The following is a 57,671-nucleotide window of genomic DNA, read 5'->3' as shown; positions in this document are numbered from 1 at the left end:
TTTGATAGCCTTGGCCAAGCGCAACGCACTTGCCGTTTGATGGCACATCTGTACTCACACATGCCGCAGCGGCACCGTCGCCAAACAGAACTGTCGCGATAATATCTGCCTTTTGCAAACGATCCGCGCGGAAAGACAGGGAGCAGGCCTCGACAATAACGAGCAGCACTTTCTGATTTGGCCGTCCTGCCGCAACCGCTTGGGCCGTGGAAAGGCCTGAAACGCCCCCTGCACAGCCCAAACCAAACACAGGTACACGCATAATATCTTCACGAAATCCCATTTCGGAAAAAACCTGCGCTTCAAGTGAAGGCGTAGCGATCCCTGTAGATGTAACGGTCACAACGCAATCCACGTCGGACGATTTCCAGCCAGCGTCATCAAGCGCCGCACTAGCTGCCGTTACGAAAAGTTTCTTTGCACCCTCAATGAATGCCTCGTTCCGGTCCTTCCATCCATGATCTGCCGAGAACCAATCAATGGGAACCACCGAATAGCGCTTCTCAATTCCAGCCGTATCAAAGGTCTTGGAGAGCCGGTCAAACTGGGGGTATTTACCACCAAAAATCACACCAGCACGCTCCCTCACTTCGGCTTGCGTTAGGCAATGGGACGGTAACGCAGTGGATAGTCCGTGAAGATAGACTGACATTTCAAACCCTAACTTTTTTAAGGTCTGATCACGCCGCGTTCAGTCCTGCATACTTCTACCGACAACCGGCATACAGCTAAACCCGCGAAGCGCCGATACGTTCCGTCTGCTTCGGTTAATGAATTGAAACTCAAGCAGCAATGTCGGACTTGAATTTGAATTCCTAGCGAGCCCACCTAGCGCCGCCTCTCGGACGAGCAAGATACCAGATAACTGATTTACTCGGTGCAATGGGTGCTGGTCTGTTTGGTAAAAATTGGTGCGGTCGGAGAGCACCAAGTACCTGTACCACTCGGTATCGCCCCGTATCGGAAAGTCCATCATCATCATATTTTACTGGTGTTCTAAGTCCTAACGTGTTCCACAATGCTCCGTACCACACCATATGTAGTGGGGGGGCTGCAAAGGGGGCCGTATGGCGAGGGAATTGAATAAGCTGACGGCGCTGACCGTAAAGAGCGCACCGGCCGGTATGTACGGAGACGGTGGCAGTCTTTGGTTGATCAAGTCTGACGAGAAGTACGGCAAGTGGATCCTGCGCGTGCATGTCTACGGCAGACGCCGCGAAATGGGCCTTGGGACATATCCCCGCGTTTCGCTCAAAGATGCACGCGCCGAGGCAGAGAAGTGGCGCAGAGTTGCACTGGACGGCAAAGACCCGATCAAACAGCGCGAGGCAGACCGCCGTGCAGCCCAACGCAACATGCACATCCTACGAGACGTGGCGGCAGACGCTTTTGAAAGCCACAAGACCAGCTTGAAGGGTGATGGAAAGGCAGGAAGGTGGATGAGTCCGCTTGAGTTGCACATCCTTCCCAAGCTGGGCGGTATGCCTGTGGCTGAAATTGACCAGATTGATATCAGAGACACCCTGCGCCCGATCTGGAAAGCAAAACCAGACACGGCGGTAAAGGCGTTAAACCGGCTGAACCTGTGTATCCGGCACGCGGGCGCGCTTGGCCTGCCCGTAGATCTACAGGCTACCGACAGAGCAAAGCTGTTGCTTGGCAGTCAGGACAAGAAGGTAAAGCACATCCCTTCCTTGCCGTGGCAAGACACGCCTGCGTTCTACCAAAGCCTCAATGAAAGCACGATTACCCAGCTTGCCCTACGGCTGTTGATCCTGACGGCAGTAAGAGCATCGCCCCTGCGCTTTGCACGGCTTGAGCAGTTTGACGTTGAGGGTGCTGTCTGGACGATCCCAGCAGACATGATGAAGGGCCAGCGCGGCAAGACAGACGATTTCATAGTGCCACTTTCTCCGGCCGCGCTGGGCGTGATTGAGCAAGCCAGACCCTTTGCGCGAGACGGGTTCCTGTTCCCCAGTATGCGCAAGGGTGTGATATCTGACGCCACAATGGGCGCATATATGTCGCGTGCGAAGCTGGAAGCGCGGCCACATGGGTTTCGTTCATCCTTCCGGACATGGGTTGAGGAAAAGACAGAGACCCCGCGTGTGATTGCCGAGGAGTGTTTAGCCCACTCGGTACGGGGCAAGGTGGAGAGCGCCTATAACCGCAGTCAGGTTGTTGAGAAGCGCCGTATTGTCATGGACCGCTGGGGCGCGTTTGTATCTGGACAGGAGCGCGCAAACATCCTTGATATCTGGAAGAGTGAAGCGTGAGCGGAAGGGTCTATGTGCCAGCCAAACAGGTACGCGGGTGGCTTCGTTCATTGTGCGGCCAGAACCTGACAGAACTGACCGGCATCATGCAACTGATGCGGATAGAGCTTCAACGAAGGAAAAATAGGGCGATTACCAATACCTCGCACCACGAATGCATAGATCAATCAGAAACCGACAGTGACCGACAGAACGCCGAAAATTTCTATCACCGCGCCTTTTGGCAGCTATCGCGCGACTGGTTCATGCACAGCAAAGCCAAAGGACCGTACTTTAATGGTCCTGACGGGGTAGTAATTGGAGATATCGGTATGCTCGACCCAGCGCCAGATAAGGGCGACGATTGGACGGGAGAGACATGCAGCCATGCCTTTGCACACATGAACGAGGACAACCTGACCTTTACGATGTCACAAGATCCAGCCAGTGAGGGACGAGGAATCCCCGCTGTAGGCGCAAGGCGGCGGAGATTACTGGGCGCTAAATGGTTGTGGCAAAGGGACGATCTGCCAGCGCTGGTAGATATGCTGAAATACGCCCACCTACCACCTAGCTACACCCCTGATCCAAAGATACTGGGGTTGGATGCGGATTTGACCGCAGAAGGCGCAGCAATCATGGCTAAAGCACACGCCGAGGGTCTGACAGGCAAGAACCTTGCCATGGCGGAGTTCTATGCGAGAAAGTATCCAAATGGCCGACCAAAGGATTTGAAAAAGATGAGCGTGCCGGCCTTTGTAGAGGAGTTCCGGCAGCACTGCCCAAGATACGATTCTGGCGTGGAGAGTTCTGTTCGCCGTCAACTAAACGACGTCTGGAAGACCGTAAAGCCAGCTTAAGACGCGCCTTTTCGAACTATTTTGGGATGTGCCTTTTTAGAGTAAAACACGCCATGAACACAGGCACTTCACTATTCCAGATCTGCGCATATTTGGGAAACACCCCAAAAACATCCCAAAACTTTATCTTGCATGAACAGATACTTGCCCCGACTAATGCCCCTAGAAACTAAGAAGTATCAAAGGGAGTTGACCATGAAGTATCTCAACCTGCGCGAACTGCGTACCAAGCTGGGCAATCGCGGCCGCACGACAATTTACCGTGACATTGAGAATGGCCGTTTGCCTAAGCCCATCAAGTTCGGCAACCGCCTGTACTGGGTCGAAGCAGACGTAGACCAAGCCATGTCCGCAGCACAGACCGTCTAAGCGTTGATCTGTATGTATTACGCAATAGACCTCAACAGAAGGTCCACTGCCTGCGGCGCTGGGCGTCAGATTGAAGGGCCACGTTTAGCCAAAAAGGAAGGCCCCCGCCCATAAAAGGGCGAGAGCCAATGTTGATGTCCAGTCAACGAACACCGCCTCACAAAGAGGGCGATAATCTCCGCTATTCATAGCAACTAACGCCCTCCTTTCCCATAGAAATCTGCGCATGAAACGCTCTTTTCCGACTTGTCTGGCCTTGGCCGGAGCAAAGGAGATATGCCTAATGGCACCTACATCAACGACAGGCCGATCAGACATCACAGGTGGGTTTAAAGTACCCATTGCCCCCTGCAAGACGGGCGGTGAAGTATGAGCAACCTTCCATACATGAAGCTGTGGATTGCCGACTTCATCGGTGACACGACAGATTTAGATGCGGCAGAGACAGGCGCTTACATCATGTTGCTTATGGCACAGTGGAAGCGGCAGGGAGACAGCCTTCCCAACGACCAACAGAAACTCAAGCGAATGGCGCGGTGCGGCCGAAACTGGCCGAAGGTTTGGCGTAGTTTGGAACGATATTTCGAGACAGACGAGGCAGGCATTTTCAATGCGAGACTACGCTTAGATGCACACTTGGGTGTCGCTAAAGTGAAAGTTAACTCGCGCAATGGTGCGCTCGGTGGCGCGGCTAAGGCATTGAAAGCAAACAATCAGGGTCTAGCGAACGCTACAGTTTTGCTACTACAACCACCACCAGAGCCAGAGTCAGAAAGACATTTGGCGGAAGAAGCTCTCATATTGTCGGCCGTTGCAGCAGGCTTTGATAAAGCACGCTTAGATGATCCAGCGAGGTTTGCAGCGGATACTCACTACATGGACCATAGGCTTGTTGTGAACGAACTGGGCCTTTCAGACAGGACAGTGCTGGACGTAATGAAAACGGTCAGATCAGGTAAAAAGGATGGGCCAGTAAGCAGCTTCAAATACTTCGAGCAGGCTTTGAGACGCAGAGCAGACAACGTCCTCAAGTTTGAAAACTTGGAGATGTTGGAGGCAGATTATGCAGCGGAATGATCAAAGCACGATTTCAAGCATCGAAGCATGGCACGCAATGAACGCGAGGCACGCGCACGAGCGGCTCGAACTGGTGCTGGCCTTACGGGATGCGAGATTGACCCAGACACAGGCAGCAGCCCGTCTTGGAACCACACTGGGCTGTCTCAACAACTACGTTCAGCGCAATGGAATCTGCTGGCCTGTGAAGCGGCGGGGGCGGAAGTCTCGGAGGGTGCAAGCGTGATGTTGAAATGCGAGACCCCCCAAAAAACAGTCCTCAGAGCGCCAAGGTGCAATCTTGCCACCGCATCTGCCAAGACGGGCAACCTTGCGCGTGCTGGCGAATTTTGCAGGAACAAACGACGATTTATCCGCGTCCGCAATGATTGCTATCCCCGAGGACCGCATGTTCACAGCAGATATCATGCGGCCTCAAGTGCATAGGCGTTTTGGCCCCTGCGAAAACAACATCTAAAAATTTGCGAAATAGGAGAGCATAATGACTCTTACGACTGAAAAAACAATCATCGACCTCGACCATGACGGCCTGTGTGAAAGTGGCAACTTTTACGACACCGTTGCCAGTGAGGAGCAAGTGACAAACGGACTGGCAATCAATCAAGCTGTTGTATTGCGCTATCCGGACGAAAGCACGGATAGCGGTTATCAGACGGAAAATGGCAACCGGATTGTGATTACCGAAAAAGCTAAAATACTCCAAGAGCAGCGACTTCAGGAGCGTATTGAAGAAGACTATAAAAATGAGCCGAAACCGCCTGAGCGCATTATAGATGCATTGCGAGTAGCTGCGGCTACTGTGGATAAAAGCGTAGGCGAGATGTATCCTCTGGCCAACGCTATGCTTGTTGTTCAGAGGCGAGATGAAGACTCTCTTAGTACGAACGGACAATTATATTGGATGGACGTAAGGGCAGATACGGTCATCGAAAGTATAGATACGTACCACGGGTTAAAATGGCTGGGCTCCTTTCAGATCGCGGATTGGATGCACGTATCGCCATGTCAGCTTATCGATGACATTGGAAATCTCCACGTTCATGACGAAAGTCACCGAGTGGCGAATGTATTTTTCTCCCAGACTGCGCATGGACATTACGATGTTTCATTTCTCGGTTGGACGCTCCTGATCCTCTACATACGGCCAAAAATGAAGCAAGGCACAGGCCAAATCATGGCCGAAGCATAACTTGACCTTCAGGCCTTCTTGGATGCTTACAACGCTGCAATGGAAGCGATGCACGGCTAGACGAGAGATTAATGTCAGCGGGGGTCGCCTACCGATCTCCGCTGACCAAGCACTGCAATCAGTAACCTTTTCCAGAAACTTATCGCCGGACTACAAAACGCGCCTTCACGCAACTCCCCCAAACGGCCGACACAAAATGAAAGCAAGACCGTTGGATCAAGACACAACTTACACCGCCCTCGACAAGCTACAACCATACTTCCCAATTTCACTTGAGCAGATCGCAGTCTTATTGGGCATGACAGACGAAAAGATACTGGCCCATGAGATAGACACTGTGTTTCGCCGCAATTGGTTAGCAGACGAAGTGAGCGCGAATTACTATACCCGCAGCAACGGTGAGCAGGATAAGGGGTTTCACCTGTCGCGCATCCAGACAGCTATGCTCATCGCGGATTTGAAGGTAGAGCGTTTTGCCAGCGGAGAGGTGCTGCACAGGCGGATTGCAAGCGTGCTGGACAAGTGGCCTGCAAGCCCGTCTCGCGCCGTAGCTGTAGGCCCCCAGATGATCCACGGCACAGAAGTTTCCAAACAGTTTGGAAAAAAACACGGCACCGTGCGAAAGGCTTTCAAAAAGGCGATAGAGGATCGAGGCCGACTGCCAAAAGATTATGAGCAGCCCTATAGCGCCCAAGGCCGGAGAACCCTTTACGAATATGTCATGCCATATGACGTAGCAAAGCCTGAACCACACCACGAAGCCCATACAATGCTGGGCAGCGCAGAACTGAACACCAAATGAAGGGCTGTCCCATGACCATTAATGCAAAGCAACCTCGTGGCCTGACACAGCTACAGCGTGCCTTCTGCCAGCAGTATATGATCACTGGCAACGCGACCGAGGCATATATCCGCGCTGGGTATGCGTGCGGGAAGCGCGAAACGGCGGCGTGCGAAGGGTCAAAACTACTGAGAAAACCCAAGATAGCGGCACATATCGCTGAACTCTCGCAAAAAGCAGAAGATGCCGCTGTTGAAGACACGGCGAAGATCCTCAACATGTGGCACGCGGCTGCGATGGTGGATCCCCGCGAGATAAGCGAAGTGCGGCGGGGCGCTTGCAGGTATTGTCACGGTCAGGACCACGCCTACCAGTGGCGCACGGCCGACGAGCTCGAGGACAAGCTGCGCGAGTATGAGAATAAGACGAAGCGCAGCAGGAAGGCGCTCCGGAAGCCCACAAACGAAAGCGGCTTTGGGTATCGGCGAAGCAACATACCTCACCCTTCCTGTCCAATCTGTGACGGCGAAGGTTTTGCCTATGCGTATTTCCACGACAGCAGAGGGTACTCGCAAGAGGCTGCAGTAGCGTATGATGGGGTGGCCCAGACCCAGCACGGCATAAAGGTTCACACCATTGGCCGTCTTGAAGCGGCAAAGTACCTAGCCACCCATTATAAGATGCTTAACGGCGACACAGGCGAAGTTGTCAAAGACGCCATGCAGGTTTTGATCGAAAGCATCCAGCAGCGCGGGTCCAAAGCGCCGCTAAATGGGCATGGTGACGCGCCAGTGGCGAAGCCAGATAAAACCTCCCGCATTTAGCAACAGCAGCGGGTATAGACACCTCGTCCGCTAAAGACCTGATGGGTCGGAGTTGGCAATACACAAACCACTCTGACTGAAACAAACAAACAGTCCTGTTCCAAACTCATTCAGTTGCTGAGCATTTTCCCCTAACGCTATACTGGACATCTGTGCACAACGCAGCTTTCGACGATTTAAGCTGGAAGCAGCCGTTTGCTGCGAAGGCCATCAATGTCCACTATGAGCCGTTAGCCCTCGATAAGCTTAAGTTTAGCCATCAATTCCGAGTTCAGTTTTGATCCGTTTGCCCCAAAATGGATCTCCCGGTGAACCGTTGGGCAGATCGCAGCGACGTATCGTGGGTCATCGGGACTACCGTCTGACAATCGCCTGGTGTGGTGAGCTTCCAGATATGGCTCGCCTGCCTTAATTAAAAACGGAGCCGGCTTAACCCTTCACTCTCAGCGTCCAGCGGCACGTGCTAGCATATGATCCCGTACAGCTTCGCTGCGATTTCGGAAAGGAGCTGGGTATAGGTCGGGCTACGGTCTACAAGTCGCTCAGCAGCATAGAAACCTAAGTGGTATAAATGTGAAACCCGCCTCCGTGTTTACAGTAGTGCGCTTTTTCGTATTGGGAGAAGGGCAGATTGCTGGGGACTAATTGCCCAGTTTAAGTCATTGCCAAATATAAGCCATGAAAAAAGGACGTAGAATACGCTTCCGCCCAACAAGGCTGCTGTGTGTCTTATCTGACTAGACTCGTGTTAACCTTGTTCTAAAACGGTTAACAAGGTATTAATGAATTGCGTCTCTGATCCTTGAGGACCGTACAATAAGTGCGAGTTGTTGGACTAGGTCATTTGATAAATTTAGTGGGTGACTGCTAGCACCACCTAGGATTGTAAAAGCATTAAAGTAGTTTTGAGATAATTTTGGACAAACAGATTTTAACAAGCAAAGCGTGATGGCGTCGATTGCTTTCAACGTAGGCTGTCAAGGCGGAACGAGTTGGCAATGGATCAACTTACAGACTTTGAAAGGTGGCATGTCGGGAAGCCACATCATAATCTATGATTAGCATATCCGCATGGAACGCCATTGAGAAATTTATAGCAGAGTTGATCCTAGAAGATGGCCGCTCAATTGGTATGGCTATTGGGGAAGCTGTTCGTAGATATCCTGAAGTTAGTTCAAGCGATCTAATCTTGGCAAGCATATCGGTTTGCTCAAGTGTTGATCAATTTGATGGTGTGACAACTTACGAAAACCTGCTTTCATCACAAATCCGCTACGAGACAATCGCAGCCTTAGCCGCCGATATTGCTGCCCTTCCGCCCAACAAGAGAGCTTGCTCCTGCCTCTTGAAGCACTGGATAGATACAGAGGACGGCATATTCTCGCTTTAACGGCAGTGGTGATTGAAGACTGACTTGGCGCTTAGGCTCCAGACTCATTGATTTATAACCAGAACAAGATGGTTGCTGCGAGGGCGATTGCGGACAGGAATACCTTTAAGCATCGGTCGTATCTGGTTGCGATACGTCGCCAGTCTTTCAGGCGGCCAAACATTATCTCGATGCGGTTGTGTCGTTTGTAGCGACGCTTGTCATATTTGACGGGCTTGTCGCGCGACTTTCGTCCCGGGATGCAGGGCGTTATTCCCTTATCTACAAGGGCTTCTCGGAACCAATCCGCGTCATATCCTCGGTCTCCCAATAACCAATCGGCAGCAGGAAGGCTTGCCACTAGAGCTCTGGCTCCAGTGTAATCGCTGACCTGGCCAGCGGTCACGAAGAACCGGATCGGCCGTCCAATCGTGTCAGTGACGGCGTGCAACTTCGTGTTCATACCACCTTTTGTACGCCCGATCAGCCTGCCACGCCCCCCTTTTTTAACCGCAGGCTTGAGGCCGTGCGGTGCGCTTTGAGATAGGTTGCATCGATAGAGATTGTTTGATTATCGGGTGTCTCCGCAGCCAGTCCGGTCATGATCCTCGCGAACACCCCCATGTCGCTCCACCGTTTCCAGCGGTTATAAAGCGTCTTAGGAGGCCCATACTCCTTGGGTGCATCACACCACCGCAACCCATTGCGATTGATGAAGATAATACCACTGAGCACGCGTCGATCATCGACGCGTGGCACACCATGGCTCTTCGGAAAATACGGCCGGAGCCGCACCATCTGAGCTTCGCTCAGCCAGTAAAGATTGCTCATTATGCCCCCAAAGCTTTGGGAACTTGAATCACGCCAGCCTGATGGTCTCAAGCGGATTAATGGGTCCAGAGCCTAGGGTCCACAGCAATCAGTACCAATCGGATTCTCTTTGTCTTGATAGCCCCCGTGCGCTGTAAATTTAAAAAATTTAAAATCAGACGTTGCCGAGTGGTCCAAGGCGCTCCCCTGATAAGACGCTAGGTGGGGATAAAAGGTGCTGGTTTGGTTATTTTGTCACTTGGTTCTGAGCCTATCGACACCACTACATCCGCCTCTACACGTTCATCACGGGTTTCACTTTTCATTGAGTTATAGGCTAAATGTAGTGATTAAAGTCGAAGGTGGCACGTAATCTGGAGCGAAAATGTGCCGATATTGATAAAATTTGGCGAAAATCCGCTACTCCGTGCTGAATTAATCTAGCGGTTAATCTTCTGTTAAGCCTCTGCGGAGCAAATGGTTTCAGATAACTTAATGGAGTGAGAAATATGCAAAGCGAACTCAAAAATCAGACCCTTGTTGCGGCTGAGTTAGCTAGACAATCCGGGTTTAGTGAAACCTATAATGCACTCCTAAGCATTGCTCGGCAAATAGGGTTGGCTGAAGGCAGAAAGAAGCCACTTCACGAGCATGATAACGTTGGAAGTGTTGACCTGGGGGAACCTCAGATGCCTTAACAATTCGTTAACCAATATTATGTTCCCTTCAGCTTGTGTAGTCTGAAGAGGGCGCTCTGTTATGGTATCATATTCTATTATATTTAAAGCGTTAGACAATCTTAGATCGTTTACGGAAGGCAAAAATGATCCGCGCCTGTTAAGGGAAGTCGAAGATGCAGAATGAAGTGGTCCTGCTTTTCAGGACAGTTTTACGGCTCAGCTAAGATGTAATCTGGTTGGTTTCATGCCGCCTTCTGGGATTGTTCTGTGTCAAAGAATGCGTCGTCAGGGGTTCGCTTGTCGAGAGCCGTGTGAGGGCGCTCGGCGTTATAGAAGCTGATCCAGTCTTTGATCACGCGTTTGGCTTAGAAGCCGTCCTGCAATTCATGCAGATAGACAGCCTCCTGCTTCAGTGACCGCCACAACCGTTCGATGAAGATGTTATCGAGATAACGACCTCGACCGTCCATTGAGATTTTGACATCAGCCTCGGTCAGAGTGGTGATCCATGCAGAACCCGTGAACTGCGACCCCTGGTCCGTGTTCATGATCTCTGGCTTGCCGTATTTGGCGATAGCCTCGTTCAATGCGTCGACACAAAAGCTGGCGTCCAGCGTGTTCGACAGCCGCCATGCCAGCACCTTGCGCGTCGCCCAATCCATGATCGCAACCAGATACAAGAACCCACGGCGCATTGGAATGTAGGTAATATCGCTACATCAAACATGGTTTGGGCGCGTGATCGGCAGCTTCCGCAACAAATATGGGTAAATGCGATGCTGTGGGTGCTTCTTGCTTGTGTTAGGACCTTTGTAGATGGCCTGCAGTCCCATGATGCCCATCAGACGACGCACACGGTGGCGGCCCGCATGGAACCCGTTTCTCGGCAAGTAGGCCGCGATCTGACGGCTTCCAAAGAATGGGTACTTCGTGAACACACGGTCGATTTCATGCATCAGTTTCAGCGTCTCCGCATTCACGCCAACTGGCGTGTAGTACAGCGACGATCGGCTGATCCTCAGTAACTTGCACTGTTTGGTCAGACTTAAATCCGTACGGTCTCGGTTGATCATTTGCTTGCGTTCGGTCGGGCTCATCGCTTTAGCCCTTGTGACAAAAAATCGTTCTCGACCGCCAGCTTCCCGATCTTGGCGTGCAGCTCTTTGACTTCAGCCTCGTTGTCCTCAGCCCGCCGGAACTTATCGGAAAATACCCCGGTCAGCCCATCAATCGCCTGCCGCTTCCACGTCGTCACCTGCGTTGGATGAACCTTGTGCTTGGCTGCAATCTCTTGCGCCGTCTTGTCACCACGCAGCGCTTCGAGCGCCACAGTAGCTTTGAACTTGTCTGAAAAACTGCGTCTCTTCGTCATTTCTGTATCCTGTCTTTAAGCTTGGATACATCTTAGCACGCTGTCCAGTTTTGCCGGACCACTTCAATTGATGATGTATTAGAGCGAGCACTTATTGCCGCCACGATAGCTGAAAGAGCTGGCTACGAGAGAACACGCACCGCATTTCTTGAAATCGTAAAGCAGTTGCAAAAAGAACGCGGTGACGTAAAGTCACCTATTGAAAGTAGAAATCTTGATAAAAACGCGTGTCTAAATTAATGTTCTCTTAACCGACTTTTACGCATCTTCAGGTTGAAACTGGAGTAGTGCCTATGAAAAATGCTATGTTTATCTTTGACGCCTTGTCCGATCTCGCCAAGTTCGCTGGAAAAAACGAGTTGCCTGAATTAGAACGCATAATCTGCGAAGCGCAACACGTCGCTCTGAATGAGATTACGCAAAAAGATGAGAAGTCGAATTATCGAGCTGTCATGGATGCTGTCTATCCGAAATCTAAAGATTTGAATCCAAGTGAAAATACAAAGTGAAAATCTCAATCAAAACCCTAGCAATGCGAAGAAGATCAAAATGATCCCAATTCTAACGCTTGAGACTTGCTACCTGTCGCTGCTGATAGTGCCGCAGCTGATCGGTTAGGACACTGGGCGTATGCTACTTTCTTTAAATAAATCGCAAAGTGTGCAAATCGTATGCATCCCTAGCCTCAGGACTCAAAACCAAAATATCACCGTTGCGGCGAGAGCGATGGCGGAGAGAAATACCCTGGGGCATCGTAATAACGGGTTGCCACGCGTCGCCAATCTTTCAAGCGTCCGAACATAATCTCGATCTGGTTGCGTTTTCTGTAACGGCGCTTGTCATATGGCAATCCCCCCATTTTTAATGGGGTCCAGCCGTAGAATTCATGCGGCTGCTTTCAGTTTCATAGCGGGTGTTATGCCGCCAATGCCCATGTTGGGTCGCTCGTTGTTGTAAGTCCAGAGCCATTTAATTGCTTGGTCCTGCGCCTCCTCGATGGTTTCAAAGATGTATTGGCTCAGCCATTCGCCGCGAACGGTGCGATTGTAACGCTCGGTGTAGGCATTCTGCTGGGGTTTGCCGGGCTGGATGTGTTCCAACCTGACGCCGTGCTTCTCAGCCCATTCCATCAACTTTCCTCTGATGTACTCGGGGCCATTATCAACGCGAATGGTGTTTGGTTTCCCGCGCCACTCGATGATCTGGTTTAAGCTTCGCACGACGCACTCCGCTGGCAACGAGAAGTCGACTTCGATACACAGACCTTCGCGATTGAAGTCATCAAGCACGTTTAATGTCCGGATCGATCGGCCGGCAGCAAGTTGATCCTCCCGAAAATCCATCGACCACGTGTCGTTTGGCAGGTCTGGGACCGCCAGCGGCTCTGGTTTTTCACGCTTCAGCCGCTTCTTGGGTTTGATCCGCAGGTTCAGCTCCAGTTCGCAGTAGATCCGGTAGACACGCTTGTGGTTCCAGCCATAGCCTTGGACGTTGCGCAGATACAAAAAGCACAAGCCAAAGCCCCAAGAGCGCTTGTTTGCCGTCAGACGTTCAAGCCAGTCCGCAATCTCTTCGTTCTCATCGCTCAGCACAGGGCTGTAGTGATAACACTTCTCACTGATTTGGAATGTGGGGCAGGCCAACGCAATGCTGACCCCATGCCGTGCGACCGCATTCATGGCCATCTCTCGTCGCAGAGACGGCCTTAGCGCTTTTTTCCTAAGGCTTCCTTCAGCAGATCATTTTGCATGCTCATCTCAGCATACATCTTCTTGAGACGCTGGTTCTGCTCGGCCATGTCTCTCATTTCAGTGATCAAAGATGCATCCATGCCACCAAATTTGGCACGCCACTTGTAAAAACTCGCGCTGCTCATCCCGTGTTCACGGCACAACTCAGAAACCGGCACACCGCCCTCCGCCTGCCTCAAGATGCCCATTATCTGTGCGTCGCTATATCGTGCTATCTTCATCAAAAATCTCTTCAGATATCTTGCCGAGAAAATTCCACTCTTGAACACCACAAATTTTAGGAGGGATTACCATATCTGACAGGCTTATCGCGTGACTTCCGTCCAGGGAAACATGGCGTTATCCCCATCTCTACAAGGACTTCTCGGAACCAATCGGGTAATAGTCCCGATCTCCCAATAGCCATTCAGCCGCTGGTAAATTGCTCGCAAGAGCCCTTGCTCCAATGTAATCACTAACATGATTGGCAGTCATAAAGAACCTGATCTGCTGAGCTATTGCATCAACTACGGCATGTAATTTGGTGTTCATGCCCCCTTTGCTCTGGCCTATCAGACGTTCACGCCCCCTCTTTTACCCGCAGGCTAGCAGCCGTGCGATCTGGTTTGATATAGGTAGCGTCAATCGAGATTGCCTTTTTGTCGGGAGCCTCAGCGGCCAGCCCCATCATGATCAGCGCGAACACCCCCATGTCACTTCATCTTTTCCAGCGGTTTTAGAGCGTCTTGTATGGGCCATATTCCTTGGGTGCACCACACTAGCATAAGCCATTACCATTGATGGAGATAATACCGTACAATACGCATGGATCGTCTACCCGTGGCACACCATGGCTCTTCGGAAATTACAGCCTAAGCCGCACCATCTTTTTTTTATTCAACAAATAAAGATTGTCCATAAAACCCCTTCAATTTGGAAGATTGAATCATACAGGCCAGACAGTCTCAAGTAGATTAATGGGTCCTTGACCTAGGAAGCAGGCGTCACTTTTCGAAACGTTGTTGCCTATCAACTTCAAATTTCACGGGTGTTTCTGTTATCAATTATCAATTCCTGCAAGTTATCAAATTTTTCATCTAAAATGAATCTTTCATCATCCACCAAATTAGCATCAAAAATAGATCCTGTGTCAACACGCAGGATCAATCGAATATTTCCAAAATCAGCACTGACATTAGTGTATGTTTGTTCGTTGTAGAGGCTAGCGCTTTCTTCCGACCACACGTAATCTTCAGGAAAATTTTCACCATGTGGAATAAAGTAGAAATTTGCACCCGTACGTAAGTTTTCTAGATTCCCACCGTTGCTGTTGCCAAGTCTCTCATAGTAATTAGCACGCAATACTTCTACATGACCGTCCTCTTCTTCTACATCAATACTAATATGGTCAATTTCATCCATTGAAAAAATTGGCGTGTTTGGATTTGAATTAAAATCATCTAACGGTGCGGTGCTATCGGATACGCCAGCGCTCGTTAAATTGAGTGTTAGAACGTTTGCATTCTGCTGAAACGAATTTATATTCGTCAATTCTTCAAAATACACTGTTTGTGAAGCCTCCTCAGCCGCTTGTACATCTGACGGCGTAGCCTCGACTTGCTCAACAGAGCCAGCGCCCGATAATTCGCCTGCATCAGCAATCTCAACGCTCACAAGGAGACTGGATGAAGAAGAAGCATTGAATTCATCATCAGGAGATTTCAATACTTGTGATTCTTCTTCCTCATCCAACCGCTCGTCATCTCCCAAACTATCAAAGAGCGTTGCCATGAGAACCCCGCAGCTACACAGAAGAAAAAGTGGTAAAATCATTTATAATTACCCTTATAAAAAAACTATAAAATCAGATAAGGTATCTAATGTAATCGGAACACCCAAATCCATTTCGGCTAATTCTAATTCTACCGAAAAGTAGGAAACCGACGATCCAAAGTTTGCAGTGACTTCTATTAAACTGGTAGTCCACGTTAGGGAGAGATCGACGCTTTCGCTTGTACCATAAATATGTATTAAGTCACCGTCGGTATAATCAAAATCGGAGATTCTATCTTGGCTGTCAAATATGCTAAACTCAAAGATGTCGCTTCCCGCACCACCAATTAGAAAGTCAGCTCCAGCTCCACCAAAAAGGTGGTCATCTCCATTACCACCTGAAATAGTTTCATCGTCGTTTGATCCCCAAATAGTATCATTTCCCTCGCCTCCACTGATTGTCAAACCTTCTCCATTAAGTTGATAACGTTCACTAGTAAGATCGATAATGTCGTTACCCGCTCCTGCATCTATTACCTCAATTCCTGAAAATCTGGCGACACCTGAAACCTCGCTATCGTTGTTTCTTATGCCAATCAAAGAGTGAAAGGCTGATAAATCATCATCAAGAAAGAATGCATCCTGTTGCTCTGAAAGAACCAGAGTATCATGATCATCACCCCCGTAAACAACGTCTGAGTATTGAACAAATCCTTGGATTGGAATGAACTGTTCAGTTCCAATATTATAGGCACCAAATCCATCTTCCCAGAATTTAAACTTGGTAGACATTCCAATTTCATCATTGCCATCACCTGCATATACAATATCTGCACCAGAACCCAACGTAACAATGTCAGCTCCGGCGCCGGAACGAAGCAGGTTGTTACCGTCGCTGGCAACTATAACATCGTTACCTTCACCTCCGTCTAAGGTGTTATTTCCAAATGTTCCTGCTAAGAAATCATCACCGCTTCCACCAAGAATTGAATCATCACCCCAACCGCCATACAGCGAGTCATCACCGGCGCCACCATCTATAGTGTCATCGCCAAATTGCCCATAGAGTCGATCATCTCCTGCATTGCCATAAATTAGATCATTCCCTGCGTCAGCTTCAATACGATCATTTAATGCGGTCCCGTTCAATCTATCGTTCGATGATGTAATATCCTGAATATTAATCATTGCGATGGACCAAGGATCCAAATTGAGATCAATAACGTTGGTATCTAGTACAAATCCGTCCAATTCACTAATTATCGGGTTAGAATTTATTTCTGTTCCAGTTTCTCCATCACCACTTAGATAAGTGACGTTTATAAAGGCCGATCCATCAAATGCAAAATCGGAAAGATCAATTTTAGGACTAGACTGCTCACCTGAACGCTCATTTACAAAAAGAACTAAGGTATCGGTGTTTGAAAAGCCATGAATATCAATTTCACCTTCCACTTCGAAATCAAACTTTGGAAATAGACCAATCAAATTCGTAGCCATCAGTCGAAATATTTCCCCCCCAAAAGTTAAGTCTTGCTCACTAGTATCGATTAGGACCCTCCTATCGATACTCTCGTTACCAAAAGTCGTGGGCCAAAAATTTGCGCCTTTTACGTTATGTTGAGCAAGTTCGAAAAAGGCTTCCAACGTTGAACCTGCATACTGTAATCCCGTATGATTGGTACCCTCACTTTCGCGGTCCTTCGAAATATTTCTCACACTCCATTCTGTAATGAATGTATCAATTTCTTCTAAACCGCTAGTATCCTCAAAAGTTTTTGGAATAGCTATCAATCCATGATTTCTTTCAGTATCTATACCAGCGAAACCCTTTCTAAAGTATAAGTGGTCGACAATGCCATCAAGTGCATTAAGAGCTATAGGGTTATCTCGAAATTGTGATGCGATATCTTGTGTCTGACCAACACCAGACCCTTGGCCAGGCAGCGTGTATTCTACTAGATCAGGAATATTTGCAAGATCTTGCCAGGGGAAATATGTATCAAAGTTGCTTCCATTTTTAGAAAGATAAACGATTGAATCCTCAACGGGGCTAAAAAATCCCGCAATATAAGATACTTGAGCAATTACTTCCAAATCAGGAAAGTGTTTTGCAAGATACTCGGTAACTTCCGCCGCTAAGTAACCATATTCTGAGGCTGTCATTCGGCCAGAACCCCAAAATTCATTGCCTAACTCAACCCTCGTTATCTCAACGTCATTTTCAACTGAAGTTGCCAAGAACTCCTCGATATAATCACCTAGTAGAATGAAGTACTGCGGATCAATCTTCCTACGATCACCATAGTTTCCCATAGCGATAGCTTGGCCAGCTGACTGTTCAAATGCAATGCTTGTTGGTAGAACAAGTTGAATACTAGCACCGATATCGCCTGCTGACTGAACAAAGGAATTCATATTCTCTCTTTGTGTGATGTCATTTTGCATTGACGAAAAATACTGTTCCGCCCAATTGATACCATCATACTCAACTTGAGAAAACATCGTCTCTGTAATGGATCCACCCGGATAACGAAGGTTTTCTGGTTGAAGACTTCCTAACAGATTGAGGAGTGGACCTACTTCGAGAAACTCCATATCGTATGACAGAACAAAATTTAGTCCAAATAAATCTGCTGAAATTTTATTTGCTGTGTATTCAACATTATCCGATATTATATACATTTAGGGCCTCCATTCCAAGTTACTATTGAATGGTCACAAATCAAATTTTAGTTTGGAATAAGGGAAGAATGTGAACTTTAGTTATGAATTAATTATACTTTTATTTTTAGTATTCCTAATTCTGGTTTAGTGTATTTTTTTGGCTGTTGCGTGTCCCGGCGCTATCCGGCCGCCTGTACGGATAGCATCCGGCCTCCCATACCGATTTGTCCCGGCCGGAGATTCCGGGGCATCCGACCACCTGCACGGGAGCATTGTCAAAGCGGCTGAGAAGTAATCTTTTATATGGCTGCTCTGGCGTTCATTTGAACGAGAGAGTAGCCCAATGAAGAGGTCGCTAATCCTTAAGATACGGGACGTTTTACAGCGTCGTGCAGAAGGATCTTCAGGAAACCGCGTTGCGCAAAGCCTGTCGGTAGGCCGCTCGACGATATCGGTGCATTTTTGGCGCACCAATAGCAAAGGCCTGAGCTGGCCTCTTCATGACGGCTTGTCTGATGCAAGGCCTCGAACAGCGGCCGTTTCCCTATAGTCCTTGATAAGCGCGCGGCAGCATTCCTCAACCGATTTGGGCCCAAGTGCCCGCAGAATTTCGGCGTAATCACTATGATACGGCTATTATTCCGGCCCCGCCCAACAAACCCTTAGACAAGGCCAAGTTTGAAGGCGTTGTTTTGCTGGCCGAGCGTTGGATTCTGGCCCGCTTGCGCAATCAGCGCATTTTTTGGTTTGCACGAAGTGTACGCCGCCATCCGCCCATTGTCGGGACAGTTCAATGGCAAGGTCAGTCGCCATCTTTGTGCCAGCTGTCGTGATCTGGTTGAAAGTCTAAACCGTTCTGCGCTGAAGGTGCTGCCAGTTGACCCATATGTTTACGCCTAATGAAAGCAGTGCCGGGCGGGCCCTATAGCGGCGATATTGGCCGTCACTATCAGTCAGTGCCACGCCAGTAGTTGAAGTAGAAGCTATGGGCGCGGATCACCGTTCGCACCGTTGAGGTGTATTTTGGGGAACAGCGCGTCGCGCCGCACGCCCTAACCTCCGGCAACCGCTAGCACTCCATACATCGTGATCAGATGCCTGCACATCACAAGTTCCAGATCGATTGGACGCCCAGGAACAATCATTCAGACTTGTCACGCTTAAGCCGCTTCTTGGGCTTGATGCACAAGTTTAGTTCCAGTTCGAAATTGACCCGATAGACGCGATTGTGGTTCCAGCCACGGCCCTACGAGTTGCACAGATACAACGAACACAAACCAACACACCAACTGTGCTTGTTCGTTGTCAGGCGTTTTAACCAATCCGCAATCGCCTTACTCTCGACGCACCATACTGGGCCTTAACGATAACACGCCTCACTCATCCGAAGCGTACGGCAGGTCAGCGCAATGCTGACCCCGCCTTGCACAATTGCGTTCATGACCACGTGTCGCCTCTGAGACGGCCTTAACGCTTTTCCCGAAGGATTCTTTCTGCAGATCGTTTTACATCCTTATCTCAGCATAAATCTTCTTCAAACGATGGTATTGTTCGGCCATGTTCTCATCTCAGCGTTCAAAGACTCATCCATGTCGTCAAACTTAGCCCACCAGTTGTAGAAGTTGGCACTGCTCATGCCATGCTCCCAGCGAAGCTCAGAGACCGGCGTACCGCCCTCCGCCTGTTTCAATTTGCCCATGATCAGCGCGTCGCTATATCGTGCCAACTTCATCGAAAATCTTCTCAGATTTCTTACCAGGAAAATACTCATTTTTGAACATACCCAATTTTTGGGTAATTACCGTGCAAATATTTTTTATATTAAGGGTAAGTTAATGTAGCGAGATCATTCACCTTAGTGAGTTGGTAATCAATTTCTACTATACCTCAAACTCGCGAGGATAGAACAGTAGTTGTCCTGTTTAGTATAAAGGATTGATTAATTTGACATTTTCAATTTTTGAATTGATCCAGTTTAGATTAGTCAGATTGGGAGATTTGGGCTTTTTCAACGGGACTAAGTATTTTCTAGCTTCTAGAGAAACTTATGATATGCGAAGCACCTTCGACGAGAGTGAACGAATTCAAATTTCATCTATTTCTGAAGTTTTAAAGGAAGAAAAGAACACTCCAAAATACGCTCTTAGATCGATAGAGATTTCGAAATCAGACCTTTCCAATGACGCAGCGCAAGCTACTCCCCTAACTGTTTCAATGGTGCTATCCTCAGCTCAAGTAGTGCAAAACGGCCTCCCCAACGTCGAAAATATTTCTTTAACAGAGAATGAACAATTAATTTCGTTTCAAAGTGCAAAATTCGATCAATCAATAATTGGAACGGACGGCAATGATTCGATCTGGGGTGGAAGCCGTGGTGACAGCATTGAAGGAGGTGGTGGCGCTGATCAGCTGTACGGAAAAGAGGGTGACGATTTTATCCATGGCAACGACGATGATGACACCTTGCGGGGAGGAAGTGGCAACGACACTATAATAGGTGGTAGGGATGACGACTTGGTCGAAGGGAACAGAGGCGATGACGAACTAACAGGGGGCAATGGTAGCGATACATTATTTGGAGGTGGCGGAAATGATCTGATCTTTGCGCAAGCTGGAGATGACGTCGTGATAGGTGGGGATGGCCTTGATTCTATCCATCTTGGCATCGGCAACGATGCTTATGATGGGACCGGATCAGGCAGTGATACGGTGAGAGGCTTGGCTGGGCATGATACGATCATAGGCGGTAGCGATGGTGATCTTCTGTTGGGGCACCGAGGTCACGATGTAATCGATGGTGCCGGTGGTGATGATACGATTCGAGCGGGTATCGCACATGATAGTGTTGCTGGCGGCGCGGGAAACGATCTACTGGATGCAGCAGCGGGTTGGGATACTTTGGACGGTGGTCAAGGTAATGATACGCTAATCGGAAGCTTGGGTAATGATCTGATGACGGGAGGGACCGGTGCTGATACCTTTGTTTTCACCGCGCGCAGTGGTTGGGACACCGTTACTGACTATGAAGCTGGTATCGATATATTGTCCATTAATTCGTCGATACAGAAATTTAGTCAGCTAGTCATTGCGCAAGATGGATCAGATGTTACAGTCTGGTATGGATCTGGTGGAATTATATTGGAAACCATTGACAAATCGAGTATCACGGAAGACGATTTCTTTTTCTAGCTCCCAGATAGAATAGTCAGTGTAGAGTATCTCTAGGCTCTGGACCCATTAATCCGCTTGAGACCATCAGGCCGGCGTGATTCAAGTTCCCAAAGCTTTGGGGGCATAATGAGCAATCTTTACTGGCTGAGCGAAGCTCAGATGGCCCGGCTCCGGCCGTATTTTCCGAAGAGCCATGGTGTGCCACGCGTCGAGGATCGACGCGTGCTCAGTGGTATTATCTTCATCAATCGCAATGGGTTGCGGTTGTGTGATGCACCCAAGGAGTATGGGCCTCCTAAGACGCTTTATAACCGCTGGAAACGGTGGAGCGACATGGGGGTGTTCGCGAGGATCATGACCGGACTGGCTGCGGAGACACCCGATAATCAAACAATCTCTATCGATGCAACCTATCTCAAAGCGCACCGCACGGCCTCAAGCCTGCGGTTAAAAAAGGGGGGCGTGGCAGGCTGATCGGGCGGACAAAAGGTGGTATGAACACGAAGTTGCACGCCGTCACTGACACGATTGGACGGCCGATCCGTTTCTTCATGACCGCTGGCCAAGTCAGCGATTACGCTGGAGCCAGAGCCCTAGTGGCAAGCCTACCTGCCGCCGACTGGTCATTGGGAGACCGAGGATATGACGCGGATTGGTTCCGGGAGGCCCTTGTAGATAAGGGAATAACGCCCTGCATCCCGGGACGAAAGTCGCGCGACAAGCCCGTCAAATATGACAAGCGTCGCTACAAACGACGCGACCGCATCGAAATAATGTTTGGCCGCCTGAAAGACTGGCGACGGATCGCAACCAGATACGACCGATGCCCAAAGGTATTCCTGTCCGCAATCGCCCTCGCAGCAACCATCTTGTTCTGGTTATAAATCAATGAGTCTGGAGCCTAATACAAAGGGTCGAAGGCCTTCATGGAAGCTGGGAAGCGACCCTTGGCGAGCGATACAGCACGTGCCGAGAATTCAGACTTATCTTCAAAGCAAAATACTTCGATGTACTGCATTAGCGGCACGTTAACTGAGCTTGCCTATCGAGCACGTCGCGCTGTGCATTGAAGTTGTCTTCAGACTCGGCTGGCGAGATGTTTCCAATTGGACCGAGCAGGCGCCTATTGTTGAAGTAATAGATCGATCCAAGCGTAGCCATTTCTAGATTCCAAATGAACAAAGTTCATCACTGGCGGTACAAAAACAAATGCAGCATACGTCAACACAGCAAATTGGATCATCTTTAAGCGACGTCTTCGTCTTTCTGAAATTGGCCAGTTAGTGTTGAGCGGTAAGCCTTCGTCAATCAATGGACTATGCTCCCTGTGTTAGGAAAGATCGAATACAGGAGAGCATCATAACCTGGACCATGTTTTTCCAAATCAACTTTGCAAATCTCAGTCATTGCCATTTTTTCGGCGTGTTCTACAGCCTCCAGCACAGCTTTCATGTTGTTGTTCCCAGAGTATGTCCTGACATCTCGCAGCGCGTCGAAGATTATAGAATATTTGCTCATAGTGCTTCCTAAACTTGTGAACCAAAATCTACGTTAGAACGTCGTACAAGATTGGTTAACTTTACGTAAAGAATGAGCTATGCGGAATTTATCTGTGCTCTTAGAGCCGCTAAATCGCAGGGTGACGTTGGGTCAGTCTCTGCTTGCCTCAATGCTTTCAGCAGGTCCAAGAGGGCTAAGTATGTACCATCAAAACCTCCGGCTTTAGCTGCCGACGCCGCAACGATGACCCGATTCATTATTTCTCTATCCACTGTATTCTCCGCCCCCAAATGATGTGTGGTAAAATTCGCGCAATAAGGGTTAACACTGCGTTAAGGATGATGAGTGGCAATGAAAAGGTGGCGTAAACATGCTCAACAGACCTCCGAGTTCACGTAAAACGCTTAGAGTATAAAAGCCCTTGGCCGCGCCACCATCAAGGCTCAAAATACGGCATTTAGTGCAGAGTTCACTGCTGGTATTGTTTGCTTCTGCCATACCCCCGCAAGCGTGGACAAGCTTATGTTTGAAGAGGATCGACTGAAATTTGTTCAGGCGTTTCGTAATATCATGCGCATTCGGAATGTTCTGCCGAGTTTCGTGAAATATGATGTGGACGATATCACTTTGGACCCTCAAAGGTTTGAAAAATTTAGAGGAAAGCTCCTCGATGTCAACGACAAGATTAAGGCACCAGAAGCCGCTGAGAAAGTATCAATCATTGATTGAAATTGATTTTGAACTGGAACTGATCCAGCGTGACGAAATCAATGTCGCATATATTCTCAGGCTGTAAGCACAAATCGCTGATGATGCTGACAGCCTTGATCCCAATGTACGTGAAGAAGGTGCGCACAAGAAAAAAGTCGTTCTCGATTTGATTGGTTCCGAGCGGCAACTTTGCAGCAAGCGCGTTCTGATTGAACAGTTCATCGAACAGAACATGACCACCAGATCATCAGGGGAAAGTGTTGAGGATGCCTTCACTCAGTTTTGGAATGAAGAGCGCTCAAAGTCTGTTGCGTTGATTTGCTCTGAAGAAGGCTTTGATGTCGAGGCATTTAGGCAGATGATAGAAAGCTATCAGTTCTCTGGCAAACCTCCCTTGAATGATACAGTCGTCTAAGCGCTGGGGAAGCCACCCTGCATTTTAGAGCGAAAGTCCGTTGCTGAACAAATTATTGCAAAACTTCTTAGCCAGATTTCAAAGTTTGATGATTGTTTGGGAGACCTATAAAGCGGCATCTAGGGGTGTTCGTCGTCAGGGTTTTTGGAACCAATGGCAGCTTAAAATAGGAGAGTGTCCGGCTCATCTGGTTTGTTTCATCATGCGGCGCATTGTCTGTGATGCAAGCGTTGCGTTTCGAGCGTCTTTCTTTTGATCCTTTCCCGTTGTTTCAGGATGGCTTTGTCACGTCCGAAGTAGAGGTCCGGCGGCGTGACGTTGTTCAAGCTCTCATGATATCTTTGGTGGTTGTAGTGATCGACAAAGGCTTCAATTTGGGCTTCGAGATCACCGGGTAGAAAGTAATTTTCCAGCAGGATGCGGTTCTTCAAGGTTTGGTGCCAACACTCGATCTTGCCTTGTGTTTGGGGATGATACGGCGCTCCGCGAGAATGCTTCATTCCCTTGTCTTGTAACCATTTAGCGAGATCACCAGAGACGTAGCTGGAGCCGTTGTCGCTGAGCAGTCGAGGCTTATGTACGACGTGGACCTGATCACAGCCTGAAGCCTGCAGCGCCAGTTCCAGTGTGTCGGTGACATCCTCCGCCCGCATGTTCGTACAGAGCTTCCATCCCTCTCGGGACATTGCTGCGCAATACCCTGTCGGGCAGTGGAGATGATGTACTGGCTGTAATCGTCCAAGATCGTACTGAGATAAAACCAGCTCCAGCCCAAAACCTTGAGATAAGTGAAGTCCGTCTCCATCAAAGCCAGCTTGATTACTTTGCGCCGCACCTCATCCGGAATGCGGTTCCAGACATGCTTTGGCTTGGGAGATTGATCCTGCAGCCCAGCTTCGCCTCGCTGCAGATACCGGTCGTACCACCGATAAAACGTGGTGCGGGGGATGCCGAGCTTGGCCAGTGTTTGACGTGCAGACAGGTGGCCTTCTTCAACCAACCGAATGATCTCCAACTTCTCCGATGCAGGATACCTCATTCGTGGTCGCCCCCACCGTCGAACATGCTTTTTTTAAGCAGGCGGAGTTCCAGCGTTTGTTCGGCCACCACTTCCTTCAAATCACGGGCTTCTCGGCGCAAATCTTTGACCTCGTCTGTGTTTGCAGCACGCGCCGTATCTCCCGCCAGACGCCGCTTGCCAGCTTCCATGAAGTCCTTGGACCATTTGTAATAGATCTCCTGAGAGATCCCGTCATGACGACACAGCTCAGCAATGCTGTCTTCGCCACGCAGGCCGTCCAAGACGATCCTGATCTTCTAATCAGACGAATAATGTTTGCGGGTCGCTCGTTTGATATCTTTGACGATCTTCTCGCCAGGACTTTTGCGTGTTCCAGTTGTCTGTCTCATCTTCCACTCCTCAGTGGTTACGATGAGCCAAGAACCCTCTCTTATCAAATACCGCTATTTGGACCCATAGGCGCTGACGTCAGACACCGGAAAGGTTCTCTTTGAGCCACGCGACAGTTTCATTTGAGAGATACCCCAGACCTGTTGGCGGGATCCGTACTTTGATCCTGACGGGGTAAGCATCATCGACGCGCTGTTTGCTCGGGGCTGTGTGTCTCGCCATGTTATGCGGTGTCCAGATCGTTTGCTTGAGCTTGTTCGAGTTGAAAAGGAGGCCGCACAGCATAGGACACAATAGACCGCCCTGCCCTGACATTACCCGCCGTCACGGCAAATGGCGCAGAAAAATACTTCGCGGTACAACGTCAGTGCAAGTTTTTACGCATCACATGTTGAGGGGGCTAAAGAGGGGGCCAGTGTACCACTAAATAAAATAATGCACTGATTTATAATGGTATTATAAGATAAATTGGTGCGGTCGGAGAGACTCGAACTCTCACGGGTGTTACCCCACAGCGACCTCAACGCTGCGCGTCTACCATTCCGCCACGACCGCACGCCATGGATGGTGGAGACGCAATAGCGCGGGTTGCGGCATACCTCAAGAGCCAATTTAGAACAAATGCCACCTCCACAAAGAGTTTTGACCATTGACGTAGGAGCAGACGGGCAAAGCATGTGTTTTTCCTTGTCACCATCTGTCATACTCCCGATGATCATAGCCCGCGCCAGAGCTAAGGAAGCCTCATGTCTCAAAATGAAAACCAACCCAAGCCTATTCAAATTGACATCATCTCTGACGTTATGTGTCCGTGGTGTATTGTCGGCTTCCGCCAGTTAGAACAGGCGCTTGGCACAAACGGCACGGGGGCGTTTATTCGCTGGCATCCTTTCGAGCTCAATCCAGCAATGCCGCCAGAGGGTCAAAATCTGACTGAGCATATCGCTGAGAAATATGGCGCCAGCCCAGAGCAGAGCGCACAAAACCGTGCTCAGCTTAGACAGATCGGGGCGGATTTGGGTATCGATTTCGTGTTCGATGCCGATAGCAGAATCGTTAATACGTTTGCTGCACACCAGCTTTTGGACTGGGCACAATCCTTTAACTTGCAACATCCTTTAAAGATGGCCCTCTTCGATGCACATTTTACAAAAGGGCTGGATGTATCACGGCATGAAATTCTTGTAGATATTGCGGCACAAATAGGGTTGGACCGGACCGAAGCACTTGAGGTTTTGACCTCTGAAAGCCGCGCTAAAGACACACGTGCACGGCAACAATTCTGGACAGAACGTGGGATATCAGGTGTTCCAGCAATGGTTTTTGAGGGCAAGTACCTTCTAACTGGCGCACAGGGTGCTGAGACCTATGCGCAGATGTTGACCAAAGTTCTGGCTGAACGCAGCGAAGAAACGACAAGCTGATGTGCATAATCGTTGTGCAGCAGGGGCGAGCAATCACGTGATTGAGTGGATCACATCGACCGGCCTGACCGACTTTCGCGATGCCGAGGCATGGATGGAGGCTCGCGTTGCAGCCATCTTGGATGGGAGTGCGCCAGAGTGTGTCTGGTTGGTCGAGCATCCGCCGCTCTATTCTGCAGGAACTTCTGCAAAAGATGCCGATCTAACCGATCCAAACCGCTTCGACGTTTTTCAGACAAAACGCGGCGGACAGTACACCTATCACGGGCCAGGGCAGCGCGTGGCCTATGTTATGCTGGATGTCGGTGCGCGAGGCCGTGATGTGCGTAAATTCGTGCTGGATCTCGAAGCTTGGGTTATCGCTACACTTGATCAGTTCAACATCACAGGCGAGATCAGGGAAGGCCGTGTCGGTGTTTGGGTCACGCGGCCTGATAAACCGCAAAACATTCAAGGTCAGCCAGCGGAAGACAAAATAGCGGCCATCGGAATTCGCCTGCGAAAATGGGTAAGTTTCCATGGCATCTCCATCAATGTTGAGCCGAACTTGACCCATTTTGATGGCATTGTACCTTGCGGAATTTCTGAACACGGCGTGACCAGTCTTGTTGACCTGGGTTTGCCCGTTACTATGGCTGATGTCGACGTCGCGCTACGTACCAGTTTCGCAGATATTTTCGGCGAAGCGCCCACTTCGCCTTAGAACCCACTTAGGCGGCTGGCCGTTTCATTTGCATTCGGATTTGAAACTCCTCAACCAGTTCGAGCAATTTTTCTACGCGCAGCGGCTTGTCGCAAAAACTATGCACATTGGGGTCCGCCTCCGCGCGGGCATGATCCGCCTCCAGCAATGACGTCGAGAGCATAACAATAATTAGCTGCGCATCCGGATTGATTTGCAAGTTTGCATAATGCTCAAGAAACTCAAATCCGCCCATGCCAGGCATGTTAATGTCGAGAAAGATAAGCTCGGGCAGTGGGCTCCCCGCCAAGAGATCTGCTCGTATTATATCGAGTGCCTCTTGCCCGTCTGTGGCGACATCGATGCGCTTTGCACGCCCCGACCGTTCAATGACGCGGCTGTGCATCATATTTGTGACCGCATCATCATCGACCAACAAAATCCTGTTTACAGGCTTGATCATATCACCCATCACCGGAAGTCTCCCCTCGTTTTGGAAATTGTAAATTGAACACTGCATGTTTTCCGCGATGGCCCTCCACCGAGATGTCGCCCCCGCGTCTCAGCAACATGCGCCGCGCACAGTATAAGGAGATACCGCTGCCAGCAGGTTCCTTATGCGCCCTTTGAAACAAGCCGAATACCTTGTCCCTATCACGCTCCCCATCGAGTCCGGTGCCGTTATCCTCAACCAAGAGCGTCACCTTACCCTCAAGAAGATCAGCACGAAACGTCACCTCTAAGGCACGCGAGGGGTCAGCATATTTTATTGCATTATCCATTATCGCCGAGAGGATGCTGTCTAACTCAAACCGCGCAAAATCCACAAAGATATCGTCAGCGACTTTAATTGTGACGGGCCGTGCCCCCTGCCCCATCGTCGCTTCAAACCTGCCAACCGCATCCATCACTGCCCCACGCAGATTAAGCAGTTCGCTCGGCAGTACACTGCTGAGACGTATCTGAGCCACAAGCACCAACCCCTGAATTTTTGCACTCAACTGTGTCGCGCAATCATTGATCCAGCCCACCTGCTCCGCTTGATCTGGCGCAAGCAAATGCGCATTGTCGCCAAGCATCAGGCCGAGACGACAAAGGTTGTTCACAGGAACTTTTAGATCGTGGGTTGCGATATATGTTAGCTGCTCCAGCTCATCTACAGCGTCTTGCAACTCATAGGTGCGTTCCGCGATGCGGCTCTCAAGCTCTCCGTTAAGCTTGGCAAGGTCCCTTGTCCGTTCACTTACCTTAGCTTCCAACTCGGCGTTCATTTGCTCGAGGCGAAGTTCTGCCTCCTTTTCGATGGTAACATCGCTGGCGCATCCAATATGTCGCAAGACACTACCATCTGGCGCGCGGTCGAAAACAGCATCAACAGAGCGTAGCCAGCGCTGTCGACCATCCTTGCGAAAAACTCGATATTCAAAACTGATCGAATCATCTCCGTCAAGCTGGGCGATTCGAGCCAAATGTTCGGACATTTTTGGATGATCATCGGGATGCACAATGTGCATCATCATCTGGGCGCCAAAGTCACGGATTTCCTCGGAAGAATAGCCTAGCTGCTCTCCGACAGAACGGTTGGTGTAATCGTTAGAGTATGTTGTATGGTTAAACACATATACAAAACCTGGCATCAGGCTCACTACACGATCCACCGTGGGTGTCCGCAAAACATCACCAGCATCACCAGAACCACTTGGCCCTGCTGAAATGCCTTCAGGCATGGTCGTATCGGGCGTCGGCACAGGGTGCGTCACGGGTCGTCCCCTCTTGGTTTGGCTACACCGCATCATTGCCAAAGAGGTTTACCAGTGTATTAATTTCGTCAATTTCCGCGCCGCTTTGTAGGTCGAATTTAATCCATTTTGATCCAAGACCCTCAATAGCACTGTTCTGTGGTCTGAATTGATCCTTTCCATGAAAAATACTTGGTACTGCGACCATCGTGCCCATTGCCCTGTGCCTTCGTTGCTTTTAGAACAAGCAGAAGTCCGCAGTGCGTTTTGCCAACAGGCGTATCTGCATTCAATTATCAATATTAGGAGGCACCGCATGGCAGACGCAGCCATTAACGGGCACGACCATGAAGACGAACGCGGGTTTTTCACGCGCTGGTTTATGTCCACGAACCACAAAGACATCGGTATTCTGTACCTGATCGTCTCCGCTTTTGTCGGATTCATCTCTGTCGCATTTACGATATATATGCGTCTCGAGCTGATGAACCCCGGCGTTCAATACATGTGTATGGAAGGTGCGCGATTCATCGCTGATTCCTCCACGACCTGTACGCCCAACGGGCACCTTTGGAATGTGCTGATTACAGGTCACGGCATTCTTATGATGTTCTTTGTTGTTATTCCTGCCCTCTTTGGCGGTTTCGGCAACTATTTCATGCCGCTGCAAATCGGTGCGCCTGACATGGCGTTCCCGCGGATGAACAACCTGTCTTTCTGGCTCTATGTCGCTGGTACGTCGCTTGCAATCTGTTCTGTCCTGCTTCCGGGCGGTAACGGTCAGGCGGGTTCTGGTGTGGGCTGGGTCCTGTATCCACCGCTTTCGGTGAAAGAGGGCGGCATGTCGATGGACTTCGCGATTTTCGCGGTCCACGTCTCGGGTGCTTCATCTATCCTTGGCGCGATCAACATGATCACAACCTTCTTGAATATGCGCGCCCCTGGTATGACATTGTTCAAGGTGCCTCTGTTTGCTTGGTCAATCTTTGTGACATCATGGCTCATTCTGCTCTCCCTGCCTGTTCTGGCGGGTGCGATCACGATGCTCTTGATGGACCGTAACTTTGGCTTCGCTTTCTTTGACCCCGCAGGCGGTGGTGATCCGGTTCTGTACCAGCACATTCTGTGGTTCTTCGGACACCCTGAAGTGTACATCATCATTCTTCCAGGCTTTGGCATCATCTCCCACGTGATTGCGACCTTCGCGCGCAAGCCCGTGTTTGGATATCTGCCAATGGTTTGGGCGATTATCGCGATTGGTGCACTCGGCTTTGTTGTATGGGCACACCATATGTACACAGTTGGTATGTCGCTGAACCAGCAAGCCTACTTCATGCTTGCGACGATGGTCATTGCGGTTCCGACGGGCGTCAAAGTTTTCTCGTGGATTGCGACTATGTGGGGCGGCTCTGTTTCTTTCGAGACACCCATGCTCTGGGCCTTTGGCTTCCTGTTCCTCTTCACCGTTGGTGGCGTTACAGGTATCGTACTCTCGCAGGCTGCTGTGGACCGCTACTACCACGACACGTACTATGTCGTTGCACACTTCCACTACGTGATGTCGCTCGGCGCAGTCTTCACAATCTTTGCAGGTATCTACTTTTACCTGCCCAAGATGACGGGCCGCATGTATCCTGAGTGGGCTGGTAAGGTGCACTTCTGGGCAATGTTTATCGGCGCAAATCTGACCTTTTTCCCACAGCACTTCTTGGGTCGTCAGGGTATGCCACGTCGCTACATCGACTATCCCGATGCATTTGCATACTGGAACTGGTGGTCAAGCATGGGCGCATTCCTCTCCTTCGGGTCGTTCATCTTCTTCTTCGGTGTGATGGCATGGACATTGACACGCGGTGCGCGCGTCACAGCCAACAACCCGTGGAACGAGTTTGCGGATACTTTGGAATGGACACTGCCCTCCCCGCCGCCCGAGCACACGTTCGAGCAGCTGCCAAAGCAGTCGGATTGGGATAAGTCCCACAGCCACTAATCGGCTGAACCGGCACCACGAACATGAGGGCTCCAGCGGCGGTTGGGGCCCTTCTTTATGGTCAACCAAGAAACCTAAACGCGGCTTATCGGAAAGGTAAAAATGGTAGGCAACAGTCTCGCTACAGCGTGAAAATCACGTAATTTTCAACTTTGTCGCATTGATCCAAATGACCGCTACGCTAAAACTATATCATGCCCTACGAATGGACCTCACCACCACACAGCACGCCCCAGACAATGCGTCTGTGGCCGCACAATTCGCTGCCCGCCCGTGGGATGGCCGCATTTGTTCTGTCGACCTTCACTTTGATAACAATTCCTGCCCTGCCCCTTCTCGGCTCCCCTATCCTCTGGGGAATTTTACCGTTCACTCTGGCTGCAGTTTGGGGGATCTATTGGGCACTGCAGCGCAATTACAAAGCGCGTCAAATAAATGAAGTGCTAGTGCTGGACGAAACTATGGCGATGCTGACGCGAACCAATCCCAAAGGTGATGTGCAGCAATGGGATTGCGATCGGTATTGGACCCAAGTCACAAAATACGAGGACGAAGGCCCTATCCCGCATTACGTGACCCTCCGCGGCAAAGGACGCGAAGTTGAAATCGGTTCGTTTCTGAGTGAGGAAGAGCGGATCGAACTCTTCGACGATCTCAAGCGGGCTTTACACCGCTAGAGCAGCCGGTTTGATCATTTAGTTAGACAGGCGGTCTTTGATCTGCGGCCCGACGCGGCCAAAATCCATCTGGCCTGTGTATTTGGCTTTTAGGACACCCATAACTTTACCCATGTCACGAATCGAGTTTGCACCCGTTTCTGCGACGGCGGCATTAACTGCTGCTATGGTTTCCGCTTCATCAAGCTGACGGGGCAGAAACTCCTCAATCACCAAAATCTCTGCGCGCTCGCGCTCAGCAAGGTCGAGGCGCCCACCCTCTTCGTAGGCGCGTGCAGACTCAAGCCGCTGCTTTGCCATCTTACCCAGAATCGCAAGCACTTCTGCATCACCGACACCGTCCTCGTTACCCTCGGCACGCGCATCAATGTCTTTGTCTTTGATCGCGGCATTCACCAAACGCAAAGTTGACAACCGCTCAGCGGCCTTGTCTTTCATCGCCTGTTTCAGATCGGTTGCGATACGGGTACGAAGGTCCATGGGGATGCCTCTAAGTTTGCGCGTTCCAAGAGCGCCGACCCTACCTAATCAGCGCTATACTTGCAATGCGTTTTAAAGAGACTTAACCGATTGATATAAAACAATTATTCATTTGGATACTCATCTTGACCCTCCTCTGCTGTCGCTATAAGTATCAATCGTTTGCCAAAAGAGGTGTTTCGCACTTCATCCACGTTGCGGGCCACTGCTGGCCCCTCCCTTTTAAAGGATATGACCATGGCCCCCGCTGCTCCTACACATCCCACTGCGTGTCTTGCCCTTGCTGACGGGTCGGTATTCTACGGCGCAGGTTTCGGGGCAACTGGTCAAACTGTTGCCGAGATGTGCTTTAACACTGCCATGACGGGCTATCAGGAGATCATGACCGACCCCTCCTATGCAGGCCAAATTGTCACCTTCACCTTTCCCCATATCGGCAACACGGGCACCAATCCCGAAGATGATGAAACCGCCGATCCTGTAGCCGCAGGTATGGTTGTCAAATGGATGCCAACCGAGCCCAGCAACTGGCGCGCAACACAGCATTTGTCAGAGTGGCTTGCCGCACGGGGCCGCATCGCAATCGGTGGCATCGATACCCGGCGCCTGACGCGTGCCATTCGCCAGCAGGGTGCGCCCCATGCGGCACTGGCCCATGATCCCGACGGAAATTTCGACGTCGAAGCGCTTGTCGCTGCGGCGCGTGCCTTTGCAGGCCTTGAAGGTATGGATCTGGCCAAGGATGTTACCTGCGCTCAATCCTACCACTGGAACGAGATGCGGTGGGCGTGGCCCGACGGCTACCAGCCCCAGACCGAACCCAAGCATAAAGTGGTCGCCATCGACTATGGTGCAAAGCGCAATATCCTGCGCTGCCTTGCATCTGCCGGCTGTGATGTGACGGTTTTACCTGCCTCCGCAACGTATGAAGATGTGATGGCACATCAGCCTGACGGTGTTTTCCTCTCCAATGGTCCCGGTGATCCGGCAGCCACAGGCGTTTATGCGGTCCCGATGATCAAGGATGTACTGAACAAATCCGATCTGCCCGTTTTTGGCATTTGTCTGGGCCACCAGATGCTCGCCCTTGCCCTTGGAGGCACCACAATCAAAATGAGCCACGGTCACCATGGCGCCAACCATCCTGTCAAAGAAATCGATACTGGCAAAGTCGAGATTACTTCGATGAACCACGGCTTTGCAGTCGACAGCCAGTCACTCCCCAAAGGTGTGATTGAGACGCACCGCTCACTCTTTGACGGATCCAACTGTGGCATCCGCATGGAAGGACGCCCGGTCTATTCTGTGCAGCACCACCCCGAGGCCTCCCCCGGCCCCCAGGACAGCTACTATCTCTTTGAGCGTTTTGCCGAAGCGATGGCGGCGCGTGCAAAAGCAACAACAGCATGACAGTTCGCCCCATTAAGGAAGTCTTAACCCTTCCTTAATCTCTGTCTGCAATCGTTTTAATCGAATTGAAACGATCTCAGATTGGCCTGCGATGAGCGACCTCTTTCTCCGGTTGCCCGATCCTCAAGCGGCAGCCCCTCCAAGTGAGCGTCTGCCGCTGGGTCGTGTAATGGTAAATGCTGGTCTGATCACTCAAGGGGATCTGGTCCATGCCCTTGATCTCCAACGCCATATTGATGCCCCTCTGGGCGAAATTTTGGTGGCTGAAGGGCTGGCAAATGCGACGGACATACTGCAAATGGTCTCGCGGCAGCACAATATTCCCGTGGCCGACCTGACAGTAGATCCTCCCGATCCCTTGCTGAGCGCGGCACTCCCCTCTGCCCTTTGCCTAAAATACCGCTGCGTGCCATGGCTGCGGATCGGTGACGTGCTTCTTGTCGGTACCCAGCACCCCGATGATTTCAATCGCCTGCGTGCTTGCCTCGGCGAGCGCGGTCGCCGGTTGTTGCCTGTTCTCGTTGAAGAGACACAAATTCGAAATCATATCAGCGTTTTATATGGCGAAGAACTTGCACAAAAAGCGGCAACCCGCGTGCCTGCCATTGAAAGTTGTCGGAGTTGGGACCCGACCTCTCCTTTACGCAAACCCATCGCCCTTTCGGTTCTCGGCGCATTGATCGGTGCACTCGTGTTGATACCCGCGTGGACAATCACAGTCTGCATTCTGATTGCTTTTGTGACACTGGTCATGAGCACGGTGCTCAAAGTTGCAGCCTTTGCCGCGCAGATGAGCAAAATCACTCAAGATACTGATACAATTGGACACCTCACACGTGGCGCATTCCCCTTGCCCAAAGTGTCTGTCTTGGTGCCTCTGCTCAATGAGAAGGAAATCGCCGGAAAGCTGATCCAGCGCCTTACCCGCCTGACCTATCCCAAATCACTGCTCGAAGTGGTGCTTGTGCTCGAACAGCATGATACGGTGACGAGAGATACTATCGCCCGCACCGACCTGCCCAGCTGGATCAGCGTGATCGAAGTCCCCAGCGCCAACAGACTGACCACAAAGCCCCGTGCGCTCAACTATGCGCTCGATTTTTGCCGTGGGTCCATCATAGGCGTGTGGGATGCAGAAGACGCCCCCGAGCCGGATCAGATCGAAAAAGTAGTAACACGCTTTCAGGACGCTCCTGAAAATGTCGCGTGTTTGCAGGGTGTTCTGGATTACTACAATCCAAAAACCAACTGGCTTTCACGGTGTTTCACGATTGAGTACGCAACATGGTGGCGGATGATTTTACCCGGTGTGGCGCAGCTTGGTCTTGTGATACCGCTAGGAGGTACAACGCTGTTTTTCCGTCGCAGCATCCTTGAAAAGCTTTGCGGTTGGGATGCGCACAACGTGACCGAGGATGCCGATTTGGGCATCCGTTTGGCACGCCACGGCTATGTAACCGAACTCATCCCCACAGTTACATTCGAGGAGGCGAATTGTCGTGCATGGCCATGGGTCAAACAACGCTCGCGCTGGCTCAAAGGATTTGCAATCACTTGGCTGGTTCATATGCGGGCGCCCCGCGCGCTATTGCGTGATTTGGGATTTGTTAGGTTTATGGGCGTACAGACCCTTCTGCTCGCAACATTTGCGCAGTTTGCTTTTGCCCCGTTGCTCTGGTCCTTCTGGATCACTCTTGCAGGGTTCGAGCATCCTGTGGCGCTTACTCTCGGAACACCTGTCGCTCTTGGGATGGCGTGGTTTTTCTTCTGCTCCGAGGTCATCAACCTTGGTATATCTATGGCTGCCGTCTCACGCCGCGAACATCGCCACCTTATGGGCTATGTTCTCACACTCCCGCTCTATTTCCCGATGGCTGCCATATCAGCTTACAAGGCGATGAAAGAGATTGTGGTCGAGCCGTTCTATTGGGACAAAACCGAGCACGGTGTGACCCACACCGATTGATCAGGCTTCCGCCTCACGCTTTTCCGCTTCCTGCTTTAGCCGCGTTGCAAAAGCCACCGAGATATGGGCACGCAAGGCCGCATCTGCCGCATCCCCGTCTCGCGCTTCGATCGCCGAAACGATGCAATCGTGCTCTTGCTGCGCGATCTCACCCCGCCCTACAACAGCCAGCGATGTCGTCGCCATAAGCGCCATTGAGCGGTGGACCAAATCAAGCTGCTGCACCAGAAAGCGGTTGTGCGATGCAAGGTGAATTTGTTTGTGAAACCTTCGGTTTGCACGTGCCAATGCGGCGGGATGCTCCAGCAGTAGATTATCTGCCTCGACCATTTCGCGCAGCAATCGCACTTCTTCTTCTGTCGCGTTGCGCGCCGCCAACCGCGCGGCCAATCCTTCCAGCTCTCCACGCACCACATAAAGCTCGGCCATCTGGTTGTGATCCAACGATGCTACGATCAGACTACGCCCGTCCCGCACCAACAAGGATTGCGTTTCCAACCGTTGCAAGGCTTCGCGTATCGGGGTGCGCGACACGCCCAATCGCTCGGCCAGCTCGCTTTCCACCAGACGGTCACCGGGGCGGTAAATACCCGTATCAATCGCATCCAAAATCATGGAATAGGCATCAGTCTGACCAGAGCGGCCTGTGGGGTTCGCAGGGGGCATAAAGAGGCCCTTTCATTCAGTTTCTCCCGACCTTAGCGTCAGATGCGCGGCACGCCTAGCCTTGATGTCCCTCTTGCACACGCACGTAGCGCAGCCTACCACAAGAGTATGAGCGCTGCTGATTTCTCCCACGTGACCACTTGGGTCTTTGACCTTGATCATACCCTCTATCCGCCCGAAGCACGCCTCTTCGATCTGATCGAAGTGCGGATGACCAATTGGGTGATGGAGACGATTGGCGTGGACCGCGCCGAAGCCGATAGGCTGCGCCTGCACTACTGGGAAACACACGGCACCACGCTCGCTGGCCTGATGCGTGAGCATGATGTCGATCCTGCGCCCTATCTTGACGACGTACATGATATCTCAATGGACAGTCTGACACCTGATCCTGTCCTCGCCGCCCACATACGCGCCCTGCCGGGCAGGCGCATCGTCTACACCAATGGCTGTGAGCCTTATGCAGAACGTGTGCTGGCGGCGCGGGGGCTCTCAGGTCTATTCGATGCGGTCTATGGTGTAGAACACGCAGGCTTCCTCCCCAAGCCCGAGCGCGGCGCTTTTGATGCCATCTTTGCGCTGGATGGGCTTGAGCCGACAGTGGCGGCCATGTTCGAGGATGACCCGCGCAATCTGGCCGTGCCGCATGAACTGGGCATGCGCACAGTCCATGTGGCCCCTACACGCGCCGACGCGCCGCATGTTCAATACCATACGGACGACCTATCTTCTTTCCTACAGACGTTGCTGTAAGAGGACCGCGCCCATGACCGATACTTGTGACATTCTCATCTCTGGCGGAGGGATCGCCGGCCTGACGGCTGCCGCGGCTTTCGGCTCCGCAGGTTTCAAAGTTATTTGCGTGGACCCGACACCGCCAGTCACTGACGGCGCGGCTGATGGGGCCGACCTGCGCTCAACTGCCATGCTACAGCCTGCGCGGATGCTGTTGGAGCGTGCAGGTCTTTGGGACCGCCTCGCCCCCCATGCCGCCCCTTTGCAAATCATGAGGATCATCGATGCTGGCGGCGAAGACCCCGAACCACGTGTCACTCGCGAATTCGATGCAGCTGACATTTCGGATCTGCCCTTTGGCTGGAACTTTCCCAACTGGCTGCTGCGCCGCGAAATGATGGCGCGGCTTGAGGTGCTGGACAGAGTGGATTTCCGCGCAGGCGTTGGCACCAAACGCCTCTTCACCCGTGAAGGCAGCGCAAAGGTAACTCTGAGCGATGACACCACAATCGAGACGAAGCTGGTGATTGCCGCTGACGGACGCGGTTCACCCATGCGCACTGCGGCTGGCATTCCTGTGCGCACGCAACGCTATGGGCAAAAGGCGATTGTCTTTGCAGTCACCCATCCAATCCCGCACAAGAATGTATCGACGGAAATCCACCGCACGGGTGGTCCCTTCACGCTGGTCCCCTTGCCCGACCGCGACGGCATGCCCTGCTCTGCCGTGGTCTGGATGGACGATGGCCGACTGGCCCAAGAGCGTATGGAAATGGATGTCGCAGCTTTTGAGGAAGAAGCATCGATCCGCTCCACCCATCACTTTGGCCCTCTCACTGTGGTCAGTAAGCGTCAGGTCTGGCCCATCATCACCCAACATGCAAATCGGCTGACCGCTGAGCGTGTGGCCCTGATCGCGGAAGCTGCGCACGTCATGCCGCCTATCGGTGCGCAAGGTTTGAACATGTCGCTCAACGATATCGCAACCTTGTTGGACTTGGCCGAAGAAAGGCGCGATAGCTTGGGCGATGCGGTCATGCTGGATGCATACCATACGGCACGGTACGGTGATATTACGCTGCGGGTGCGCGGCATCGACCTGCTCAATCGCACCAGTCAGGCCAGCAGCACACTCGCACGCGATGCACGCGCCGCAGGCCTCAGCGCACTTTACGGCGCTGCACCTGTGCGTAAAATGCTCATGCAGATGGGCTTGGGGATGCGTTAAGCTTCCTCGGCAGCCTTCGCTTCAGCGTCGAGTTTCGCCGCATGGGCCTCAACCTGCTCAACGATATGCTCGACCATTTTTGCATTGTCGAGCTTGTGGCTTTGTTTACCCGCAAGATAAACCATACCCGCGCCAGCACCGCCGCCGGTAAAGCCCACATCTGTCATCAGCGCCTCACCGGGGCCGTTCACAACACAGCCAATGATGCTCAGGCTCATGGGCGTTTTGATATGCTCCAAACGCTTTTCCAACGTTTCGACTGTTTTGATGACGTCAAATCCCTGTCGCGCACAAGACGGGCAGGAGATGATATTCACACCCCGATGGCGCAAGCCCAGAGATTTGAGGATCTCGAAGCCCATTTTCACTTCTTCCACCGGATCGGCGGAGAGAGAGACGCGGATCGTGTCGCCAATACCCATCCACAGTAGGTTGCCCATACCGATGGCGGATTTGACCGTGCCTGAAATCAGGCCACCCGCCTCGGTAATACCAAGGTGGATCGGCGCGTCAGTGGCCTCGGCCAGCTGCTGATAGGCAGCCGCCGCCATGAACACATCAGACGCCTTACAGCTGATCTTGAACTCGTGGAAATCATTGTCTTGCAGAATTTTTATATGGTCGAGGCCACTTTCGACCATCGCATCGGGACAGGGCTCACCGTATTTATCGAGCAGATGTTTTTCCAGCGACCCTGCGTTCACACCAATGCGGATTGAGCAGTTGTTGTCGCGTGCCGCTTTGATGACTTCTTTGACCCGCTTCTCGTCCCCGATGTTACCGGGGTTGATCCGCAAACAGGCTGCCCCAGCCTCCGCCGCTTCAATACCGCGCTTATAGTGGAAATGGATATCCGCCACGATCGGCACGGGGCTTTCGCGTACAATCTGCTTGAGCGCTTTGGAGCTCTCCACATCAGGGACCGAGACCCGCACAATATCGGCGCCTGCATCTGCGGCAGCCTGAATCTGCGCAATCGTGGCTTTTGCATCTGTGGTCAGCGTGTTGGTCATCGTCTGCACAGAAATCGGTGCGTCACCGCCCACAGGGACATTCCCCACCATAATCTGACGCGATTTACGACGATAGATGTTGCGCCAAGGACGGATATGATTGAGCGACATGTCAACCTCACTAGACAGTTCAGACATGCCATAAGTAGCCATGCAAGCGATGCGCTGCAATGGAAAGCTGTTCGAATTTGGACGATTAGCGGGAGTTAACGCTGCGACCTATTGGTCCGCACCAACCTCCGGTGTAGCAACAGCACGCATTTCTGCAACCATTGTCTCAAGTGCGCTATCCTGACCGGGCTGTGCAGGCTGGTAAAGCTCGGCCAAGGCCTGCTGCTGCAATGGCACATTGGATGTCACGCTTCCGCGGCTTCCCGCAGGACCAAAAAACTCACCATTCATTACGAAATAAACAGCACCACTTTGCCCTGTACGGAGCAATGGCGCTTCTTCAAGCGCAGGGACGTCGAACGTGTCACCCTTCTGCATTACTTTCTCATAGATATTGGTGCCGTCAGCCGCCGTGATACGTACCCAAGTTTCTGCGGTGGCCACAACTTGCACAGCAGGCGCAGGCCCTTCAAGAACTTGTGGCACCGTCAGACCAGCCATCTGAGTGGGCTCCGCCAAAGCGTCGGCAATCGCACCGTCAACGGCAGCAGACAGCATGGGCGCAACAGGTGTTTCAAACAAGCCACCTGCACCCGGATCAAGTGTCGCAATCGGCGCATCACGCGCAACAAGCACTGGCACATCCAATGCCGCGGGGCGGTACAAACGGTCGAGTGCCTCAACACGCGGCGCATCAGCAAGCACGGAAGGTGTTGTCACGCTGTTCGTCGTGTTCTGCTCAGGCGCATTGGCCTGCAAAGGATCAAGGTCGGAGAGCACCACAGGGGTCTGATCCACTGGAGAAACCTGTACACGCTGCACTTCTTTCAAAACACTCCAGCCACCAAAGCCAATCGCACCAATCAGCGCGACCAAAATCAGCGAAGATCCAATTGCCGCAGGCTCGATCCGCGACAGGAAACCATCACCACCGGGGGCAAACGGCATCACAGGACGGGAGAAGATATCATGGTCGGCCTTACGGCTCAGACGCTCTTCACGCGACGGTTTGTTCACGACAGAAGCCTCGGCAGACATGCCGTGCGCCACGCTAAAACCGCTCTCGGAGCAAAATGCGTTAAACGCTTTATCAGGGTCCATATTGAGGTAGCGCGCGTAGGAGCGAACATACCCTGCAATAAAACCGGGCGTGTCAAATGCGTCAGGATCGGCATTCTCGATCGCGGCAATATAAGATGCTTTGATGCGTAATTCGCGCTGTACGTCGAGCAGGGATTTGCCCAAGGTCGCACGTTCACCACGCATGAGATCGCCAAGACGCAATTCAAAGGCATCAAATCCAGATGATTTGACTTCTTCTTCTGCTTTGCCCTTGGAGGCCCAACGCCCAATCATACCAACACCTTAGCCCACTTATCGTTCGCGCCTGTTATCGTGACGATCTAAATTGTTGATTCGCCACAGGCTTTTGTTATGCCAAACGTAACACGGTGCAAACATATTAGCGAATTATTGAAGATTTAGCCAGCCTGTTCGGCACGATTCAGCGCACAGTGCGCCCAAAGGCCGTCCATCGCACTCACAAGGGCATCCATTTCATGCGGTCCGTGAACTGGCGACGGCGTAAACCGCAAACGCTCCGTCCCTCGTGGAACAGTCGGAAAATTGATTGGCTGCACGTAGATACCGTGGTCTTGCAGCAGCATATCCGACAGCATTTTCGTATGCACTGGATTGCCTACCATGACAGGAACAATGTGACTCCCGTGGTCGATGATCGGCAGGCCGAGCCCCTTAAGCCGCAGCTTAAGCGCTTTTGCCTGCTGCTGATGTTTCTCGCGCAATTCAGGTGCGCGTTTTAGGTAGGCGACAGAGGCCGCAGCCCCCGCCGCAATCGCAGGCGGCAAGGATGTGGTAAAAATAAAACCGGGTGCATAAGAGCGGATTGCATCGCACATCTTGGCTGATGCAGCGATATAGCCGCCCATTACGCCGTATGCTTTGGCCAATGTTCCGTTAATAATATCGAGGCGGTGCATCAGGCGGTCGCGCTCGGCCACCCCTGCCCCGCGTGGCCCGTACATGCCCACTGCATGGACTTCGTCGATATAGGTCAGTGCGCCAAATTCGTCGGCCAGATCACAGATCGCCTCGATGGGACCAAAATCACCATCCATGGAATAGATACTCTCAAACGCGATCAACTTGGGTGCGTCGCTATCATCAGCTTCCAGCAACTCGCGCAGGTGCGCCACATCGTTATGACGGAATATACGCTTGGCCCCGCCATTGCGGCGCACCCCTTCGATCATCGAGGCATGGTTGAGCGCGTCGGAATATATAATCAAACCCGGAAACAGCTTTGGCAATGTGCTGAGTGTTGCATCGTTTGCGATATACGCAGAGGTAAACAGCAGTGACGCTTCCTTGCCATGCAAATCGGCCAGCTCGGCCTCAAGCCGCTTGTGATAAACGGTCGTGCCAGAGATGTTGCGGGTCCCGCCAGAACCTGCACCCGTCGCATCAAGCGCCTCGTGCATCGCCTCCAGCACAACGGGGTGCTGCCCCATCCCGAGATAGTCGTTGCCACACCAAACGGTAATATCTTTTTCAATACCGTCGGGCATCGTCCAGACCGCATGCGGGAAGTTTCCATTGCGCCGCTCAATGTCGATAAACGTGCGATAGCGGCCTTCGTCATGCAGACGAGCAATCGCCTGATCAAGCTGGTCCGAGTAGGTCATGCGCATCTCCGTAACTGTTGGGCGCCGCGCGCGGGCAATTACCAATTCCATTGTTGAATATAGAATGGTTCCAAACCCTTCAACACACAAACGGGCGCGTAGTGTCGCAGGCTTGTTTCCGATGCGAAACTCCCGCCACTGGACAAGCCTCTTACGCCTGATAGGTTCGCGCTAAACATCCCCTTTCAGGAGCACGTTATGTCCCTCGATGCCGTTCTTGCCAAAATTGATGCTGATCTTCCCGCCGCCACCGACCGGTTGTTGGATTTGCTAAGGATCAAGTCAATCTCGACCGATCCTGCCTTCAAAGCGGATTGCGACGCAGCGGCTGACTGGCTCGTTGCGGATCTGCAAAGCCTTGGAATAGATGCGCAAAAGCGCCCCACCCCCGGCCATCCCATGGTGGTGGGTCATGTCGGGCCGGAAAATGGCAAACCGCATCTGCTTTTCTATGGCCATTACGATGTGCAGCCTGTTGACCCGCTCAACTTGTGGGACCGTGACCCGTTTGACCCTGCGATTGAGGAAACCGATGCTGGCCCCGTGATCCGTGGCCGCGGTGCCGCCGACGACAAGGGTCAATTAATGACATTTCTAGAGGCATTTCGCGCGTGGAAAGAGGTCGAGGGTGACTGGCCTTGCCGCATTACCTTCTTCTTCGAGGGCGAAGAGGAATCAGGCTCACCCTCCCTCGTGCCGTTTATGGAAGAGCACAAGGACGAGCTGCGCACCGATTTTGCGATGATCTGCGACACTGGCATGTTTCAAAGCCGCACGCCCGCGATAACCACTATGCTTCGTGGTCTGCTGGGCGAAGAGTTGACCATCACCGCCCCTTCCAAAGACCTCCACTCGGGTATGTTTGGCGGCATTGCCATGAACCCCATACGCGTGCTCTCGCGCATCATCGCATCGCTTCACGATGATCAGGGGCGCATAACAATTCCCGGATTTTACGACGGCGTGCCAGAACTTAGCGAAGAGTTAGAGGCCCAGTGGCAGGGCCTCGCCTTCGACCATGCAGGGTTCCTCAATGATGTCGGTCTCAGCCACCCCGCAGGCGAGCAGGACCGCACCCCGCTCGAGATGATCTGGTCGCGCCCCACATGCGAAGTCAACGGGATCGGCGGCGGCTATCAGGGCGACGGTTTCAAGACCGTTCTGCCCTCCAAAGCCAGCGCCAAAATCTCTTTCCGCCTTGTGGGCGATCAAGACCCGCTCGTGATCCGCGAAAGTTTTCGCAAGATGGTGGAGGACATGCTGCCGCCAGATTGTACAGCTGAATGGGCCGATCACGGCGCCAGCCGCGCCTCAAGCACCCCCACCGATGATCCCGCATTTGCAAAATCGCTTAAGGCACTGTCTGATGAATGGCAGACCCCCGCCGCCTATATCGGCTGCGGCGGCTCGATCCCCATCGCGGGGCATTTCGCCTCGATCCTCGGCACCACGCCCGTCCTCATCGGGTTTGGCAAAGATGACGACCAGATCCACTCCCCGAACGAGAAATACGACATGGAAAGCTTTCACAAAGGGATCCGCTCATGGGCGCGAATTCTCGACGCGATCACCTAAATTGAGAACCTGCGGGCATCACTTTGGCGGCACACGCCAGTTGTTGCCCGCAGCCAGCCATGCGCGAAACCGTGCACGTTGTTTTTGCGCGGCGGGATTTGGTATAGTTTTGCGCGGATCATTGCTGAACTCGTAGGCCATTCCTTCAACATACCACTGCGGCAAGGTTTTGGCGCTTTCGGCGGCGCCAAATTTTTCTGCCTGCCAATGATGTATCATCTCATGGCGAACGATGAACTTTACCCAACCTGTGTCACTTACAACAATCTGGTTCGTTCCCCAAAAATACTGGGCACCGACCTTCGGATTACCAAATTTTTCGGAACAGCCTTTTGTTGCGCAAAACAATAGTCGCGGTGTGACGGACATACGCCCCATCTTGCCCTGTACAAACGAAAGAGCATCATCCCTCAAGGCAGTCGCCTCGCCAATCCGCGCAGGATCTTCCACGCAGACACCGCTTGGAAAACAGGTCAAGCCGCTGGCCTGTGGCACCGCCAGACGGCCTACCTGAGACACTGCACAGCCCGTCAGAAGGCCGCCAAGAGTAAGCGCCGCAAATACTGTGATAAGCTTATGTTTCAAAGTTCATTCACTTCTATTTTAGGAACGAGCAAATTCACAGAACCTTGTCTACAACGACCTTCAACCGTCCCAATGTCCCGTCTACATCATACAGCTTGTCCAACCCAAACAGCCCAAGACGAAATGTGCTGAATCCCTCAGGCTCGCCCACTTGCAACGGCACACCCGCCGCGATCTGCATGCCTTCGGCCATAAACGCCTTTCCCGACTTCACATCAGGATTATCTGTATAGCACACCACCACACCCGGTGCACCAAAACCGTCTGCGGCTACCGACTTCACACCCTTGTCGGCCATCATCGCACGTACGCCTTCGCCCAGCTGCCACTGCGCTTCCTTGAGCCGCGCGAACCCGTACTCCTTGGTCTCCAACATCGTATCGCGAAACACCCGAAGAGCATCGGTCGGCATGGTGGCATGATAAGCGTGACCACCGTCGAGGTAAGCCTGCATGATCGCATGCCACTTTCCCAGATCAAGGGCAAAGCTGTCCGACTGCGTCTCTTTCAACCGCGCCACACCACGCTCCGACAACATGACCAACCCCGCACAGGGCTGCGCACTCCATCCTTTTTGCGGTGCAGAAATCAACACATCAACGCCGAGAGATTTCATATCGACCCATGCACACCCGCTGGCGATACAGTCCAACACCATCAACGCTCCAACGCTGTGCGCGGCCTCCGCCATCGCGGAAATATAGTCATCAGGCAGGATTACACCCGCCGAAGTCTCCACATGGGGCACAAAGACAACCTGTGGCTTTTGCTCCTTGATCGCGGCCACAACTTCGTCAATCGGCGCAGGCGCATAGGGTGCGGGTGCTGCATTGCCCTGCGGGTGCGCTTTGATGACAGTCGTGTTCGCGGTCAGCCCGCCCGTCTCGATGATCTGGCTCCAGCGATAGGAAAACCACCCGTTGCGCACCACCAGCACATCACGATCGCGCGCAAACTGCCGGGCGACAGCCTCCATTCCGTAAGAGCCGCCACCCGGGATCACCACAGCCGATGCCGCACCGTATACTTCGCACAGCATACCGTGAATATCGCGCATCACATGCTGGAATGCGCCACTCATGGAGTTCAGCGAGCGGTCCGTGAACACAACCGAGAATTCTTCCAACCCTTGCGGGTCCACCGTATCAAGCAATGCCATTTTGATATCTCCATCTGAATTTAACCACAGGGATAGAAACTCATTCCCCACTTGGCAAAGTTTATCTGGGTATACCGGAGGCTCTTCTGACCCAAAGAGAGCACGGGAGGCAGTCAAAAGTTTCCTTTAAGCGTCTCACAAAGGCCCCGGCAAGCGCTCCTCACTGAGCAACACATTCGCCTCCACATCGCCCGCACCAGGCAACGTCATAATCCGCCGCCGCAACACCCGCTCAAAATCGGCCAGATCACGCGCCACCACCCGCAGGCGGTAATCATAGAGGCCCAGAACATGCTCCACAGTCTGCACTTCGGGGATCGCCGTTACTGCGCGCTCGAAATCCTCCAAGCTTACACGCCCCCGCAGCGCGAGCTTGACGCCCAAGAAAACCGTAACCCCAAATCCAAGCTTTTCCGCATCCAAGCGCAATTGTTTGCCGCTGATGACACCCGTTTCCTCTAGCCGTTTGATCCGCCGCCATGTGGCAGGTTGGCTCAGACCGAAACGCCGCCCCAGCGCACCCGCACTCTGAGCCGCGTCCCGCGCCAAAGCCCGCAACAACTTCGCGTCAATATCATCAATCTCGATCACAGGGGCAGCCCCTCACTCGTCTTGATCCGCGCTACATGCATTAACGCCTCAATCTCAGAGATATGCGGAAGAGCGAGGATACTGCTGCGGTAAATCTGCTGATAATGCGCCATATCTCGCGCAATAATCGACAGGCGCACATCGACACGTCCCAAAAACGTCTGCACTTCGATTACTTCAGGCACCTTGCGCGCCTGCGCCAGAAAGGCGTCAAACGCGTTCCCCTGAGTCTTGTCCAAAGTAATCCTGAGCGAGACTTCCACCGCATAGCCAAGAGCTGCCCAATCAATCACTGCCCCTACACCCTGCACCACGCCCAGCTCCTGCATCCGTGCAATCCGCCGCACCGCACGTCCCGTGGTCATCCCCGCGCGTTCGGCCAATTCGCCTTGCGACAGGCTCGGCTCCGCCTGCCAATACCGTAACAACCGCCGATCCGGATCATCAAGCATGATTTTCTCACCAAACTCCAAAATTACGCATCAAAATCTTCATTTGATCAATTAAACTCATATCACAGCAATGGCAACAGCCCCAAAACTCCCTATTGTGCACCGCAGATCAAATCAAAAGGATAAAGCCATGCGCGTTTATTATGACCAGGACTGCGACGTAAATCTTATCAAGGACGCAAAAGTTGCGATCCTCGGCTACGGCTCACAGGGCCACGCCCACGCTCTCAATCTGCGCGACTCAGGTGCCAAGAACCTCGTCGTCGCATTGCGCGAAGGCTCCCCTTCCCGCGCCAAAGCCGAAGGCGAAGGCCTGAAAGTTATGGACATCGCAGCAGCAGCCGCTTGGGCCGATGTGATCATGTTCACAATGCCCGACGAGCTTCAGGCAGAGACATACAAGAAATACGTGCACGACAACATCCGTGAGGGTGCCGCCATAGCATTTGCCCACGGCCTCAACGTACACTTCGGCCTGATTGAGCCGAAAGCAGGCATCGACGTGATCATGATGGCGCCAAAAGGCCCCGGTCACACTGTACGCGGCGAATACACAAAAGGCGGCGGTGTGCCATGCCTTGTGGCCGTTGACAAAAACGCGTCCGGCAAAGCGCTTGAAATCGGTCTGTCTTATTGTTCCGCAATTGGTGGCGGTCGCTCCGGCATCATCGAGACGGACTTTCGCGAAGAGTGCGAGACCGATCTGTTCGGTGAGCAGGCTGTTCTGTGCGGCGGTATCGTTGAGCTGATCCGCATGGGCTTCGAGACCCTTGTTGAAGCAGGCTACGAGCCCGAAATGGCTTACTTCGAGTGCTTGCACGAGACAAAGTTGATCGTTGACCTGATCTATGAAGGCGGCATTGCCAACATGGATTACTCCATCTCCAACACTGCCGAGTACGGCCAGTACGTCTCCGGCCCACGCATCCTGCCCTATGACGAAACAAAGGCCCGCATGAAAGCGGTACTGTCAGACATCCAGTCCGGCAAATTTGTGCGTGACTTTATGCTGGAAAATACAGTTGGCCAGCCAACACTCAAAGCATCACGCCGCTCAAACGACGAGCACCAGATCGAAATTGTCGGTGGCAAGCTGCGCGACATGATGCCTTGGATTTCTGCAGGCAAAATGGTCGACAAAGCAAAAAACTAAGCACTCGTTACAAACTCTGACGAAAAGGCCCGTGCATTTGCGCGGGCCTTTTTTTCATTTCCCAAAAGTCCGAAAAAGCGGGATCATACGTCTGCTGGCTTACCGCGCGAATTTGCGTCTTTTGCCAAAGTGGACTTTGGCGCAGTGTCATCGTCACGGCGCGCGTCGACTTTCCGCTTGGAATAAAAGGCAAATCCAATAGCTGATAAAAGCGTCACCAGTGCCAGCACAGCCGTCAAAGAGGTCCAGTCCATATCAATTCTCCTTCTAAATGGTTCAAAATCAAACACTCTGGAAGGGGACAAAGTTCCCACCCACTAGAGTCCACTCTCGGATGAGCGGATTGCGGACCTTGCCCCTCCCCCGTCTTTGCCCCTATCTGGCCCGATGAACACATCCCCCCAAATCACCCCGCTCAGCTGGCTCATGGTTGCAATCCTTGGCCTCACGTGGGGCGGTACATTTATGGTGACAGAAGTGGCCCTTGCAGGTGGCATGCCACCGTTTTGGCTGGCCGCGTCACGCGTCGCGATTGCAGCAGTGCTGATGACGACAATCTGGGCGATCATGGGCTTTCCATTGTTTTCTGAGAAAGTAGACAACACAGCACGCCGCGACATGATCATAATCGGCGGTCTCAGCTCTGCCATCCCGTTCTCCCTGCTCGCATGGGGCCAGCAATACGTCACATCAGGGTTTGCAGGTGTCTCCATGGCCGCCGTTGCCCTGATCGTACTCCCGCTTGCGCATTTCACCGTTCCGGGGGAACGGATGACCCCCCGCAAAACTGTAGGCTTTCTCATAGGCTTCGTCGGTGTGGTGATCCTCATTGGTGCACAGGCATTCGAGACAACGGGCGCTACATTCGAAACACCGGGCCGCGTTGCCTGTGTGCTTGCCGCCAGTTGCTATGCCATCGGCTCGATCATGTTGCGCCGCCTGCCTGCGGCCCATCCCATAGGTCTTGCAACAGTGCTGCTCCTCATAGGTGCTGCCATGTCCATCCCCGTGGCTTGGGCGGTTGAGGGACCGCCCCCCATGCCCTCGTTGGAAATTCTCGGCGTACTGGCCTTCCTCGGCCTGATCCCCACAGCCGGCGCAAACTTTCTGCGCGTGCTGGTTGTGCGCAGTGCAGGCCCCGTCTTCATGTCATTGGTCAACTATCAGGTCCCCGTCTGGTCCGTGGTCCTTGGCGCGCTGATCCTCAACGAAGCGCTCCCCAAATCCCTTTTGCTGGCCATGTCACTGATCTTGCTTGGGGTAGGCCTCAGCCAATATGGCGCCCTGCGACGCCTCTTCACCCGTTAAGATCGCTTCCAAAGCGCACCACCTCAACAGGTGCGCCCGAATAAATCTCGCACAGGCAACGCCTGTTCGTTCAGATCACGTTTTGACCGCATCCTGAACGGCGGCGACCACAGATTGCACAGCGCTCTCCATCAGGCCCGCATCCTCATGCTCTGCCATCACCCGCACCAAAGGCTCGGTTCCCGACTTCCGAATAAGCAAACGTCCCCCGCCTGACAGATCGCTTTCTGCCTGTGCGATCGCCGCTTGCACATGGGTATCATCCAGCGGCACCTGACCCGCAGCAAAGCGCACATTTTCAAGCAGTTGCGGCACCGGCTCGAACTGATGCATCAATTCGGACGCAGGTTTTTCCGAACGGATCATCTCTGCCAAAAACTGTAGTCCAGCCATGAGACCATCGCCCGTTGTAGCATAGTCAGTCATCACAATATGACCCGACTGTTCACCACCAAGGTTAAATCCACCCGCACGCATCCGCTCTACAACATAGCGATCACCGACATTTGCACGCTCAAGTCTAACACCTCGATCCGTCAAAAAATGCTCAAGTCCGAGGTTACTCATTACCGTCGCCACCAGTGCATCGCCCTTGAGCCGCTCTTCAGCTTTCCAACGCGAAGCCATCAGCGCCATGAATTGATCGCCGTCTCCGACTTTTCCGTGTTCATCGAGCAAAATCACACGGTCCGCATCGCCATCCAGACAGATGCCAACATCCGCACCATGCGCTACAACTGTCTCGGCCGCGACTTGCGGATGAGTCGACCCACAATTGTCATTAATGTTATGGCCATTCGGCGAAACCCCGACGGGGATAACTGTCGCGCCCAACTCCCAGAGGGCCATTGGGGCCACGTGATGCGCCGCGCCATTGGCACAATCAATTACTACCTTTAGACCGTCCAGACGCCGTTGGCGCGGGAAGCTTGATTTTACACGTTCGATATAGCGAAAGCGGCTATCGTCAATCCGCTTGGCGCGGCCGATCTGTGCGGCTCCCGTTGGCTCCACCCCTTGCGCCACCAGCGCCTCTATCTCTGCTTCAACGGCATCGGACAGTTTGAAACCGTCTGGCCCGAAAAACTTGATGCCGTTATCTACCGCAGGGTTGTGGCTGGCGGAGATCATCACGCCCAAATCCGCCCGCATGGAACGGGTCAAGAGCCCCACCGCAGGTGTCGGTACAGGGCCCAGTAACAGCACGTTCATTCCAGTGGAGGTCAGACCGGCAGTCAGCGCATTCTCGAACATATATCCCGACAGACGCGTATCTTTGCCTATCACGACACGGTGCACCGAGGCCTCCCCTTCACGGCGGAAATAACGGCCAACCGCTGCACCAATGCGCAGTGCAGTCTCGGCAGTCATGGGGTGGATGTTAGCCGTGCCACGCACGCCGTCTGTTCCAAAAAGTTTTGTCATATCGTCATTCCCGCCCTACTCGCACGCCAAAGTGCAATTGCCTGTGCTGTCTCGTCAACATCATGTACCCTTACAATCTGCACGCCCTGCGCAATTCCTGCAAGCGCTACCGCGATTGACCCCGCCATGCGACCCGTCGCTTGGGGCGCATTCCCGATTGTCCCGATGAACCTTTTGCGCGACGCTCCCAAAAGGATCGGGACGCATAGGGTGTGAAATAGGCTTAATCGTGCAAGCAACGCGAGATTATGATCCAGCGTTTTGCCGAAACCGATACCCGGATCGGCGACAATATTCGCGCGTGCAATGCCCTCAGATTCAAGCGCCGCAATACGGCCCTCTAGAAAGTCATACACATCCAGCACGACATCATCGAAGTGCGGATCAAGGTGCATCGTCGCTGGATCAACGGGTCCATGCATCACGCATACGCTTACTTCCGCCTGTGCCGCAACCTGCGCCAGTTTGGGGTCATAGGTGAACCCTGACACATCATTGATAAAATTCGCTCCTGCCGCCAATGCCGCGCGCGCCACGTCCGCTTTACGAGTATCAATTGAGATCACCCCGCTAAATCCTGCCGCGCGAAGCCCCGCTATTACAGGAACTACACGGGCAATCTCTTCTGCGCTCTGAACTGTCTGCGCACCCGGCCGCGTGCTTTCCCCCCCGACATCGAGGATTTCCGCACCCGCTTGCGCCATGGCCAGCCCGCTTGAAACTGCATCTGCGGCGACAGCATGCAGCCCACCGTCCGAGAAACTGTCAGGGGTGGCGTTCAAGATGCCCATGATCTGAGGCCCCTTCGCCAAAGAATCCCCGTGAGCATGCAGCAAGGCAAGCTCGGGTTCAGGTACTAGGTGTGCAGCAACCACAACAGACTCTTGTCCACGCTGCAAAACTTCTACATCAGCAAACCATCCACCCGCGACAGGCATTGCCCCGTCCGGGCGCGACACATCGCAGTTGACTATAGGGCGATAGTATTTTCGCGTCATACTAAAGGGTCTTTGTCTCAGCGGAGACTGCACGCAGCGGAACAGAAGCGTTGGCGGGAATTTCATCCCCGATCACCAACATTTCACGGGCCTCAAACGTCGCAGCAAACCACGCGGCCAAGGCAACAGCATCGCGTGGCTGCGCGGAGGGCGTATCCACGCTGTCGAGCACAATTTTGGAAGGTGCCCAGACACAGGTCTGGCCATTCTTCATCGCCCAGTCCAATTCGGTGCGCGTTTCTACCACGACACAGCGATCATCCCGCGCGGCCAGAACCCATGCGTTTTGCTCAATCGCCAGTAGATCAATCCGCCGCTGCGCCATTTTGTGCGGCACTTGCGGGGCGGGGACGTCAGATGCGCCCACGCACAGCACCAAAGGGCTTCCCTGCGCATGCAGTTGATCCAGCCAGCCCGTCAAATGCGGTGACGCAATTGCCGGATTGCTCAGGAACACCAACTCGGGTTGCGCTGTCGCCTCAAGAGCGATTTCGGCGGGGGGGGCGCCATCACGCGCCCGCACAATCTCGACACCCAGCGCACCAGGGCCACGATCAAGCTTTTCGATGCGTACAAAGACCCGCATCGCTTGCGGCTCCAGCAAAATACGCTCGGCTACGCGGTCGGCCAGAGTTTCAAGCAGCGCCAAACGCTCTATGGCCAGCGCACCCTGAATAGCCTCCGTTACACGGTCATATGACAGGATACGGTCCACATCATCATCAATCGGACCGCTCAGTGGTTTCACTTCGACGACGACGTTAAAACAGATCCGTTGCGTAACCCCGCGCTCTGCCTGAAACGCGCCAATCTCGACTTCGACGGTGTGGTCGCGTACCGAAATACGGTCCAACGCATCGGTTGCCGCAGTCGCAACAGATCGCTCTGACGGATGGGCAAAGGCAAGGCGGGTCTCGGACGAGGATGACGACGACATGGGGCAGGCTCCGGCAATCGGTTTCACCCGCGTTTATACCGCCATGAGCTCTGCGTCGAGAGCGGCAAACGCCCTAAAATGCATGCTTTGCGTCAGTTGCTCGCCGTACGTGCGCCACGGCTATAGAACAGATGCACACCAAAGCGAGCGGTGTTGGTAAACTTGCGGGACCAGCTGGGGCGGACCGCTGTTGTGTGATAGAACGTAGCACCCTTCGTGATGTCAGGCGATTTGCCATCAATGGTCGCCCGCGCAACTTTTGCGACCCGCGCATAGGCTGCGGGCTCTGCCACGACTTCGGGCTTGCCGTCACAGGTGTAGCTAAACTGACAGCGATGCTTTTTGCCCGTACCCTGATTGATCACACCGCAATAGCTGTTGGGAAAGCGCTTCGACTTTACGCGGTTGCGGATCACTTCAGCAACGGCAAACTGGCCTTTGACTGTCTCGCCGCGCGCCTCGAAATAGAGCGCCTCTGCCAGACACTGAAACTCTGACGAGCCTTTGGCCTTTGGCTGTGCCGCCAACCAGGAGCGGGTAAATATCTCATCGGACAGAACTTCACTGTTCGCTGATGCCGAGACCGCAATGGCGGGTGGTTTGGAAAGAATTTTCAACCGATCCGCAGAAATTGAGGCAAGCCCGCGTGCTTCGATCTTAGCAAGGCTCTGGGCCATTGTATTGGCATGAGCACCTGTTGGCAGGGCCATGCCCAGTGCCACCACAATCGCGAGACTGTACATTAATTTCAAAGATTGCATCGCCACTTCTCCGGCATCGTTGATCCGACGCGGACCTACCCCGATTGCCATGACCGCGACAACACAGTTGCTCCCAAATGGGCAAGCTATCGCCGAAAACCGACTCCGGCGCGAATAGCCTATTGTTTTTTATCAGCAATTGCCAACTGTGCTGCAGCCAATCGCGCCACGGGAACGCGGAACGGAGAGCAGGACACATAGTCAAAACCTGCCGCGCGACAAAATGCTATCGATTCGGGGTTGCCGCCATGCTCCCCGCAAACCGACAATGTGATGCCCGGTTGTGCGCGGCGCCCACGTTCGGCACCCAGCATCAAAAGCTCCCCCACGCCGTCATGGTCAAGGGTGTGGAACGGGTCTTCGTCGAACACGCCCTGCTGCACATAATCCGACATAAACCGCCCCGCATCATCACGTGACAATCCGTAAGTCATCTGTGTCAGGTCATTGGTTCCAAAGCTGAGGAACTCGCACTGCGGCGCAATCTCACCCGCACGCAAACAGGCACGCGGTGTCTCGACCATCACACCCAGACGGTATTGAAAATCCACACCGCGCTCTTGGCGCACCGCATGGGCGACAGCGTCAATCGCCGCTTTGACCAACTCGACCTCGCGTTGCGCGGACACGAGCGGGATCATAATTTCTGCAATCACCGCGTCGCCATTCTCGCCTGCGTCCACGATCGCCTCAAAAATCGCACGAGCCTGCATATCGTAAATCTCGGGCACTGTGATCCCAAGGCGCACACCACGCAGACCCAACATCGGGTTATATTCGCGCATCGCCTCAATCCGTCGCGTCACATCGGAGCGCGGCAGGTCCAGCGCCTCGGCCAACTCGCGCTGGCCACTGGCATCCATCGGCAAGAATTCGTGCAAGGGCGGATCAAACAGACGGATACAGACGGGCTGTCCCTGCATGATGTGAAAAAGTTGGGTAAAGTCCTCGCGCTGCATCGGCAGCAACCGCTCCAGCACCGCGCGACGTCCGTCAGAGGTGTCAGCAAAGATCATCTCACGCATCACTGTGAGGCGGCCACTGTCGAAAAACATATGCTCGGTCCGGCACAGCCCGATACCCTCAGCGTTGAAATTCCGCGCCGTTTGCGCATCTTGCGGGGTGTCGGCATTGGCGCGCACCTTGATGTCGGCACATTCGGTCGCCCAGATCATAAGCTGTTGGAAATACTCGTCCAGAGCTGCCTCTTGCAACACCGCTGCCCCCGCGAGGATCTGCCCCGTAGAGCCATCAACTGTCATCTCGTCGCCTGCGCAGAACACGCGGCCGTCCTTGGCCGTAATCGTCTTGTCACGCTGGTTAAAGATCATGCTCGACGCGCCCACCACACACGGCAGGCCAATCCCGCGCCCGATCACAGCGGCATGGCTGGTAATCCCGCCCCGCTCTGTCAGGACCGCATTCGCCGCATGCATACCGCGCACATCCTCGCTTGATGTCTCGCGGCGCACCAGAATACAGGCCTCACCCCGCGCGGCACTCGCCTGCGCCTCGGCACTATCAAACACCAGTTTGCCCGTGGCGGCACCCGGGCTGGCAGCAATCCCCTTGCCCACCACGTCACGGCGCACCGAGGGATCAATCTGGCGGTGCAACAATTCAGTGAGCAGGCGCGGCTGCACTCGCATCAGCGCATCTTCGCGGCTGATCACCCCGTCTTGGGCCAAGGTCACAGCAATGCGCACCGCCGCACGGGAGGAGCGTGACACCCGCACCCCGTCCAGAATATGCACAACACCGTCTTCAATCGCGAATTCCACCTGCATTTCGGCACGCAGGCGCACCCGCATCAGGCTGGCATAGGTTTTGAGCGTTTCGAACGCCTCTGGCAACTCTTCTTCGAGCGAGCGGCCACGCGGATCACGTGTCAGATAGAGTGCGCCACTATCACCCTCCAGCGCATCACGCCCCTGACTTTGGCTGAGATAGCGCCCTGTCACTTGCGGTGCACCCGTCTCACTGCTCACCAATTGCAACACGCCAGAGCCACAGTGCCCCGTGCCCAGACCGAATATCATTTGCTGCACCACAAGGCCCAGCCCCGCATCGGCAGGTGCACCTTTTGCCTGCCGCAACAGCCGCGCCGAGGTGCCATTCCACGCCCGCGCCATCGAGCGCAGCACTGCCGCCAACTGAATGCGCCGCGATTGGGGAAACCTCTCGTCCGCCTCAAGCTCGTAGGCGGCAATCGTCTCGTCCAGTGCGGCACGGCCCTCCCCTTCGATATGGTCAAACATATCGGGGTCAAGGCGGGCCACATTGATCGCATAAGACTGAATAAAGCGGGAATAAAGTGCTGCGGCAGCGTCCTCGCCCATCAAAGCGCTGTATTTCTCGAACCGTGCATCGTTCATCCCGATGTTGAGCACAGCCCCCGGTCCACCCCAATCGGGATCCTGAGAGGACGGGCGCACACAGAGCAGCGCCTCGCTGTCGAACTGCTCCACAATCAAGCTCACATCAGGCAGCGCACCGTTGGCGATCTTGCCGACCGTCTTGAAAGACAAGGCCACCGTGCGCGGCACAGGCAGGTCCATACGTACAAGCCGCTGCAAGCATTTCGCCCGCCCCCCGTGCGTGTTGGTGTCCACAGGGGCCGTTTGCGTGATGAGCGTGGTATCAGGATTATTCTGCACTGCGGCATCCTTTGGTTTCAGATGCAGCATAGGGGGTTGGCGGCACAGGGCAAGCTTTTGCTTACTCTGTGCGCCGTAGCGTAACGTTAGCCGTCGATCTTTGTCAGGTCCGCGATAGAGGCGCAAAGCGTGCGAATACGTCCCAGCAGGTTCAGACGGTTGCGGCGCACTACATCGTTGTCGGTATTAATCTGTACCGCCTCGAAAAACGCATCCAGCGTGGGGCGCAAAGACGCCAGCGCCGACATCGCCGTCGAGAAATCCTGCGCCTTCATGGCAGGGGCAATCACACTATCCGCCTGATCGAGTGCTGCAAACAGCGCACGCTCCTCATCCGTCTCGGCAAATTTCACATCGCCACCGTGAGAATACTCAAGGTTGGTCCCCGCCTCAGCCTGAGACAGAATATTGTTCGCCCGCTTGAACGCTTGCAGCAAGTTCTCCCCATCGTCGGTCTTGAGCGTATCGCTGAGCGCCCGCGCCCGCTTCACCAGAAGCGTCAGATCGTCATTGCCCTCCATCGCGATACAAGCGTCGATGATGTCATGACGGATGCCTTGGTCTTTGAGATAGACTTTGAGGCGGTCGTGGAAAAAGTCTAGAAGGTTTATCGGCAGATCAAGATTAGTGAAATCTGCTTCTTCCGATGGATCAGCCAATTTTACTCTATGCGCCCCGAATCCTTTTAACGCTACAGCGCTCAGGTCAGTAGAAATATCATTCTCAACCAACGTCCGAATAACCCCCAGCGCCGCTCTCCGCAGCGCAAAAGGATCTTTGCTCCCCGTAGGCTTTTCATCAATCGCCCAAAAGCCTGTCAGTTTGTCGATCTTCTCAGCCAAAGCCACAGCGACCGAGACAGGCGCAGTGGGCACATCGTCGGACGGCCCGAGCGGCGCGTAGTGCTCCTCGGCGGCGGCTGCCACCTCCTCGCTCATACCAGCGGCCAGCGCATAGTAACGGCCCATCAGCCCTTGCAGCTCTGGAAATTCGTAGACCATCTCGGACGACAGATCAGCTTTGGCAATCTTCGCCGCTTGCTCTGCATCATCGGCATCGGCGCCGACCATCGGGGCCAGCGCCCGCGCCAGCACGGCCATGCGATCAATCAACTCGGCCTGTGTGCCCAGCTTGTTGTGGAAGGTCACGTTCTTGAGGTTCTCGACCCACGCCGCCATGCCCACATCAGATCTCGCAATCCGCAGATCATTGTCCCAGAAGAACTTTGCATCGGCCAGACGCGCCGACAGCACCTTCTCGTTCCCCGCCAAAATCGTAGCACCATCGTCCGCAGTCGTGCGGTTGGCAACAGTCACAAACCGCTCAATGCGGCCCGTCTTGGGGTTGCGTACGGAAAAGAACTTTTGATGTTCTTTCATAGAGGTCTGCAAAACCTCTGGCGGCAAATCGAGGAAGTCATCGCCAATCCGCCCCATCAGCACCACAGGCCATTCAACAAGGCCCGCAACTTCGGCCAGCAGCCCCGCATCCTCGACAACTTCCATACCACTGGCAAAGGCCATATTGGTCGCGTCATGCCAGATCGCATCGCGCCGCTCGGCACTGTCCAGCACCACAAACGCACGCTTGAGTTTGGCCGCGTAATCGTCAAAGTTGTTCACCGTAATCGCATCGGGCGCCAAGAAACGGTGCCCATAGGTCGTGTTCCCCGAAACGATGCCATCCACGTCGAGCGGCACAACCTCGGCACCATCCTCACGGCTCAGGATGCACAGAATTGTATGCAACGGGCGCACCCATTTCAGCGTGCCATTGCCCCAACGCATAGACTTGGGCCACGGGAAGGTGCGGATTGTATGCTCCAGCACGTCAGCAATAATCTCTGCTGCTGGACGCCCCTCTTTCACAATCTTCGCAAACAGGATCGCGCCCTTGGGCGTGTCGCGCTTTTCCAGATCATCGCGGGTCAGACCCGCACCGCGCAAAAAGCCCTCAATCGCCTTCTCGGGCGCATCGGCCTTGGGACCTTTACGCTCTTCCACCGTGCGGGGGCTGGCATCCAGCAACCCCTCAACCGTCAGGCACAAACGGCGCGGCGTCGCAAAAGCAGCGGCAGAAGCATAGGTCAGCCCCGCCTCTACCATGCCATCGGTCAGCAGCTTCTTCAGATCATCAGCGGCCCGCGCCTGCATGCGTGCGGGGATTTCTTCGGAGAATAGTTCAATCAGCAGATCAGCCACGGGAAGTCCTCGGGTTTGCCGCAAGCGGCGTTATTCTGTTGGTGCAATGCGCGAAGGCAGCGGCGGACATTCCTCGCCC

48 protein-coding genes, 1 tRNA gene and 6 pseudogenes (2 of these 55 running past the window's edge) are annotated in these 57,671 nt (G+C 53.1%); 24 read left to right on the top strand and 31 right to left on the bottom strand.

Annotated elements, in window-relative coordinates:
- A protein-coding gene (locus tag Q0775_RS13255; protein ID WP_298861576.1) for a type III polyketide synthase crosses the window boundary here: on the bottom strand, positions 1-652 show its 5' portion. 413 nt of this gene lie to the left of the window's left edge; 652 of the gene's 1,065 nt are visible here — the first part of the coding sequence; its start codon is at positions 650-652; its stop codon lies off the left edge, out of view.
- 415 nt (positions 653-1,067) lie between these two features.
- On the opposite strand from Q0775_RS13255, the gene Q0775_RS13250 reads away from it, so the two are divergent.
- The 8 genes from Q0775_RS13250 (at position 1,068) to Q0775_RS13215 (ending at position 8,745) form a co-directional block, all read left to right on the top strand.
- On the top strand, positions 1,068-2,276 hold the full coding sequence (locus Q0775_RS13250) for a site-specific integrase (protein ID WP_298861573.1): 1,209 nt from the start codon (positions 1,068-1,070) through the stop codon (positions 2,274-2,276).
- Entirely contained in the window at positions 2,273-3,115 is an 843-nt protein-coding gene (locus Q0775_RS13245) for a hypothetical protein (protein ID WP_298861570.1), read from the top strand. The genes Q0775_RS13250 and Q0775_RS13245 overlap by 4 nt, the downstream gene beginning before the upstream one ends.
- Before the next feature lie 195 nt (positions 3,116-3,310).
- Positions 3,311-3,484, top strand: coding sequence for an AlpA family phage regulatory protein (locus Q0775_RS13240; protein WP_298861567.1), 174 nt, complete (start codon positions 3,311-3,313; stop codon positions 3,482-3,484).
- 369 nt (positions 3,485-3,853) lie between these two features.
- A complete protein-coding gene (locus Q0775_RS13235) occupies positions 3,854-4,561 on the top strand; it encodes a DUF1376 domain-containing protein (protein WP_298861564.1) in 708 nt (235 codons plus the stop codon).
- A 481-nt stretch (positions 4,562-5,042) separates the two neighbouring features.
- The gene (locus Q0775_RS13230) at positions 5,043-5,750 is read left to right on the top strand and encodes a hypothetical protein (RefSeq protein ID WP_298861562.1); all 708 of its coding nucleotides are present in this window, start codon (positions 5,043-5,045) and stop codon (positions 5,748-5,750) included.
- Positions 5,751-5,946: 196 nt separating this feature from the next.
- Positions 5,947-6,552: a hypothetical protein gene (locus Q0775_RS13225; RefSeq protein ID WP_298861559.1), complete on the top strand. Its 606-nt coding sequence runs from the start codon at positions 5,947-5,949 to the stop codon at positions 6,550-6,552.
- A gap of 11 nt (positions 6,553-6,563) precedes the next feature.
- On the top strand, positions 6,564-7,355 hold the full coding sequence (locus tag Q0775_RS13220; RefSeq protein ID WP_298861556.1) for a terminase small subunit: 792 nt from the start codon (positions 6,564-6,566) through the stop codon (positions 7,353-7,355).
- Between the two features lie 1,054 nt (positions 7,356-8,409).
- A complete protein-coding gene (locus Q0775_RS13215) occupies positions 8,410-8,745 on the top strand; it encodes a hypothetical protein (RefSeq protein WP_298861553.1) in 336 nt (111 codons plus the stop codon).
- Between the two features lie 52 nt (positions 8,746-8,797).
- Here Q0775_RS13215 and Q0775_RS13210 read toward each other — a convergent pair.
- Both Q0775_RS13210 and Q0775_RS13205 read right to left on the bottom strand, forming a co-directional pair.
- Positions 8,798-9,555 (bottom strand): IS5 family transposase gene (locus Q0775_RS13210; protein WP_298861550.1). Its coding sequence is split into 2 segments (ribosomal slippage): positions 8,798-9,234 and positions 9,234-9,555, totalling 759 coding nucleotides; the frame shifts between segments, so codons are not numbered across the junction.
- A gap of 901 nt (positions 9,556-10,456) precedes the next feature.
- Positions 10,457-11,586 (bottom strand): annotated as a pseudogene (locus Q0775_RS13205) (IS3 family transposase).
- A 293-nt stretch (positions 11,587-11,879) separates the two neighbouring features.
- Here Q0775_RS13205 and Q0775_RS13200 point away from each other — a divergent pair.
- Complete coding sequence (locus tag Q0775_RS13200; protein WP_298861547.1) at positions 11,880-12,095, top strand: hypothetical protein; 216 nt, start codon at positions 11,880-11,882, stop codon at positions 12,093-12,095.
- 183 nt (positions 12,096-12,278) lie between these two features.
- Here the strand turns inward: Q0775_RS13200 and Q0775_RS13195 are convergent.
- The 6 genes and pseudogenes from Q0775_RS13195 to Q0775_RS13170 form a co-directional block, all read right to left on the bottom strand.
- A pseudogene (locus Q0775_RS13195) lies at positions 12,279-12,436 on the bottom strand (transposase); the annotation flags it as partial.
- A 34-nt stretch (positions 12,437-12,470) separates the two neighbouring features.
- Positions 12,471-13,558 (bottom strand): IS3 family transposase gene (locus Q0775_RS13190; protein WP_298861820.1). Its coding sequence is split into 2 segments (ribosomal slippage): positions 12,471-13,297 and positions 13,297-13,558, totalling 1,089 coding nucleotides; the frame shifts between segments, so codons are not numbered across the junction.
- A gap of 71 nt (positions 13,559-13,629) precedes the next feature.
- Positions 13,630-14,235: pseudogene (locus Q0775_RS13185) on the bottom strand (IS5/IS1182 family transposase); the annotation flags it as partial.
- Positions 14,236-14,351: 116 nt separating this feature from the next.
- A complete protein-coding gene (locus Q0775_RS13180; protein WP_298861544.1) occupies positions 14,352-15,107 on the bottom strand; it encodes a hypothetical protein in 756 nt (251 codons plus the stop codon).
- A gap of 54 nt (positions 15,108-15,161) precedes the next feature.
- Positions 15,162-17,774 (bottom strand): hypothetical protein, encoded by a 2,613-nt coding sequence (locus Q0775_RS13175; protein ID WP_298861541.1) that lies wholly within the window; start codon positions 17,772-17,774, stop codon positions 15,162-15,164.
- A gap of 1,126 nt (positions 17,775-18,900) precedes the next feature.
- Positions 18,901-19,488, bottom strand: a pseudogene (locus Q0775_RS13170) (transposase); the annotation flags it as partial.
- A gap of 212 nt (positions 19,489-19,700) precedes the next feature.
- Between Q0775_RS13170 and Q0775_RS13165 the strand changes: the two are divergent.
- From Q0775_RS13165 to Q0775_RS13150, 4 genes and pseudogenes are all read left to right on the top strand, one after another.
- Positions 19,701-20,945 (top strand): calcium-binding protein, encoded by a 1,245-nt coding sequence (locus Q0775_RS13165; protein ID WP_298861538.1) that lies wholly within the window; start codon positions 19,701-19,703, stop codon positions 20,943-20,945.
- Between the two features lie 108 nt (positions 20,946-21,053).
- A protein-coding gene (locus Q0775_RS13160; protein WP_298861535.1) for an IS5 family transposase occupies positions 21,054-21,811 on the top strand; the annotation gives its coding sequence in 2 pieces (ribosomal slippage) (positions 21,054-21,375 and positions 21,375-21,811; 759 coding nt in all).
- 1,027 nt (positions 21,812-22,838) lie between these two features.
- A complete protein-coding gene (locus tag Q0775_RS13155) occupies positions 22,839-23,156 on the top strand; it encodes a hypothetical protein (RefSeq protein ID WP_366863639.1) in 318 nt (105 codons plus the stop codon).
- Positions 23,038-23,553, top strand: a pseudogene (locus Q0775_RS13150) (hypothetical protein). Before Q0775_RS13155 ends, Q0775_RS13150 begins: the two are co-directional and overlap by 119 nt.
- A gap of 200 nt (positions 23,554-23,753) precedes the next feature.
- On the opposite strand, the pseudogene Q0775_RS13145 reads toward Q0775_RS13150, so the two are convergent.
- Positions 23,754-24,963 (bottom strand): annotated as a pseudogene (locus Q0775_RS13145) (DDE-type integrase/transposase/recombinase).
- 470 nt (positions 24,964-25,433) lie between these two features.
- Positions 25,434-25,519: transfer RNA gene (locus Q0775_RS13140), tRNA-Leu, on the bottom strand.
- 191 nt (positions 25,520-25,710) lie between these two features.
- Between Q0775_RS13140 and Q0775_RS13135 the strand changes: the two genes are divergently transcribed.
- Positions 25,711-26,388: a DsbA family oxidoreductase gene (locus Q0775_RS13135; RefSeq protein ID WP_298861532.1), complete on the top strand. Its 678-nt coding sequence runs from the start codon at positions 25,711-25,713 to the stop codon at positions 26,386-26,388.
- Position 26,389: 1 nt separating this feature from the next.
- Positions 26,390-27,091, top strand: a complete 702-nt coding sequence (lipB, locus tag Q0775_RS13130; RefSeq protein ID WP_298861529.1) for a lipoyl(octanoyl) transferase LipB — start codon at positions 26,390-26,392, stop codon at positions 27,089-27,091.
- 7 nt (positions 27,092-27,098) lie between these two features.
- On the opposite strand, the gene Q0775_RS13125 is transcribed toward lipB, so the two are convergent.
- From Q0775_RS13125 to Q0775_RS13115, 3 genes are read right to left on the bottom strand one after another with little or no spacing between them, the layout of a single operon-like run.
- Complete coding sequence (locus Q0775_RS13125; RefSeq protein WP_298861526.1) at positions 27,099-27,542, bottom strand: response regulator; 444 nt, start codon at positions 27,540-27,542, stop codon at positions 27,099-27,101.
- Positions 27,535-28,830, bottom strand: coding sequence for a PAS domain-containing sensor histidine kinase (locus Q0775_RS13120; RefSeq protein ID WP_298861523.1), 1,296 nt, complete (start codon positions 28,828-28,830; stop codon positions 27,535-27,537). The genes Q0775_RS13125 and Q0775_RS13120 overlap by 8 nt, the downstream gene beginning before the upstream one ends.
- 22 nt (positions 28,831-28,852) lie before the next feature.
- Entirely contained in the window at positions 28,853-29,026 is a 174-nt protein-coding gene (locus Q0775_RS13115; RefSeq protein WP_298861521.1) for a hypothetical protein, read from the bottom strand.
- A 99-nt stretch (positions 29,027-29,125) separates the two neighbouring features.
- Here Q0775_RS13115 and ctaD point away from each other — a divergent pair, with 99 nt between their 5' ends.
- Both ctaD and Q0775_RS13105 read left to right on the top strand, forming a co-directional pair.
- The gene (ctaD, locus tag Q0775_RS13110; RefSeq protein ID WP_298861516.1) at positions 29,126-30,799 is read left to right on the top strand and encodes a cytochrome c oxidase subunit I; all 1,674 of its coding nucleotides are present in this window, start codon (positions 29,126-29,128) and stop codon (positions 30,797-30,799) included.
- A gap of 194 nt (positions 30,800-30,993) precedes the next feature.
- Positions 30,994-31,476 carry a DUF2244 domain-containing protein gene (locus tag Q0775_RS13105; protein WP_298861513.1) on the top strand — a complete coding sequence of 161 codons (483 nt, stop codon included), beginning with the start codon at positions 30,994-30,996 and terminating at the stop codon, positions 31,474-31,476.
- Positions 31,477-31,494: 18 nt separating this feature from the next.
- On the opposite strand, the gene Q0775_RS13100 is transcribed toward Q0775_RS13105, so the two are convergent.
- The gene (locus tag Q0775_RS13100) at positions 31,495-31,956 is read right to left on the bottom strand and encodes a GatB/YqeY domain-containing protein (protein WP_298861510.1); all 462 of its coding nucleotides are present in this window, start codon (positions 31,954-31,956) and stop codon (positions 31,495-31,497) included.
- 237 nt (positions 31,957-32,193) lie between these two features.
- Between Q0775_RS13100 and carA the strand changes: the two genes are divergently transcribed.
- Both carA and Q0775_RS13090 read left to right on the top strand, forming a co-directional pair.
- A complete protein-coding gene (gene carA, locus Q0775_RS13095) occupies positions 32,194-33,366 on the top strand; it encodes a glutamine-hydrolyzing carbamoyl-phosphate synthase small subunit (RefSeq protein WP_298861507.1) in 1,173 nt (390 codons plus the stop codon).
- A gap of 91 nt (positions 33,367-33,457) precedes the next feature.
- Complete coding sequence (locus Q0775_RS13090) at positions 33,458-35,332, top strand: glycosyltransferase family 2 protein (protein ID WP_298861504.1); 1,875 nt, start codon at positions 33,458-33,460, stop codon at positions 35,330-35,332.
- Here the strand turns inward: Q0775_RS13090 and Q0775_RS13085 are convergent, their stop codons facing one another.
- Entirely contained in the window at positions 35,333-35,998 is a 666-nt protein-coding gene (locus tag Q0775_RS13085) for a GntR family transcriptional regulator (RefSeq protein ID WP_298861501.1), read from the bottom strand.
- Positions 35,999-36,106: 108 nt separating this feature from the next.
- On the opposite strand from Q0775_RS13085, the gene Q0775_RS13080 reads away from it, so the two are divergent.
- Together Q0775_RS13080 and Q0775_RS13075 are read left to right on the top strand one after the other, a co-directional pair.
- The gene (locus Q0775_RS13080) at positions 36,107-36,751 is read left to right on the top strand and encodes a pyrimidine 5'-nucleotidase (protein WP_298861498.1); all 645 of its coding nucleotides are present in this window, start codon (positions 36,107-36,109) and stop codon (positions 36,749-36,751) included.
- A 13-nt stretch (positions 36,752-36,764) separates the two neighbouring features.
- Entirely contained in the window at positions 36,765-37,961 is a 1,197-nt protein-coding gene (locus Q0775_RS13075; protein WP_298861497.1) for a UbiH/UbiF family hydroxylase, read from the top strand.
- Here Q0775_RS13075 and ispG read toward each other — a convergent pair.
- The 3 genes from ispG to hemA all read right to left on the bottom strand — a co-directional run bounded on the left by ispG (position 37,958) and on the right by hemA (position 41,790).
- On the bottom strand, positions 37,958-39,085 hold the full coding sequence (ispG, locus tag Q0775_RS13070) for a flavodoxin-dependent (E)-4-hydroxy-3-methylbut-2-enyl-diphosphate synthase (protein WP_298861494.1): 1,128 nt from the start codon (positions 39,083-39,085) through the stop codon (positions 37,958-37,960). The genes Q0775_RS13075 and ispG overlap by 4 nt on opposite strands.
- Before the next feature lie 108 nt (positions 39,086-39,193).
- Positions 39,194-40,441 carry a helix-turn-helix domain-containing protein gene (locus Q0775_RS13065; protein ID WP_298861491.1) on the bottom strand — a complete coding sequence of 416 codons (1,248 nt, stop codon included), beginning with the start codon at positions 40,439-40,441 and terminating at the stop codon, positions 39,194-39,196.
- Positions 40,442-40,566: 125 nt separating this feature from the next.
- Complete coding sequence (gene hemA, locus Q0775_RS13060) at positions 40,567-41,790, bottom strand: 5-aminolevulinate synthase (RefSeq protein WP_298861488.1); 1,224 nt, start codon at positions 41,788-41,790, stop codon at positions 40,567-40,569.
- A gap of 198 nt (positions 41,791-41,988) precedes the next feature.
- Here hemA and Q0775_RS13055 point away from each other — a divergent pair, with 198 nt between their 5' ends.
- Positions 41,989-43,365, top strand: coding sequence for a M20/M25/M40 family metallo-hydrolase (locus tag Q0775_RS13055; protein ID WP_298861487.1), 1,377 nt, complete (start codon positions 41,989-41,991; stop codon positions 43,363-43,365).
- Between the two features lie 18 nt (positions 43,366-43,383).
- Here the strand turns inward: Q0775_RS13055 and Q0775_RS13050 are convergent, their stop codons facing one another.
- The 4 genes from Q0775_RS13050 to Q0775_RS13035 form a co-directional block, all read right to left on the bottom strand.
- A complete protein-coding gene (locus tag Q0775_RS13050; RefSeq protein ID WP_298861485.1) occupies positions 43,384-43,950 on the bottom strand; it encodes a hypothetical protein in 567 nt (188 codons plus the stop codon).
- Between the two features lie 34 nt (positions 43,951-43,984).
- Positions 43,985-45,109, bottom strand: a complete 1,125-nt coding sequence (locus Q0775_RS13045; RefSeq protein WP_298861482.1) for an aminotransferase class V-fold PLP-dependent enzyme — start codon at positions 45,107-45,109, stop codon at positions 43,985-43,987.
- Between the two features lie 135 nt (positions 45,110-45,244).
- A complete protein-coding gene (locus tag Q0775_RS13040) occupies positions 45,245-45,700 on the bottom strand; it encodes an Lrp/AsnC family transcriptional regulator (protein WP_298861479.1) in 456 nt (151 codons plus the stop codon).
- Complete coding sequence (locus Q0775_RS13035; protein WP_298861476.1) at positions 45,697-46,152, bottom strand: Lrp/AsnC family transcriptional regulator; 456 nt, start codon at positions 46,150-46,152, stop codon at positions 45,697-45,699. Before Q0775_RS13035 ends, Q0775_RS13040 begins: the two co-directional genes overlap by 4 nt.
- Before the next feature lie 130 nt (positions 46,153-46,282).
- Between Q0775_RS13035 and ilvC the strand changes: the two genes are divergently transcribed.
- A complete protein-coding gene (gene ilvC, locus Q0775_RS13030) occupies positions 46,283-47,305 on the top strand; it encodes a ketol-acid reductoisomerase (protein ID WP_298861473.1) in 1,023 nt (340 codons plus the stop codon).
- An 83-nt stretch (positions 47,306-47,388) separates the two neighbouring features.
- Here ilvC and Q0775_RS13025 read toward each other — a convergent pair whose 3' ends face one another.
- Positions 47,389-47,559 (bottom strand): hypothetical protein, encoded by a 171-nt coding sequence (locus Q0775_RS13025; RefSeq protein ID WP_298861470.1) that lies wholly within the window; start codon positions 47,557-47,559, stop codon positions 47,389-47,391.
- A gap of 133 nt (positions 47,560-47,692) precedes the next feature.
- Here Q0775_RS13025 and Q0775_RS13020 point away from each other — a divergent pair, with 133 nt between their 5' ends.
- Entirely contained in the window at positions 47,693-48,613 is a 921-nt protein-coding gene (locus tag Q0775_RS13020) for a DMT family transporter (RefSeq protein ID WP_298861467.1), read from the top strand.
- 75 nt (positions 48,614-48,688) lie between these two features.
- On the opposite strand, the gene glmM is transcribed toward Q0775_RS13020, so the two are convergent.
- The 7 genes from glmM to Q0775_RS12985 all read right to left on the bottom strand — a co-directional run.
- Positions 48,689-50,038 (bottom strand): phosphoglucosamine mutase, encoded by a 1,350-nt coding sequence (gene glmM, locus Q0775_RS13015; RefSeq protein ID WP_298861464.1) that lies wholly within the window; start codon positions 50,036-50,038, stop codon positions 48,689-48,691.
- Positions 50,035-51,036 (bottom strand): dihydropteroate synthase, encoded by a 1,002-nt coding sequence (gene folP / locus Q0775_RS13010; RefSeq protein ID WP_298861462.1) that lies wholly within the window; start codon positions 51,034-51,036, stop codon positions 50,035-50,037. The genes glmM and folP overlap by 4 nt, the downstream gene beginning before the upstream one ends.
- Before the next feature lies 1 nt (position 51,037).
- The gene (locus Q0775_RS13005; RefSeq protein ID WP_298861459.1) at positions 51,038-51,973 is read right to left on the bottom strand and encodes a dihydroneopterin aldolase; all 936 of its coding nucleotides are present in this window, start codon (positions 51,971-51,973) and stop codon (positions 51,038-51,040) included.
- Between the two features lie 92 nt (positions 51,974-52,065).
- Entirely contained in the window at positions 52,066-52,734 is a 669-nt protein-coding gene (locus tag Q0775_RS13000) for a cell wall hydrolase (protein ID WP_298861456.1), read from the bottom strand.
- Between the two features lie 119 nt (positions 52,735-52,853).
- Positions 52,854-55,421 carry a putative PEP-binding protein gene (locus Q0775_RS12995; RefSeq protein ID WP_298861453.1) on the bottom strand — a complete coding sequence of 856 codons (2,568 nt, stop codon included), beginning with the start codon at positions 55,419-55,421 and terminating at the stop codon, positions 52,854-52,856.
- Positions 55,422-55,477: 56 nt separating this feature from the next.
- Positions 55,478-57,592, bottom strand: coding sequence for a glycine--tRNA ligase subunit beta (gene glyS / locus Q0775_RS12990; protein WP_298861450.1), 2,115 nt, complete (start codon positions 57,590-57,592; stop codon positions 55,478-55,480).
- A gap of 30 nt (positions 57,593-57,622) precedes the next feature.
- Positions 57,623-57,671, bottom strand: the 3' portion of a protein-coding gene (locus Q0775_RS12985) for a DUF6446 family protein (RefSeq protein ID WP_298861447.1). It continues 488 nt past the right edge of the window; the window shows 49 of its 537 coding nt (coding positions 489-537); its start codon lies beyond the right edge, outside the window; its stop codon occupies positions 57,623-57,625.

The sequence above is a fragment of the uncultured Sulfitobacter sp. genome, from assembly GCF_947499945.1.
Taxonomy (GTDB): domain Bacteria; phylum Pseudomonadota; class Alphaproteobacteria; order Rhodobacterales; family Rhodobacteraceae; genus Sulfitobacter.
The sequence above is the reverse complement of the archived record's forward strand: the minus strand, read 5'-3'. Positions and strand labels throughout refer to the sequence as shown.

What these genes read in the sequence shown, in the direction of transcription:
- Q0775_RS13250 (WP_298861573.1), top strand. Translation starts at nt 1,068, where the DNA reads ATGGCGAGGGAATTGAATAAGCTGACGGCGCTGACCGTAAAGAGCGCA.
- Q0775_RS13240 (WP_298861567.1), top strand. Translation starts at nt 3,311, where the DNA reads ATGAAGTATCTCAACCTGCGCGAACTGCGTACCAAGCTGGGCAATCGC.
- Q0775_RS13235 (WP_298861564.1), top strand. Translation starts at nt 3,854, where the DNA reads ATGAGCAACCTTCCATACATGAAGCTGTGGATTGCCGACTTCATCGGT.
- Q0775_RS13230 (WP_298861562.1), top strand. Translation starts at nt 5,043, where the DNA reads ATGACTCTTACGACTGAAAAAACAATCATCGACCTCGACCATGACGGC.
- Q0775_RS13225 (WP_298861559.1), top strand. Translation starts at nt 5,947, where the DNA reads ATGAAAGCAAGACCGTTGGATCAAGACACAACTTACACCGCCCTCGAC.
- Q0775_RS13220 (WP_298861556.1), top strand. Translation starts at nt 6,564, where the DNA reads ATGACCATTAATGCAAAGCAACCTCGTGGCCTGACACAGCTACAGCGT.
- Q0775_RS13215 (WP_298861553.1), top strand. Translation starts at nt 8,410, where the DNA reads ATGATTAGCATATCCGCATGGAACGCCATTGAGAAATTTATAGCAGAG.
- Q0775_RS13200 (WP_298861547.1), top strand. Translation starts at nt 11,880, where the DNA reads ATGAAAAATGCTATGTTTATCTTTGACGCCTTGTCCGATCTCGCCAAG.
- Q0775_RS13180 (WP_298861544.1), bottom strand. Translation starts at nt 15,107, where the DNA reads ATGGCAACGCTCTTTGATAGTTTGGGAGATGACGAGCGGTTGGATGAG.
- Q0775_RS13175 (WP_298861541.1), bottom strand. Translation starts at nt 17,774, where the DNA reads ATGTATATAATATCGGATAATGTTGAATACACAGCAAATAAAATTTCA.
- Q0775_RS13135 (WP_298861532.1), top strand. Translation starts at nt 25,711, where the DNA reads ATGTCTCAAAATGAAAACCAACCCAAGCCTATTCAAATTGACATCATC.
- Q0775_RS13125 (WP_298861526.1), bottom strand. Translation starts at nt 27,542, where the DNA reads ATGGGTGATATGATCAAGCCTGTAAACAGGATTTTGTTGGTCGATGAT.
- Q0775_RS13115 (WP_298861521.1), bottom strand. Translation starts at nt 29,026, where the DNA reads ATGGGCACGATGGTCGCAGTACCAAGTATTTTTCATGGAAAGGATCAA.
- ctaD (WP_298861516.1), top strand. Translation starts at nt 29,126, where the DNA reads ATGGCAGACGCAGCCATTAACGGGCACGACCATGAAGACGAACGCGGG.
- Q0775_RS13105 (WP_298861513.1), top strand. Translation starts at nt 30,994, where the DNA reads ATGCCCTACGAATGGACCTCACCACCACACAGCACGCCCCAGACAATG.
- Q0775_RS13100 (WP_298861510.1), bottom strand. Translation starts at nt 31,956, where the DNA reads ATGGACCTTCGTACCCGTATCGCAACCGATCTGAAACAGGCGATGAAA.
- carA (WP_298861507.1), top strand. Translation starts at nt 32,194, where the DNA reads ATGGCCCCCGCTGCTCCTACACATCCCACTGCGTGTCTTGCCCTTGCT.
- Q0775_RS13090 (WP_298861504.1), top strand. Translation starts at nt 33,458, where the DNA reads ATGAGCGACCTCTTTCTCCGGTTGCCCGATCCTCAAGCGGCAGCCCCT.
- Q0775_RS13085 (WP_298861501.1), bottom strand. Translation starts at nt 35,998, where the DNA reads ATGCCCCCTGCGAACCCCACAGGCCGCTCTGGTCAGACTGATGCCTAT.
- Q0775_RS13080 (WP_298861498.1), top strand. Translation starts at nt 36,107, where the DNA reads ATGAGCGCTGCTGATTTCTCCCACGTGACCACTTGGGTCTTTGACCTT.
- Q0775_RS13075 (WP_298861497.1), top strand. Translation starts at nt 36,765, where the DNA reads ATGACCGATACTTGTGACATTCTCATCTCTGGCGGAGGGATCGCCGGC.
- ispG (WP_298861494.1), bottom strand. Translation starts at nt 39,085, where the DNA reads ATGTCGCTCAATCATATCCGTCCTTGGCGCAACATCTATCGTCGTAAA.
- Q0775_RS13065 (WP_298861491.1), bottom strand. Translation starts at nt 40,441, where the DNA reads ATGATTGGGCGTTGGGCCTCCAAGGGCAAAGCAGAAGAAGAAGTCAAA.
- hemA (WP_298861488.1), bottom strand. Translation starts at nt 41,790, where the DNA reads ATGACCTACTCGGACCAGCTTGATCAGGCGATTGCTCGTCTGCATGAC.
- Q0775_RS13055 (WP_298861487.1), top strand. Translation starts at nt 41,989, where the DNA reads ATGTCCCTCGATGCCGTTCTTGCCAAAATTGATGCTGATCTTCCCGCC.
- Q0775_RS13045 (WP_298861482.1), bottom strand. Translation starts at nt 45,109, where the DNA reads ATGGCATTGCTTGATACGGTGGACCCGCAAGGGTTGGAAGAATTCTCG.
- Q0775_RS13035 (WP_298861476.1), bottom strand. Translation starts at nt 46,152, where the DNA reads ATGCTTGATGATCCGGATCGGCGGTTGTTACGGTATTGGCAGGCGGAG.
- ilvC (WP_298861473.1), top strand. Translation starts at nt 46,283, where the DNA reads ATGCGCGTTTATTATGACCAGGACTGCGACGTAAATCTTATCAAGGAC.
- Q0775_RS13025 (WP_298861470.1), bottom strand. Translation starts at nt 47,559, where the DNA reads ATGGACTGGACCTCTTTGACGGCTGTGCTGGCACTGGTGACGCTTTTA.
- Q0775_RS13020 (WP_298861467.1), top strand. Translation starts at nt 47,693, where the DNA reads ATGAACACATCCCCCCAAATCACCCCGCTCAGCTGGCTCATGGTTGCA.
- glmM (WP_298861464.1), bottom strand. Translation starts at nt 50,038, where the DNA reads ATGACAAAACTTTTTGGAACAGACGGCGTGCGTGGCACGGCTAACATC.
- folP (WP_298861462.1), bottom strand. Translation starts at nt 51,036, where the DNA reads ATGACGCGAAAATACTATCGCCCTATAGTCAACTGCGATGTGTCGCGC.
- Q0775_RS13005 (WP_298861459.1), bottom strand. Translation starts at nt 51,973, where the DNA reads ATGTCGTCGTCATCCTCGTCCGAGACCCGCCTTGCCTTTGCCCATCCG.
- Q0775_RS13000 (WP_298861456.1), bottom strand. Translation starts at nt 52,734, where the DNA reads ATGCAATCTTTGAAATTAATGTACAGTCTCGCGATTGTGGTGGCACTG.
- Q0775_RS12995 (WP_298861453.1), bottom strand. Translation starts at nt 55,421, where the DNA reads ATGCTGCATCTGAAACCAAAGGATGCCGCAGTGCAGAATAATCCTGAT.